General features: G+C 68.5%; 45 protein-coding genes and 1 riboswitch (1 of these 46 running past the window's edge). Of the genes, 24 read left to right on the top strand and 21 right to left on the bottom strand.

The genetic code is table 11. The features are described from left to right. The 12 genes from HLB44_RS31235 to dusB form a co-directional block, all read right to left on the bottom strand. A protein-coding gene (locus HLB44_RS31235; RefSeq protein WP_173132719.1) for an FAD-dependent oxidoreductase crosses the window boundary here: on the bottom strand, positions 1 to 549 show its 5' portion. 516 nt of this gene lie to the left of the window's left edge; 549 of the gene's 1,065 nt are visible here — the first part of the coding sequence; its start codon is at positions 547 to 549; its stop codon lies off the left edge, out of view. Next, positions 549 to 2,426: a phosphomethylpyrimidine synthase ThiC gene (gene thiC / locus HLB44_RS31230; protein ID WP_173132717.1), complete on the bottom strand. Its 1,878-nt coding sequence runs from the start codon at positions 2,424 to 2,426 to the stop codon at positions 549 to 551. The genes HLB44_RS31235 and thiC overlap by 1 nt, the downstream gene beginning before the upstream one ends. Positions 2,427 to 2,527: 101 nt before the next feature. Further along, positions 2,528 to 2,630, bottom strand: a riboswitch (TPP riboswitch). Positions 2,631 to 2,681: 51 nt separating this feature from the next. Further along, positions 2,682 to 4,247 carry a sialidase family protein gene (locus HLB44_RS31225; protein ID WP_173132714.1) on the bottom strand — a complete coding sequence of 522 codons (1,566 nt, stop codon included), beginning with the start codon at positions 4,245 to 4,247 and terminating at the stop codon, positions 2,682 to 2,684. A 24-nt stretch (positions 4,248 to 4,271) separates the two neighbouring features. Further along, on the bottom strand, positions 4,272 to 5,132 hold the full coding sequence (locus tag HLB44_RS31220) for a PEP-CTERM sorting domain-containing protein (RefSeq protein WP_173132711.1): 861 nt from the start codon (positions 5,130 to 5,132) through the stop codon (positions 4,272 to 4,274). Next, positions 5,125 to 6,192: a PEP-CTERM sorting domain-containing protein gene (locus HLB44_RS31215; protein ID WP_173132695.1), complete on the bottom strand. Its 1,068-nt coding sequence runs from the start codon at positions 6,190 to 6,192 to the stop codon at positions 5,125 to 5,127. The genes HLB44_RS31220 and HLB44_RS31215 overlap by 8 nt, the downstream gene beginning before the upstream one ends. Before the next feature lie 87 nt (positions 6,193 to 6,279). Further along, positions 6,280 to 9,102: a protein kinase domain-containing protein gene (locus HLB44_RS31210; protein WP_173132693.1), complete on the bottom strand. Its 2,823-nt coding sequence runs from the start codon at positions 9,100 to 9,102 to the stop codon at positions 6,280 to 6,282. Between the two features lies 1 nt (position 9,103). Continuing rightward, positions 9,104 to 9,661 (bottom strand): ECF-type sigma factor, encoded by a 558-nt coding sequence (locus HLB44_RS31205; protein ID WP_173132691.1) that lies wholly within the window; start codon positions 9,659 to 9,661, stop codon positions 9,104 to 9,106. A gap of 424 nt (positions 9,662 to 10,085) precedes the next feature. After that, positions 10,086 to 10,754, bottom strand: a complete 669-nt coding sequence (locus tag HLB44_RS31200; RefSeq protein WP_343051668.1) for a phytanoyl-CoA dioxygenase family protein — start codon at positions 10,752 to 10,754, stop codon at positions 10,086 to 10,088. Further along, positions 10,748 to 11,311 (bottom strand): nucleotidyltransferase family protein, encoded by a 564-nt coding sequence (locus HLB44_RS31195; RefSeq protein ID WP_217283874.1) that lies wholly within the window; start codon positions 11,309 to 11,311, stop codon positions 10,748 to 10,750. Before HLB44_RS31195 ends, HLB44_RS31200 begins: the two co-directional genes overlap by 7 nt. Before the next feature lie 7 nt (positions 11,312 to 11,318). Then, a complete protein-coding gene (gene purH, locus HLB44_RS31190; protein ID WP_173132689.1) occupies positions 11,319 to 12,896 on the bottom strand; it encodes a bifunctional phosphoribosylaminoimidazolecarboxamide formyltransferase/IMP cyclohydrolase in 1,578 nt (525 codons plus the stop codon). Positions 12,897 to 12,936: 40 nt separating this feature from the next. Continuing rightward, entirely contained in the window at positions 12,937 to 13,173 is a 237-nt protein-coding gene (locus HLB44_RS31185) for a Fis family transcriptional regulator (protein WP_173132687.1), read from the bottom strand. Continuing rightward, positions 13,170 to 14,207 carry a tRNA dihydrouridine synthase DusB gene (gene dusB / locus HLB44_RS31180; protein WP_173132685.1) on the bottom strand — a complete coding sequence of 346 codons (1,038 nt, stop codon included), beginning with the start codon at positions 14,205 to 14,207 and terminating at the stop codon, positions 13,170 to 13,172. The genes HLB44_RS31185 and dusB overlap by 4 nt, the downstream gene beginning before the upstream one ends. A gap of 130 nt (positions 14,208 to 14,337) precedes the next feature. Between dusB and HLB44_RS31175 the strand changes: the two genes are divergently transcribed. From HLB44_RS31175 to HLB44_RS31160, 4 genes are all read left to right on the top strand, one after another. Beyond that, positions 14,338 to 14,820 (top strand): YqaA family protein, encoded by a 483-nt coding sequence (locus HLB44_RS31175; protein WP_173132683.1) that lies wholly within the window; start codon positions 14,338 to 14,340, stop codon positions 14,818 to 14,820. A gap of 144 nt (positions 14,821 to 14,964) precedes the next feature. Beyond that, positions 14,965 to 16,464 (top strand): carboxypeptidase M32, encoded by a 1,500-nt coding sequence (locus HLB44_RS31170; protein ID WP_173132680.1) that lies wholly within the window; start codon positions 14,965 to 14,967, stop codon positions 16,462 to 16,464. Positions 16,465 to 16,468: 4 nt separating this feature from the next. Continuing rightward, complete coding sequence (locus tag HLB44_RS31165) at positions 16,469 to 17,428, top strand: acyl-CoA desaturase (RefSeq protein WP_173132677.1); 960 nt, start codon at positions 16,469 to 16,471, stop codon at positions 17,426 to 17,428. After that, positions 17,425 to 18,423, top strand: coding sequence for an SRPBCC family protein (locus tag HLB44_RS31160; protein ID WP_173132674.1), 999 nt, complete (start codon positions 17,425 to 17,427; stop codon positions 18,421 to 18,423). The genes HLB44_RS31165 and HLB44_RS31160 overlap by 4 nt, the downstream gene beginning before the upstream one ends. Before the next feature lie 4 nt (positions 18,424 to 18,427). Here the strand turns inward: HLB44_RS31160 and HLB44_RS31155 are convergent, their stop codons facing one another. From HLB44_RS31155 to HLB44_RS31135, 5 genes are all read right to left on the bottom strand, one after another. Further along, a complete protein-coding gene (locus tag HLB44_RS31155) occupies positions 18,428 to 19,978 on the bottom strand; it encodes a methyl-accepting chemotaxis protein (protein ID WP_173132671.1) in 1,551 nt (516 codons plus the stop codon). 126 nt (positions 19,979 to 20,104) lie between these two features. Further along, positions 20,105 to 22,858 (bottom strand): ATP-binding protein, encoded by a 2,754-nt coding sequence (locus tag HLB44_RS31150; RefSeq protein WP_173132668.1) that lies wholly within the window; start codon positions 22,856 to 22,858, stop codon positions 20,105 to 20,107. A 93-nt stretch (positions 22,859 to 22,951) separates the two neighbouring features. Beyond that, entirely contained in the window at positions 22,952 to 24,208 is a 1,257-nt protein-coding gene (locus HLB44_RS31145; RefSeq protein ID WP_173132666.1) for a patatin-like phospholipase family protein, read from the bottom strand. 25 nt (positions 24,209 to 24,233) lie between these two features. Next, on the bottom strand, positions 24,234 to 24,824 hold the full coding sequence (locus HLB44_RS31140) for a phasin family protein (RefSeq protein ID WP_173132663.1): 591 nt from the start codon (positions 24,822 to 24,824) through the stop codon (positions 24,234 to 24,236). 99 nt (positions 24,825 to 24,923) lie between these two features. Continuing rightward, complete coding sequence (locus HLB44_RS31135) at positions 24,924 to 26,522, bottom strand: phospholipase D family protein (RefSeq protein ID WP_173132662.1); 1,599 nt, start codon at positions 26,520 to 26,522, stop codon at positions 24,924 to 24,926. A gap of 99 nt (positions 26,523 to 26,621) precedes the next feature. On the opposite strand from HLB44_RS31135, the gene HLB44_RS31130 reads away from it, so the two are divergent. The 7 genes from HLB44_RS31130 to HLB44_RS31100 all read left to right on the top strand — a co-directional run bounded on the left by HLB44_RS31130 (position 26,622) and on the right by HLB44_RS31100 (position 38,914). Continuing rightward, entirely contained in the window at positions 26,622 to 27,551 is a 930-nt protein-coding gene (locus HLB44_RS31130) for a gluzincin family metallopeptidase (RefSeq protein WP_173132660.1), read from the top strand. A 139-nt stretch (positions 27,552 to 27,690) separates the two neighbouring features. Next, positions 27,691 to 30,810, top strand: a complete 3,120-nt coding sequence (locus HLB44_RS31125) for an ATP-binding protein (protein ID WP_173132658.1) — start codon at positions 27,691 to 27,693, stop codon at positions 30,808 to 30,810. Between the two features lie 135 nt (positions 30,811 to 30,945). Then, positions 30,946 to 32,943, top strand: a complete 1,998-nt coding sequence (locus HLB44_RS31120) for an SDR family oxidoreductase (protein WP_173132656.1) — start codon at positions 30,946 to 30,948, stop codon at positions 32,941 to 32,943. A gap of 699 nt (positions 32,944 to 33,642) precedes the next feature. Then, complete coding sequence (locus HLB44_RS31115) at positions 33,643 to 34,461, top strand: toll/interleukin-1 receptor domain-containing protein (protein WP_173132654.1); 819 nt, start codon at positions 33,643 to 33,645, stop codon at positions 34,459 to 34,461. A 40-nt stretch (positions 34,462 to 34,501) separates the two neighbouring features. After that, positions 34,502 to 36,241 carry an NACHT domain-containing protein gene (locus HLB44_RS31110; protein WP_173132651.1) on the top strand — a complete coding sequence of 580 codons (1,740 nt, stop codon included), beginning with the start codon at positions 34,502 to 34,504 and terminating at the stop codon, positions 36,239 to 36,241. Positions 36,242 to 36,491: 250 nt separating this feature from the next. Then, positions 36,492 to 37,958, top strand: a complete 1,467-nt coding sequence (locus HLB44_RS31105; protein WP_343051666.1) for an AAA family ATPase — start codon at positions 36,492 to 36,494, stop codon at positions 37,956 to 37,958. 80 nt (positions 37,959 to 38,038) lie between these two features. Beyond that, on the top strand, positions 38,039 to 38,914 hold the full coding sequence (locus HLB44_RS31100; RefSeq protein WP_173132646.1) for a DUF4435 domain-containing protein: 876 nt from the start codon (positions 38,039 to 38,041) through the stop codon (positions 38,912 to 38,914). Positions 38,915 to 39,414: 500 nt separating this feature from the next. Here the strand turns inward: HLB44_RS31100 and HLB44_RS31095 are convergent, their stop codons facing one another. After that, positions 39,415 to 39,918: a cupin domain-containing protein gene (locus HLB44_RS31095; protein ID WP_173132643.1), complete on the bottom strand. Its 504-nt coding sequence runs from the start codon at positions 39,916 to 39,918 to the stop codon at positions 39,415 to 39,417. A gap of 104 nt (positions 39,919 to 40,022) precedes the next feature. Here HLB44_RS31095 and HLB44_RS31090 point away from each other — a divergent pair, with 104 nt between their 5' ends. After that, positions 40,023 to 40,475 (top strand): GNAT family N-acetyltransferase, encoded by a 453-nt coding sequence (locus HLB44_RS31090; protein ID WP_173132639.1) that lies wholly within the window; start codon positions 40,023 to 40,025, stop codon positions 40,473 to 40,475. A gap of 95 nt (positions 40,476 to 40,570) precedes the next feature. Here HLB44_RS31090 and HLB44_RS31085 read toward each other — a convergent pair whose 3' ends face one another. Beyond that, complete coding sequence (locus HLB44_RS31085; RefSeq protein ID WP_173132636.1) at positions 40,571 to 41,047, bottom strand: bacteriohemerythrin; 477 nt, start codon at positions 41,045 to 41,047, stop codon at positions 40,571 to 40,573. A 269-nt stretch (positions 41,048 to 41,316) separates the two neighbouring features. On the opposite strand from HLB44_RS31085, the gene HLB44_RS31080 reads away from it, so the two are divergent. Continuing rightward, positions 41,317 to 42,306 (top strand): peptidoglycan-binding protein, encoded by a 990-nt coding sequence (locus HLB44_RS31080; RefSeq protein ID WP_173132633.1) that lies wholly within the window; start codon positions 41,317 to 41,319, stop codon positions 42,304 to 42,306. 198 nt (positions 42,307 to 42,504) lie between these two features. Then, on the top strand, positions 42,505 to 42,729 hold the full coding sequence (locus tag HLB44_RS31075) for a dodecin family protein (protein ID WP_173132630.1): 225 nt from the start codon (positions 42,505 to 42,507) through the stop codon (positions 42,727 to 42,729). 7 nt (positions 42,730 to 42,736) lie between these two features. On the opposite strand, the gene HLB44_RS31070 is transcribed toward HLB44_RS31075, so the two are convergent. Both HLB44_RS31070 and HLB44_RS31065 read right to left on the bottom strand, forming a co-directional pair. Further along, positions 42,737 to 43,528, bottom strand: a complete 792-nt coding sequence (locus HLB44_RS31070) for a hydroxyacylglutathione hydrolase (RefSeq protein WP_173132629.1) — start codon at positions 43,526 to 43,528, stop codon at positions 42,737 to 42,739. Between the two features lie 15 nt (positions 43,529 to 43,543). After that, entirely contained in the window at positions 43,544 to 44,134 is a 591-nt protein-coding gene (locus HLB44_RS31065; RefSeq protein WP_173132626.1) for a hypothetical protein, read from the bottom strand. A gap of 221 nt (positions 44,135 to 44,355) precedes the next feature. On the opposite strand from HLB44_RS31065, the gene HLB44_RS31060 reads away from it, so the two are divergent. The 10 genes from HLB44_RS31060 to HLB44_RS31015 all read left to right on the top strand — a co-directional run bounded on the left by HLB44_RS31060 (position 44,356) and on the right by HLB44_RS31015 (position 57,608). Then, positions 44,356 to 45,312, top strand: a complete 957-nt coding sequence (locus tag HLB44_RS31060; RefSeq protein ID WP_173132623.1) for a hypothetical protein — start codon at positions 44,356 to 44,358, stop codon at positions 45,310 to 45,312. 14 nt (positions 45,313 to 45,326) lie between these two features. Next, complete coding sequence (locus HLB44_RS31055; RefSeq protein ID WP_173132620.1) at positions 45,327 to 47,060, top strand: right-handed parallel beta-helix repeat-containing protein; 1,734 nt, start codon at positions 45,327 to 45,329, stop codon at positions 47,058 to 47,060. Between the two features lie 42 nt (positions 47,061 to 47,102). After that, positions 47,103 to 47,414 (top strand): type II toxin-antitoxin system RelE/ParE family toxin, encoded by a 312-nt coding sequence (locus HLB44_RS31050; protein ID WP_173132618.1) that lies wholly within the window; start codon positions 47,103 to 47,105, stop codon positions 47,412 to 47,414. Next, entirely contained in the window at positions 47,398 to 47,712 is a 315-nt protein-coding gene (locus HLB44_RS31045) for a helix-turn-helix domain-containing protein (protein ID WP_173132614.1), read from the top strand. Before HLB44_RS31050 ends, HLB44_RS31045 begins: the two co-directional genes overlap by 17 nt. Positions 47,713 to 47,930: 218 nt before the next feature. Then, entirely contained in the window at positions 47,931 to 49,178 is a 1,248-nt protein-coding gene (locus HLB44_RS31040; RefSeq protein ID WP_173132611.1) for a 3-methyl-2-oxobutanoate dehydrogenase (2-methylpropanoyl-transferring) subunit alpha, read from the top strand. Between the two features lie 2 nt (positions 49,179 to 49,180). Next, positions 49,181 to 50,245: an alpha-ketoacid dehydrogenase subunit beta gene (locus HLB44_RS31035; RefSeq protein WP_217283873.1), complete on the top strand. Its 1,065-nt coding sequence runs from the start codon at positions 49,181 to 49,183 to the stop codon at positions 50,243 to 50,245. A 4-nt stretch (positions 50,246 to 50,249) separates the two neighbouring features. Further along, the gene (locus tag HLB44_RS31030; RefSeq protein WP_173132608.1) at positions 50,250 to 51,560 is read left to right on the top strand and encodes a dihydrolipoamide acetyltransferase family protein; all 1,311 of its coding nucleotides are present in this window, start codon (positions 50,250 to 50,252) and stop codon (positions 51,558 to 51,560) included. Between the two features lie 46 nt (positions 51,561 to 51,606). Continuing rightward, positions 51,607 to 51,837 carry an addiction module protein gene (locus tag HLB44_RS31025; protein WP_173132605.1) on the top strand — a complete coding sequence of 77 codons (231 nt, stop codon included), beginning with the start codon at positions 51,607 to 51,609 and terminating at the stop codon, positions 51,835 to 51,837. A gap of 302 nt (positions 51,838 to 52,139) precedes the next feature. Then, positions 52,140 to 53,537: a dihydrolipoyl dehydrogenase gene (gene lpdA / locus HLB44_RS31020; protein ID WP_173132602.1), complete on the top strand. Its 1,398-nt coding sequence runs from the start codon at positions 52,140 to 52,142 to the stop codon at positions 53,535 to 53,537. A gap of 363 nt (positions 53,538 to 53,900) precedes the next feature. After that, positions 53,901 to 57,608 carry a carboxypeptidase regulatory-like domain-containing protein gene (locus HLB44_RS31015; RefSeq protein ID WP_173132599.1) on the top strand — a complete coding sequence of 1,236 codons (3,708 nt, stop codon included), beginning with the start codon at positions 53,901 to 53,903 and terminating at the stop codon, positions 57,606 to 57,608. Positions 57,609 to 57,671: the final 63 nt, after the last annotated feature.

The raw sequence follows: 57,671 nt of genomic DNA, 5'->3' as shown, positions 1-57,671 counted from the left end.
CTCGACCGCCGCGACCGACCGGCCCCAGCGCCAGTGCACGCCCGGCGCATCGGCATGCAGGGCGGCCAGCAGCGGCTCCGGCAGCACCTGGCCCTCGCCCGGCAGCTGCCATGCCAGCAGCCCGCGCGCCAGTGCCGGCTCGAGCGCCGCCTGCGTGGCGGCGTCGAGGGCCTGCGGTCGCTCGTGGACGCACACCATGCGCGATAGCAGGCGCTGCGCTGCGCCTCCGTCGCCGCGGTGCGCCAGCAGCAGGCTGCCGTGCTGGCGCAACGTCGCCGCGGCGCCACCCGGCAGCGCCGAGGCGATGTCGCGCCACAAGGCCATCGAGCGCCAGCCGAGCTGCGCGATGTGCTCGCCGCCGACCTCGCTCTCGGCCAGCGGGCTCAGCATGCCGGCTGCGCTGAAGGCGGCCGCGCCGCGGCCGTCGTGGCGCACCTCGGCGTCCGGCGCCGGGTCGAACACCGCCACCCGATGCCCAGCGTGCGCCAGCCGCCACGCCAGCAGCCGGCCCAGCAGCCCGGCGCCGGCGATGCCGATGTCCAGGCGCATCACTGCGCCTTGATCGGGATGTACAGCTCGCTGCCCGCGGCGCGGAACTCGGCCGACTTCTCGGCCATGCCGCGCTGGCGCTGCTCTTCGTCGCTCAAGGTAGCCTGCGCTTCGGCGAAGGCCCGCACGTCCTGCGTGATCTTCATCGAGCAGAACTTCGGCCCGCACATCGAGCAGAAGTGCGCGTGCTTCATCGAGTCCTTCGGCAGCGTCTCGTCGTGGAATTCGCGCGCGGTGTCGGGGTCGAGCCCGAGGTTGAACTGGTCCTGCCAGCGGAACTCGAAACGCGCCGCGCTGATCGCGTCGTCGCGCGCGCGGGCACCCGGGTGGCCCTTGGCGATGTCGGCGGCATGCGCGGCGATGCGGTAGGCGATCAGCCCCTGCTTCACGTCGTCGCGGTTCGGCAGTCCGAGGTGCTCCTTCGGCGTCACGTAGCACAGCATCGCGGTGCCCATCCAGCCGATCATCGCGGCGCCGATGGCCGAGGCGATGTGGTCGTAGCCGGGCGCGCAGTCGATCGTCAGCGGGCCCAGCGTGTAGAACGGCGCCTCGTCGCAGTGCTTCAACTGCTCGTCCATGTTGGCCTGGATCAGGTGCATCGGCACATGGCCGGGCCCTTCGATCATCGTCTGCACGTCGTGCTTCCAGGCGATCTGCGTCAGCTCGCCGAGCGTGCGCAGCTCGGCCATCTGCGCTTCGTCATTCGCGTCCGACAGGCTGCCGGGGCGCAGGCCGTCGCCGAGCGAGAAGCTGACGTCGTAGGCCTTCATGATCTCGCAGATCTCTTCGAAGTGCGTGTACAGGAAGTTCTCGCGGTGGTGCGAGATGCACCACTTCGCGAGGATCGAGCCGCCGCGCGAGACGATGCCGGTGCGGCGCTTGACCGTCAGCGGAATGAAGGGCAGCCGCACGCCGGCATGGATCGTGAAGTAGTCGACCCCCTGCTCGGCCTGCTCGATCAGCGTGTCGCGGAACACGGCCCACGTGAGCTCCTCGGCGATGCCGCCGACCTTCTCGAGCGCCTGGTAGATCGGCACCGTGCCGATCGGCACCGGCGAGTTGCGGATGATCCAGTCGCGCGTGGTGTGGATCTGCGTGCCGGTGGACAGGTCCATCACCGTGTCGGCGCCCCAGCGCAGCGACCAGACCAGCTTGTCGACCTCTTCGGCGATGCCCGAGCTGACGGCGGAGTTGCCGATGTTGGCGTTGACCTTGACCTTGAAGTTGCGGCCGATCGCCATCGGCTCGACTTCGGGGTGGTTGATGTTGGCGGGAATGATCGCGCGGCCGCGCGCCACTTCCTGGCGCACGAATTCGGGCGTGATGAGGCGCGGGATCGCCGCGCCGCGCGGCTGGCCGGCGAGGCGCGCCTCGCGCTCGGCGTCGGCGGCGTAGGCCTCGGTCCACTCGCGCTTGCCGTTCTCGCGCAGCGCCACGTATTCCATCTCCGGCGTCACGATGCCGCGGCGTGCGTAGTGCATCTGCGTGACGTTGGCGCCGCTCTTCGCGCGGCGCGGCGTGCGCTTGAACAGGCCTTCGGCCTGCAGCGCGGAGAGGCGCTCGGCCTGCGTCGCGCTGCGCACGCCGTCGTCGATCGGCTGCGGCGCCCGGCCGGTGTAGCTTTCGGTGTCGCCGCGCGCTTCGACCCAGGCAGCGCGCGGCGCATCGAGGCCCTGGCGGATGTCGATTACCGCGGCGGGATCGGAATACGGCCCGCTGCAGTCGTACAGCGTGACGGTCTCGCCGTTGCTCAATGCGACCTCGCGCATCGGCACGCGCACGCCCGGCAGCGCGCCGTCGACATGCACCTTGCGCGAGGCGGGAAAGGGCTCGCGCGAGGCGGCGAGCAGCGTGTCGAAGGATTCGGGGGCGTTCATCGGATCTCCTGAGGCAAAGCACGTGATGTGTCGTGCTCCGGAGACCGCCCCTTTCGGACCTGCTCGGCCGCGGTGCCCGACATGGGCAGCTTGCGGCGATCAGTCTTCAGGCTTGCTCTTCTTCCGCCGGCATGAACCGGATCAAGTTCTCGGGTTCGGTCTTGCAGACCATCTCAGCGCAGTGACGCACCCCGGAGCGGGGCGGAGTGTGGCGTGATACGCCGATCGATGTCAAGCCGCTGTCGCGATGGGGGATCAGTCCACCAGGCGGCCGCTGCGCCAGCGGATGACCCGCGCGCCGCCGGGTGCGGCATCGACCCAGAACACATCGATGCGGTCGTGCGCGACCGCCGCCGCGGCCTGCACCGCATACGTCACGGCCTCGGAGCCGGGCATCGCGTGCGGGCCTTCGACGCGGGCCAGCGCGTCGAGGCTGAGCGTGCTGCCCACCGTCTTGCCGCTGTCGTTCTGCGCACCGCCGCTGCTGAAATGTTCCCACGTGAAGGCCACGCTGCCGCGCTGGTTGGCGGCGACGTGCGCGAACAGCCCGGGGCCGAGCGAGACCGCCGGTGCGAAGCTGGTGCCACCATCGGCCGACAGCGTGAACCAGACCTTGTTCTGGTGCTGGTAGGCCAGCAGCAAGCGGCCATCGGGCAGCAGCTGCAGGCTGGGGTCGCCGCCGGCCGGGCTGCCGGCGGTGAGCGGCAGGCGCCGGTCGACCTGCCAGCTCAGGCCGCTGTCGGTCGAGCGGGCGAGGTAGATCTCGCTGTCGCCGGCGCCGCTGCGCTTGTCCTCCCACGTCGCCCAGACCGTCTGGCCGAAGCTCGCCAGGCCGATGTCGTGCGGCACCCCGGCGGCGGCGGCCGGCGAGAGCGCCGGGCTCCAGTCGCCCAGGCTCCAGCCGCTGCCGCTCCATTGGCGAGATAGCACGCGGCCGGCGCCTTCGTCGATCCAGGCCACCACGGCGCCGGCGACGCCGCTGCCGCCCTGCAGCGACTCCAGCGCAACGGCACTGCCGAGGTTGCCGCTGGCCAGCGTCAGCGGCAGGTCCCAGCGGCTGCGGCCGTCGCGCGAGCGCGCCACGAGCAGCTGGCGCGTGCTGCCCGCCTGTTCGCTCCACGCCAGCAACAGTTCGCCGTCGGCGAGCAGCGCGAGCGTGGGCTTGTCGATGCTGCCGCCGCCGGCCTTCGGCAGTGCCGCCACGCTCCAGGCCTGGCCATCGTGGCGGCCGTGCCAGCCCTGGCCGCCGTCGGCCCAGACCAGGTGCAGCACGCCGGTGGCGTCACGCAGCGCGAGCGCCGTGTTGTTGAAGGCCAGCACGACGTTGGTGCTGCCCGGCACGGTCTGCGCATCCGACCAGTCCACCGAGCGGGCAGGTCCGAGCGCTGCGACGCGGCGATGACGCCCGGCCGCCAGCATCTCGTCGGCCGACGTGCCGTAACCCGCATGGAGCTGCGCGCCGCGCAGCGCCAGCGTGTCGTGCGTGCCGAGCGCCAGCCGGGCCTGCGCCGGCAGGGCCCCCTGGCTGTGCGCGGGCAGCGGCGTGCTGCAGGGCGCCCAGCCGAGCGGCTGGCCGCCATAGCAGTACCACGCGCCCTGGAGCTCGGCGGCCAGGAACTGCAGTGCCGGCTGGCCCTGGTCGGCGGCCGGTACGTCGGTGATGAGCGTCAGCTCGGCGCGTTCGGCCGGGCCGCTGAGCTCGAGCCGCCAGCCGATCTGCTGCGCCGGCTGCAGCGCTGAAGCGACCATCGGCGACGCCAGCAAGCCAGCCGCGACCAGGCGGGCCAGCACGCTGTGCACGAGGGCGACCATGCGGCGCATCGTCGGACCACTCAGGTGCCGGCGTCAAGCTGCCCGACGAGCGCACTCCAGCCGAGCGCGCTGCCCCTGCCGCGCCCGCCGCGACGCGCTCGCCGCGGCCATCGCCGCCAGCGCCAGCAGCAGCACCGGCGCGGGCTCCGGCACGGTCGCGGGCGGCAGCGTCGGGAAGACGAAGCCGCCGCCCGCGACGTAGCCGCCGCCGGGCGTCAGCACGTCGACGAAGAACGTCGACGTGTCGAGCGCGTTCGTTTCGACCGCCGATTCGATGTGGGCATGCGACAGGACCGTCAAGCGGCTCGCGACGCGGATCACGCTGCCGACGTCGAACTCGTACGCCACCAGCGCGAGCTCGTCGATCAGCAACGCCGGTGTGCCGAAGCCGCTGGCGAAGCTCCAGTCGGCCAGCACGTTGCCGGCAACGAAGGTCCTCGACGTCACCCCGCCGCCGAACGCGGAACCGGGTCCGAAGCCGCTGCCGGCCACGAAGCCGTCGAGCGTCGTCGCGAACTGCAGCGTGACCTTCTCGCCCGGCGTGCCGGTGATCAGCAGGTCGGCGTACCAGCTCAGGTCGTCGGCCGCCTGCGCGCTGTGGAACGCGCCGCTCGTGTAGGTGAGCCCGCGGCCGCCGAGCGCGCCCACGCTCGCGTAGGCACTCGTCGACGCGGTCTGTGCGCCGCCGCCCTTGGTGTCGGCGATGCCCTGCGTCACGAGGCCGGTGCCGGCCGTCGGCCCCGCGTCGGCGAGGTTGACGAACCAATGCGCGTTGCCGGCATCCAGCGCGAGGTACGCGGCGACGCCGAGGTCGAGCACCGGCGCGGCGCGGGCGGGCAGCAGGGCCGTCGCGGCGAGCACGGCGAGCATGAAGAGCGTACGGTGCTCACGCATGATCGGCTCCCGGCAGCGCGCGCATGCCCAGCGCCACGCCCACGCCCTGCGGTGCGCCGGTCCGGCGACGCCGCAGCGCCGCGGCGACACCGAGGCCGAGCGTGGCCAGCACGAAGCTGCCCGGTTCCGGCACCGGCGTCGCGACGAAGCCGTGGATCACGCCGGCCGCGTCGGCATAGGTGCCGGCGATGACGCCGGCGTTGTTGATGTCGCTGGCCTGCGCGTAGAGCGTGGCGGGCGGCTCGATCGGCACGAAGCTGCCGTCGGCCCACAGGTAGCCGCTGAGCTCGTCGCCCTCGCCGTACCAGCCGACGATCGCGCCCAGGTCGTTGAGGCCGAACGCGCCCGAGCGGGTGGCGCCGAACGGCGTGATCGTCGTCAACGTCCCGGCGGACCACAGGAAGCCTGACGACGGCGCGCAGCCCGTGCACGACGCCTCGACCGCACCGACGATCTGGCCGAGGTCGTTGATGCCGACCGGCAGCGTGCTGTCGGCACCGGGCACGTCGAGCGTCGTGAATGCCCCGCCCGACCAGACGAAGCCGTGGTAGCCGGTACCGGGCGGACCGGTCCGGTACGAGCCGACCACCGTCAGCGCGCCGTTGACGCCGAACGCGCCGGTCTGCACCGCACCGGGCGGCACGAGGGCCGTGTACGCACCGCTGGCCAGCAGGTAGCCCCAGGCTGGATCGCCGCTGCCGATCTGCGGCACGCTGCTCGCGGTGCCGGCCACCGCGCCGCTGCTGCCGATGCCGAACGCATCGGTGTACGCGGCGCCCGGGTAGTTGATCGTCGACACCACGCCGCCTACCACGCCGCTTTGGGCGCGGAAGCCGTGCCACGCGCCGCCGGCGTCGAGCCAGGCGCCGACCACGGCGCCGCTGTCGTCGACGCCCTGGACATGGGTCTGCACGGCACCGGGCACGTCGATCGTCGTGTACTTGTAGACCGGCGCGGCGGTGGCCGTCGGGCTGAGGGTGAATGCGGCGCCGGCCAGCAGCAGCGCGGCGGCGAGCGTGTGGAGGGTCTTGCGGGTCTCGGGGGTCTTGCGGCGGGTCATGATGGCTCCTGAATGGGGACTTCCCACCCAGCAAGACGCAACAGCGCCCGGCCAGTCCGCCGTGTCAACCTAGGGGGGAGTGCCCGATCAGCGGGTCGCGCTCGACGCCGCGTGCATCAATTCACGCGCCGCGCGGCTGGCCGCTGCCGCTTCGCCGTCCAGGCGCTGGCTGGCCTGCAGCGCTTGCGCCGCGAGCGCCTGCGCCTGCACCCGATCGCCGAGCGCGAGCGCCAGCGCCGCACGGGCCCGCCACACCTCCGGTTGCACGCGCAGGTCGAATGCGCCTTGCAGGTGCTGCGCGGCCTGCAGCGCCTGGTCGCCGTGGCGCCGCGCAGCCAAGGGGTCGCCGCGCGCCAGCGCGATCTTCGCCAGGCCCATCTGCGCGAGGGGCACGGCGGCGATCGGGCGCTCGGCGGCGGCCCGCAGCACCGCCTCGAACTCGGTCGCCGCGGCGGGCAGCTGGCCGGTGTCGGCGAGCCATTGCGCGTAGCGCACGCGCGCGTCGCAGGCGGCCACGGCGCCTGCCGGCTCATGGCGTGCGTAGTCGTCGAGCGCTTCCCGGAACAGGCGCTGCGCCTCCTCGCCGCGGCCGAGCGCGGCCCGGGCGCGCGCGAGCAGCACGGCCGCATGGCGGCGGTCGGCCTCGCGGTCGGGGCGGGCGACGATCACGCGGTAGGCCGCCTCCAGCGGCGGCAGCGCCTGCGCCGCGCGGCCTTCGGCGAGCAGCGCCTCGCCCCACGATCGCAGCAGCATCGCGTCGTGGCCGGTGGCACCGCTGCCGGGCGGCGTCGGCAGCAGCGGCAGCGTCTCGTCGTACAGGCGATGCGCGGCCGCGCGCTCGCCGCGCCGGTGCAGGAAGCGCGCGTACTCGTCGATGACCATCCAGTGCGTCGGCAGGCGCACGCCGGCGCTGCGCGACAGGCGCTCGGCGTCGCGGAAGGCGGCCGCCGCGCCGGCATGGTCGTCGAGCTGGTGCAGCGCTTGCCCCAAGTTGCGCTGCGTCATCGCGAGGTCCCCGGCCTCGGGCTGGCGCTGGCGCCGGCCGGCGGCCAGGGCCTGCAGGTAGCGATCGCGCGCGGCCGCCGGCTCGCCGCGCTTGAGGTGCTCGTTGCCGGCGTTGGCCAGCGCGGCCAGGTAGCTCGGATGGTCCGCGTCGATGCGGCCGAAGAGCTCGATCGCGCGCAGCAGCGCGCGCATGCGCTCTTCGCCGGCGCCGGGAACGGCCTGCAGCGCCTGGGCCATCGCGAGCCACCACTCGGCCGCCTGCAGCGACCGGGCGCCGGCGCGCACGCCGATCAGCGCGTCGATCGCATCGAGCCGGCGCCGCGCCTCGTCGCGCTGCTGCGAGAAGATGTCCGACCAGACCTCGGTCAGCAGCGCATCGATGACCAGCGGATGCCGCTCGCCGTGGTGGGCCCGCGCCAGCGCCAGGCGTCGCGCCGACAGCGCGTCGTAGCGCTGCTGCTCGAGCAGCCAGCCGTAGATTTCGCTCGTGATGCCGAGCAGCTCGATCGCGGTGGCGGGATCGTGCGCGAACTCGGTCTCGATGCGCCCGGCGTTGAGATCGAGCAGCTCGCGCGCGGTGACCTCGCCCGGCGGCCGCTCGCGCAGCAGGCGCGGATCGTCGGCGCGGAAGACGCTGACGAGGAAGTCCTTGATCGCGCCGGCACGCGCGGCCTCGCGCTCGGCCCGCTGCATCTGCCAGAGGGTGGCGACCATGCCGGCGCAGATCGCCCCCAGCAGCACGGACGCCGCCGCGTAGCGCCAGGCGTGCCGGCGCAACTGCTTGCCGATGCGGTATCCCAGCCCCGCCGGACGCGCCGCGACCGGGCGCGAATCGAGGTGGCGGCGGATGTCCTCGGCGAAGGCTTCGGCCGAGCGGTAGCGATCGGCGGGCCGCAAGGCCAGCGCCTTGATCACGATCGCGTCGACGTCGCCGCGCAGCGCGCGCCGGTGCGCCGGCGGCGCGCCGACGCTGGGCAGCGTGATGCCGCCGTCGAGGATCGCCTCCTCGATCGCCCCCGGCGTCGCGCGGGCGAGCCGGTACGGCAGGCGGTGAGCGAGCAGCTCGTACAGCAGCACGCCGAGCGAATAGACGTCGGTGGCCGTGCTTAGAGCGCCGCCTGCGATCTGCTCCGGCGACGCGTACTGCGGCGTCATCGCGCGGCCGCCGAATTGCGTCAGCGCCGTCGGCGGGGCGTCGGCGCCGTCGCCGCCGAGCAGCTTGGCGACGCCGAAGTCCAGCAGCTTCACGCGGCCGCTGCGATCGACGAGCACGTTGGCCGGCTTGATGTCGCGGTGGATCACGAGCTGCCGGTGCGCATGGCCCACCGCTTCGAGCACCTGCAGGAACAGCCGCAGCCGGTCGGCCACCGGCAGGTCGCGCGCGGCCGCCTCGTCGGTGATCGGCCGGCCGTCGACGTATTCGAGCGCGAGCCAGGGCTGGCCCTGCGACACGCCGGCGTCGCGCACCGCGGCGATGCCCGGATGATCGAGGCTGCGCAGGATGTCGCGCTCGCGCGCGAAACGCTCGGCGAGCATCGCGGCGCGCAGCGGGTCGGCGAACGGCAGCTTCAGTGCCACCGGTGGCGCGGCGGGCGTGTCGGCGCGCGTGGCCAGGTGCACGACGCCCATGCCGCCGCGCCCGAGCTCGCGCACGAGCTGCCACGGGCCGATGGTGCCCACGTTGCAGGCAGCGGGCTCGTCGCGCACCAGCCGCGGCAGCGACGACAGGAACCCCTCGCGCTCCAGCGTCGCGCGCTGCGCGAGCAGCTCGCCGAGCGATGCGCGCAGCCGGGCATCGTCGCCCTGCAGCGCGGCGAGCGCGGCGGCCTGCCCGGCCGGCGCCTGGTCGAGCAGCCCGTCCAGCAGCTCGAGCAGGCGAGGCCAGTCGCCGCGCGCGATCTCCACGTCAGTTCCGCAGGCTCTGGTAGAGGAACAGTCGTGCCCGCTCCCAGTCGCGCTCGGCGGTGCGCTTGCCCACGCCCAGCGCAAGTGCCACTTCCTCCATCTCGAGGCCGGCGAAGTAGCGCAGCTCGACCACCCGCACCAGGCGTTCGTCGTGCGCGCCGAGCTCGGCGAGCGCCTCGTGCACGCGCAGCACCTCGCCGGCGTCGGCAGCGCCGGCGGGCTCGGCGTCGAAGCCGGTGTCCAGCGGCAGCGCCGCCGCGCCGCCGCCGCGACGAGCGGCGCGCGTCGCGCGGACGAGGTCGACGACGATCGAGCGCATCACCCGCGCGACGTAGGCGAGGAAACGCGGCCGGTCGGCCACCTCCAGCCGCTCGAGCCGGACCAGCCGAAGGAAGGACTCATGCACCAGCGCGGTCGTGTTCAGCAGTTCCTGCGCAGACCCGCGCAGCCGCGCATGCGCGATGCGGCGCAGGTCGGGGTACAGCAGCTCGAACAGCCGGCCCAGCGCGACCTCGTCGCCACGCTGCGCGGCGTGCAGCCATTCGGTGACGTCGGCCATTGCGGAGAGCGTAGCAACGGATCGCAGCGGCGACCAGGGGAGTTCTAGGGTCTGCCCCGACAGGGCCGAACGAATGACGCCCGAGCGCGCGTCCGCCGACGCGCCGGTCGTGTTCGACGCGCAGGCCGCGGCCGCGTGCGGCACCCGACCCCGTCACGCTGGCGAGCGTCGATCAACACGGCGCCACCCGCACCTGCGGCCAGCGCTCGGCAAGGTGCTTGGCCGCGCAACGTTGGCGATAGGCTCCAGCCACAGACCCGCCAGGGCGCACATGACCACGGTGCGTGGTCTCACGCTCACCTCCCGCGGCCGACGGCGCCATCCGTTGCCGTGCTTCAGGGCATCGAGCGCCGTGCGCAGCCGCGGGAACGCCCATGCGCGTTCCCACGCGCCGTCGATGGCGAACTGGCCCGAGCTCGGGCGTTCAAGCCGCATGGGCCCAGCGCAGCCCGTGCGGCAGCGCGCGCGGTCCGAACAGGAAGTGCAGCACGCGGCGGCGATGGTGGCCGGTGGACTTCGACGACGCGTGCAGCAGCAGCGGACGCATGACGAGCGCATCGCCGGCGTCGAGCGTGCACGCGACATCGCGGCCGCGGGCTGCGGCGGCCTGCTCATCCGAGGCGATGCCGTGCCGGTGCGAACCCGGCACCACGCGCAGCGGGCCGTCCTCGACGCCGCAGCCGTCCACATGCAGGCGCAGCGCGACCAGCTGCGCCAGCACCTCGGCGGGCGGTAGCACGAACAGCTGCCCCTCCTTGGTCGACCAGCCGCGCAGCGCAGGACCGTCGACACGCTCGGCCACGGGAATCGCCAGGTCCTGGTGCAGCGGCACCAGCCAGTTGCGCGCCGCGTGTTTCTCGAAGTAGGTGCACTGCACGGCGACGTGACCGCTGGGGATCAGCGCCGACAGCGGCGCCTGCCCGGGCAGCGCCGCCGCGAGCGTGGCGCACCAGGCTTCGCGCAGCAGCTGCCGCGTGCCGCCCGAGCGCGAGTTGGCGGACTCGATGTGCGACGCCAGCTCGGCGCAGGCCGAGCCATCGAGCACGCGCGGCACGATCACGAAGCCGTCGCGCTCGAAGCCTGGGCTCAGCACGCGAGCACCCGCACGCGCGGCCAGCGCTCGGCATAGCGCTTGGCCGCGCAACGTTGGCGATAGGTGTCGACGCTGACGCGGATCGGGTTGCGCCGCACCGTCATCGCGAACAGGTCGTCGAGGCCGTGCGGTGCGATGACGTGCAGCGCGTCGTGGGCGTCGAGCCACAGGCCGACCGATGTCGCGTACTCCGGCCAGGAGCCGACGGCTTCGTCGAGCGAGCGCAGCGGCGCGACGGCGTGGCCGAAGTGGGCTTCGAACCCGCGGTGCACAGCGGCCTGGTTGGTCACTTCCCACGGCAGCGACGGATGGGCGGCGCGCAGCCGGGCTTCGATCGCGCGTTCGCTCTTCGGGCACAGGTCGTCGCCATCGAAGTAGGCGACGTCGACGTCGGCGAGCGCCGAGGGCACCGTGTGCCCGTGCAGGTGGTCCCAGACCACATTGCGCACCGCACCGGCGCCGATGCACCACGACGCCAGGCCTTCATCACGCACCGCCTGCAGCGCCGTCACCAACCACGGCGTCGCGCGCACGAGCGCGACCAGCCTGTCGCGCAAGGCGGCCTCAGTGCCGGAAATGCCGCGTCCCGGTGAACACCATCGCGATGCCGCGCTCGTTCGCCGCGTCGATCACTTCCTGGTCGCGCATCGAGCCGCCGGGCTGGATCACGCAGCTGGCGCCGGCGTCGATCACGACATCGAGGCCGTCGCGGAACGGGAAGAAGGCGTCGCTGGCCACCGCGCTGCGCTGCAGCGACAGCCCGGCGTTCTCGGCCTTGATGCTGGCGATGCGCGACGAATCGACGCGGCTCATCTGGCCGGCGCCGACACCCAGCGTCATGCCGCCGGCGCAGTAGACGATCGCGTTGCTCTTGACGAACTTGGCCACCTTCCAGGCGAACAGCAGGTCCTGCATCTGCTCGTGCGTCGGCTGCAGCGTGGTGACGATGCGCAGCTCGCTGGCCGCGACGTTCTTCGCATCGGCCGATTGCAGCAGCATACCGCCGCCGATCCGCTTGAACTCCAGCGCATTGCCCTGGCGCGACAGCGGCACCTCGAGCAGGCGCAGGTTCTGCTTCTTCGCCAGCAGCTCACGCGCATCCGGCGTGACCGATGGCGCGATCAGCACCTCGACGAACTGCTTGGCGGCGACCATCGCTTCGACGGTCGCCACGTCCAGCGGCTGGTTGAAGGCGACGATGCCGCCGAAGGCCGAGGTGGTATCGGTCTTCAGCGCCTTGGTGTAGGCCTCGGTCGCGGTGCCGCCGACGGCCACGCCGCAGGGGTTCGCATGCTTGACGATCACGCAGGCCGGCGCGTCGAAGGTCTTGACGCATTCCCAGGCCGCATCGGCATCGGCGATGTTGTTGAACGACAGCTCCTTGCCCTGCAGCTGCGTCCAGCCCGCCAGCGTGCCGGGCGCCGGCTGCCGCTCACGATAGAAGGCAGCACTCTGGTGCGGGTTCTCGCCGTAGCGCAGGTCCTGCGTCTTCTCGAGCTGCAGCGTGTAGATGCCGGGGTACTCGGCGCGCGCCGGCACGGCCGAGGGCTTGTCCTCGGCGCCGGCGTCGAGCGCGCTGAGGTAGTTGGTGATCATGCCGTCGTAGGCGGCAGTGTGGGCGTAGACCTTGCGGGCCAGGCCGAACTTGGTCTTGCGCGTCAGGCCACCGGCATCGAGCTCGCCGAGCACCTGCGCATAGTCCGTCGGGTCGATCACCACGCCGACGTCGGGCCAGTTCTTCGCTGCCGCGCGCAGCATCGCCGGGCCGCCGATGTCGATGTTCTCGATCGCGTCTTCCAGCGTGCAGTCGGGGCGCGCGGTGGCCTGCGCGAACGGGTAGAGGTTGATCACCAGCAGGTCGATCGTCGCGATGCCGTGGGCCTTCAGCGCGGCCATGTGCTCGGGCATGTCGCGCCGCGCCAGCAACCCGCCGTGGATGCGCGGATGCAGCGTCTTGACGCGGCCGTCGAGCATCTCCGGGAAGCCGGTGACTTCGGCCACCTCGGTGACGGGCAGGCCGTTGTCGGCCAGCAGCCGCGCGGTGCCGCCGGTCGACAGCAGCTTGATGCCGCGCTGGTGCAGCGCGCGGGCGAAGTCGACGATGCCGGTCTTGTCGGAAACCGAGAGCAGGGCGGTGGTCATGGGGACTGCGTGGGCGAGGTGAAGAAGAAGGGGCGGCCGGCTACTTGATCAGCTTGTGATCCATCAGCTTGCGGCGCAGCGTGTTGCGGTTGATGCCGAGCCAGTCGGCAGCCTTGCTCTGGTTGTTTTCGGCGTGGCGCATCACGACTTCGAGCATCGGCTTCTCGACGGCGCCGACGATCATGTCGTGCACCGAATGCGGCTCGGTGCCGCGCAGGTCCTTGAAGTACTGCTCCAGGCTGTCGCGGATGCACTCTTCGATCTTCTTCTTGCTCATGCTTCCAAGGCCAGCAAATCGTCGTTCGCCGCGGCGCACTGCGGCAACAGGGAATGGTGCTCGGCCAGCTCGTCGAAGAAGGTGCCGACCGCGGCGACCTGCGCTTCGCTGCTGTCCAGCGTGTTCATCACCGCGCGGAAGATTTCGCCGCCGGGCAGGGCACGCACCGCCCAACCGATGTGTTTGCGGGCCGTGCGCACGCCGGTGAATTCACCGTACAGCGCGTAGTGCTCGAGCAGGTGCTCGAGCAGCCAGCCGCGTACTTCACGTGTTGGCGGCGGCGGCAGCTCTTCGCCGGTGGCGAGGAAGTGAGCGATCTCGCGGAAGATCCACGGCCGGCCCTGCGCGGCGCGGCCGATCATCAGCGCGTCGGCCCGCGTGAAGGCCAGCACCTCGCGCGCCTTCTGCGGCGTGGTGATGTCGCCGTTGGCGACGACGGGGATGCTCAGCGCCGCCTTCACCGCGGCGATGGTCTCGTACTCGGCCGCGCCCTTGTAGCCCTGCTCGCGCGTGCGGCCGTGCACGGTCAGCAGCGCGATGCCGGCGCTCTGCGCGGCGCGGGCGATCGACAAGGCATTGCGTTCGCTGTCGCACCAGCCGGTGCGCATCTTCAGGCTCACCGGCACGCGGCGCGGCGCGCACACGGCGACCACCGCCTCGACGATGCCGATCGCCAGTGCCTCGTCGCGCATCAGCGCCGAGCCGGCCCACTTGTTGCACACCTTCTTGGCCGGGCAGCCCATGTTGATGTCGATGATCTGCGCGCCGCGGTCGATGTTGTAGGCCGCGGCCTCGGCCATCATCTCGGCATCGGTGCCGGCGATCTGCACCGCGACGGGTCCCGGTTCGCCGGCATGGTCGGCGCGGCGCGAGGTCTTCAGCGAGTTCCACAGCTCCTTGCGCGAGGTCACCATCTCGCTCACCGCGTGGCCCGCGCCGAGGCGGCGGCAGAGCTGGCGGAAAGGCCGATCGGTGACGCCGGCCATCGGCGCGACGAACAGACGATTCGGCAGCTCGTAGGGGCCGAGGCGCATGGCGAGGAGGGGCGGGGGACTGCTGAAAAAGGAGGCAGGAGTATAGCGGCGCGGTCGACCCGGCCCGCCGCTTGCCCGGCGCCTGTGCGCCCTGCGTGCGCTCGTTCACGCGGTCCCTATGATCAGCGCCATGGAAGCCTGGATCGAGTCGCTCCTCGCCACGCTCGCACTGCCGAAGTTCGGGCTGTCGACGGTCTTCATCGTCGCGATGATCTCGGCGACGCTGCTGCCGGTCGGCTCCGAGCCGGCGGTGTTCGGGCTCGTCAAGCTGAACCCCGAGATGTTCTGGCCGGCAATCTTCGTCGCCACCGCCGGCAACACCGTCGGCGGCGCGATCAGCTGGTGGATGGGCTACGGCGCCGAGAAGATCTACGAGCGCGTCAAGCACCATCCGTTCGAGGCGCATGCGCTGAAGTGGCTCGAGCGGCTGGGCGCCAAGGCCTGCCTGCTGTCGTGGCTGCCGCTGGTCGGCGATCCGCTGTGCGCGGTCGCCGGCTGGCTGCGGCTGCCGTTCTGGCCGTGCATCGTCTACATGGCGATCGGCAAGTTCGCCCGCTATTTCACGATGACGGCCGGGCTGCTGTGGTTCTTCCCGGGGCAGTACACCCCCTGAAGAGATGTCGGCCCCCAGCTCACTTCCTTCGCGGCCCCCGAGGGGCGCTCAGTCGGCTTGGGAACGGCCCGGCGCCGACTGAAGTCGCGCCCGCGGAATGCAGCGTCAGAATCGGCGCTTCCCGACTCGATTCGGCGGATCCCGATGCTCACGACCACGACCCCGGCCTACGACGGCCTGACGTCCACCTTCCAGCGCCTGCACCACCTGCAGCACCTGCAATCGATCGCCTGGTGGGACCAGGCCGCGAACATGCCGCCGCGCGGCAGCGATGCGCGCGCCGCGGCGCTGGCCGAGATGGCCGCGCTGATGCACCGCATGCGCACCGACCCGCAACTGCGCGACGGCCTCGATCGCGCCGAGCAGGAGCCGCTGTCCGACCTGCAGCGCGCCAACCTGCGCGAGATGCGGCGCGAGTGGTGGCAATCGAACGCGCTGCCCGAATCGCTGGTGCAGCGCGCGCAGCTCGCCACCTCGCGCTGCGAGCATGCCTGGCGCAAGCAGCGCCCGGCCAACGACTGGCCCGGTTTCCTCGCCAACTTCCGCGAGGTGCTCGCCACCGGCCGCGAGGAGGCCACGCTGCTGGCCGAGCAATCCGGCCTGAGCCGCTACGACGCGCTGATCGATCGTTATGAGCCGGGCATGAGCTGCGCCCAGCTCGACCGCATCTTCGGCGACGTGCGCCAGTGGCTGCCGGGCCTGATCCAGCGCGTCGTCGACAAGCAGTCGCGCGAGCCGGTGATCGCCCCGGTCGGGCCGTTCCCGATCGCCGCGCAGCGCGCGCTGTGCGAACGCGCGATGCGCCTGCTCGGCTTCGACTTCGAGGCCGGGCGGCTCGACGTCAGCACGCACCCGTTCGCCGGTGGCGTGCCCGAGGACGTGCGGCTGACGACGCGCTTCCGCGAGGACGAGTTCCTGATCAGCCTGATGGGCACGATCCACGAAACGGGCCACGGCCGCTACGAGCAGAACCGCCCGCGTGAGCTGCTCGGCCAGCCGGTGTCGCGCGCGCGCTCGATGGCCATCCACGAGAGCCAGTCGCTGTCCTTCGAGATGCAGCTCGGCAGCCACCCGGGCTTTGCCGGGCTGCTGGCGCCGCTGGTGCGCGAGTCCTTCGGCGACCAGCCGGCCTTCGAAGCCGGCAACCTGCACCGGCTGATGACGCGCGTGAAGCCGGGCTTGATCCGCGTCGATGCCGACGAGGTGACCTACCCGGCGCACATCATCCTGCGCTACGAGATCGAGCGCCCACTGATCGAAGGCGAGATCGAGCCCGAGGACGTGCCGGCGCTGTGGGACGCCAAGATGGGTGAGCTGCTGGGCATCGACACCCGCGGCAACTTCAAGGACGGCCCGCTGCAGGACGTGCACTGGCCCGAGGCGCTGTTCGGCTACTTTGCGTGTTATTCGCTCGGCGCGATGTACGCGGCGCAGTGGTTCGCGGCGATGCGCCGGCAGACACCGGACCTCGACGCGTCGATCGCCGCCGGCAACCTGGCGCCGGTGTTCGACTGGCTGCGCGACAACATCTGGAGTGCCGCGAGCCGCTACACCACCGACGAGCTGGCGCAGCGCGCCACCGGCGAGGTGCTGAACCCGGCACATTTCAGGGCGCATCTGGAAGCCCGCTACCTGGCCGGCTGATCCGATGAGCGGCGCCGGCCCCGATCCCTACCGCGTCAATTCGCTGGTGCTGGCGCCGCAGACCAGCCCGGTGGCCGGCCGCGTGCACTGGGCGCCGGCGCGCTCGCTGTGGAACGGCACGATGCTGATCGGCGCGCTGGTGCTGGCGCCGCTGTACTTCACGTGGGGCGCGCTGGCGGTGTTCCTGGGCTTGAGTGCCGTGACGCTGTGCACCGGCCACTCGGTGGGCTTCCACCGCCGCCTGGTGCATCGCAGCTTCAAGTGCCCGAAGTGGCTCGAGCGGCTGCTCGTCTGGTCGGGCACCGCGGTCGGCATGGGCGGGCCGCTGTGGACCATCCGCACCCACGACACGCGCGACTGGGCGCAGCGCCAGCCGCAGTGCCACGACTACCTGGCGCACCGCCACGGCCTGCTGAAGGACGGCTGGTGGAACCTGCACTGCCGGCTCGAGCTGGATCACCCGCCGGGCTTCGACCCCGGCCCCGGCATCGGCGACGATCCGTTCTACCGCTTCCTCGAGCGCACCTGGATGCTGCACCAGCTGCCGATCGGCATCGTGCTCTACGCGCTCGGCGGCCTGCCGTGGATCGCGTGGGGCGTGTTCGCACGCGTCGCTGCCTGCACGACGATGCACTGGTTCATCTCGTACTTCGCGCACACCCGCGGGCCGCAGAGCTGGACCGTCGATGGTGCCGGCGTGCAGGCCCACGACGTGCCGATCGCCGCGATCCCGACGATGGGCGAGAGCTGGCACAACAACCACCACGCGTTCCCGGCGTCGGCCCGCCACGGGCTCTACCCGGGCCAGCCGGACCCCGGCTACCGCTTCATCCAGCTGCTGCAATGGCTCGGCCTGGCCTGGGACGTGCAGACCCCGGCCACGCTGCCGCCGCGGCCGGGCATCACGCCGGTGCGGCCGGGCGCCGCGGCGGTGCTGCGTCCTTCGGCCGATAGGCGGGCATGACGGTTCCCTCGCCCGCCGGCGACCCACCGCCCGCGCGCGGTCCCAAGTTCCTGCCGTTCTCGCGCGGGTGGCCGCTGCTGGCCGGCGTGCTGGCGGGCATCGCGTTGCGGCTGGTCTTCTCCGGCAAGCCGGGGGACCCGTACGCGACGATGCTCGGGTCCTTCATCTACCTGGTGCCGATGCTCGTCGGCGCGGTGACCGTGTATGCGGCCGAGCGGCTGGGACGCCGCAGCTTCGGCTACTACCTTTGGGCGCCTTTCGTCGCCAACGTGTTCTTCGTGTTCGGCACGCTGCTGATCCTGATCGAAGGCCTGATCTGCGCGATCGTCATCGTGCCGCTGTTCGCGCTGCTGGGCTCGATCGGCGGCCTGGCGATGGGCGTGGTGTGCCGCATCACGAACTGGCCGAAGCAGACGCTGTACGGGCTGTGGGCGCTGCCGCTGCTGCTGGGTGCGGTCGAGTCGCAGCTGCCGCTGCCCACGCGCGAGCGGGCGGTCGAGGCCAGCCGCCTGATCCAGGCCTCCCCCGAGACCGTGTGGCGGCACATCCACGATGCCCGCGCGATCCAGCCGCACGAGGTCGACGCGGCCTTCTTCTTCCGCATCGGCGTGCCGCTGCCCGAAGCCGGCATCTCGAAGCTGACGCCCGAAGGGCGCGTGCGCGAGATCCGCATGGGCAAGGCGGTGCACTTCGAGCAGGTGGTGACCGAGTGGGAAGAGCAGCGCCATGTGCGCTGGGTCCACCGCTACACGGCCGATTCGTTCCCGCGCCATGCGCTGGACGATCACGTCGTGCTCGGCGGCCACTACTTCGACATCCACACGATCGCCTATCGCCTGGTGCCGCGCGGCCCAGCCACCGAGCTGCAGCTGCGCATGGAGTACCGCGTCAGCACGCCGTTCAACTGGTACGCCGACCCGCTGGCGCGCTGGATGCTGGAGAACTTCGAGGACGTGCTGCTGCGCTTCTACCAACGCCGCAGCGAGGCGCGCTGAGGGGTCAGCCCGTGGCCGCGAGCTTGAACACCGCCACCGCGCCGACCAGCTGCGCGGCTTGCACCTTCAGGCTCTCGGCCGCAGCCGCCGATTCCTCGACCAGCGCGGCGTTCTGCTGCGTCGCCTGGTCCATCTGGGTGACGGCGTTGCCGACCTGCGTGACGCCGGCGCTCTGTTCGCTGCTGGCGGCGCTGATCTCGCCGACGATCTCGGTGACGCGGCGGATCGACGCGACGACCTCGTTCATCGTCGACCCCGCCTGATCGACCAGCGCCGAACCCTGCTCGACGCGCTCGACGCTGTCGGAGATCAGCGTCTTGATCTGCCGCGCCGCGTCGGCGCTGCGCTGCGCCAGGTTGCGCACCTCGGAAGCGACGACGGCGAAGCCGCGCCCCTGCTCGCCGGCGCGCGCCGCTTCGACCGCCGCATTCAGCGCCAGGATGTTGGTCTGGAAGGCGATGCCATCGATGACGCCGATGATCTCGGCGATCTTGCGCGAGCTCTCGTTGATGCCCTTCATCGTGTCGACGACGCGGCCGACGACCGCGCCGCCGCTGGCGGCGACGTTCGACGCATCCTGCGCCAGCCGATCGGCCTGGCGCGCGTTGTCGGCGTTCTGCCGCACGGTGCTCGCCAGCTGTTCCATCGACGCCGCGGTCTGCTCCAGCGCGCTCGCCTGTTCCTCGGTGCGCGCGCTCAGGTCGTTGTTGCCCTGCGCGATCTGCGCCGAGGCCGTGGCCACGCTTTCGGAGTTGCGGCGCACGCCGTGCACCACGTCGGCCAGCCGCTCCTTCATCACCGCCAGCGCGCGCAGCAGCGCGGCCACTTCGTCGCGGCCGCCGGTCGGGATCGCCACGCTCAGGTCGCCGTCGGCCACGGCGTTCGATGCCGCCACCGCCTGCGCCAGCGAGCGCGAGATGCCACGCACCAGCAGCCAGCCGAAGCCCAGCGCGAACAACACGCCGGCGGCGATTGCGCCGATCGACAGCACGCGGATCGTGGCGTAGCGCGACGAGGCCTCTTCGTGTGCGCGGCGCGCTTCGTCGAGCTGCAGCTTCATCAGCGCCTGGATGCCTTCGCCGACCGGCCGGTACAGCGGGCGCACCGCTTCGACGACCAGCCGTTTGGCTTGCTCGAGATCGTTGGCCCGCAGCGCCGCGACGGTGGGCTTCAATCCATCGACGACGAAGGCGCGGCGGTGGGCGGCGAAAGTCTTCGCCAGCGCGGCTTCCTGCGCCGACAGCGGGCTGGCCATGTAGGCCTCCCACAGCTCGGTGATCGCCGCGATGTTGGTCTCGACCTCGGCCGTGTTGCGCTTGATGTCTTCCGGCGTCGGCGTGACCAGCGAGACGGCCAGCGCGAGGCGGTTGCGCAGCAGGCGTTCCTGGATCTGCGCGATCTGCCCCATCGGCACGGTGCGGTGCTCGTAGACCGTCTGCAGCGCGGCGTTGGACTGGTGGATGCCGCGCAGCCCGATGCCGCCGATGCCCAGCAGCAGGATCGACAACACGCCGATCAGAACGAACATGCGTGTCGAGATCTTCATCGTGCTCATCGGGCGCTCCTGGAACTGCAAGTGGCCGGGCGAGCCGGCGCGTTGCCGGCTTGCGCGAACCTTATGCCGATCAGGTGCCGCCGATCGCTGGAACTGCGCCGCAAAGTGCGCGCAGTTCCCGCGTTTCTAGGTCGCCTGCCCTGGAGGCGCGCGACCTGGGCTGAAGCCGCGGCGAACGAGCGCTTCGATGCCGGCAGGGTCGAGTGCCGCGCCTTCGGCGCGCCAGCGTGCGATGCGGTCCTCCCCGTGGGCCGCGCGCAGCATCGCCATGACGCTGGGCTCCAGGTCGGGGCCACGCCCGCGGTAGGGGACGGCACTGTCGCTCGCCGCGTCGGCTTCCATCGCGCCCAGCAGGCGCGCCGCGTCGTCCAGCCGGCCCTGGTGCGCTGCGAGCAGCGCGACACCGTCGCCTAGCGTTGTCAGGCGGGCCCCTCGCCGCCGGTGCTGCAGCATGTCCGTTGCGACATGCTGCGCGCGCACGAGGTCCCCTGTCAGCGTCAACGCCGCCACGAGGCCATCCATCACGGACGTCAGCAGCAAGCGGCTCATGTGCCGCAGCGAGCCCTCGAGCGCTTCCGTGCCGAGCGCGATGGCCTGCTCGTGGCGGTCGTTCGCCAGGCACTGAACCATCCAGTTGTTCACCGTCACCATCACACCGCGCGAGTCGCCGACCTGCCGGTACCGGCGCAAGCCTTCGGCCATCGACTGCTCGACCGCCGCAGCATCGAGCGACTGCACGAAGGATGCGCGGCGGGTCGCGATGGTGCCGAGCAGCCACGGCGGCCAGTCGTCGCAGCGCAGCGCATGCGCCTCGGACATGACGCGCTCGGCCGTCGCGTCGTCACCGATCCAATGCGCATGGAAGCCATGGATGCACAGCGTCCACGCCAGGCCCTGTGGGTCCCCCAGCGTGCGGAACAGCGCCTCGGCGCGCTGCAGATGCTGCGCCTGCAGGTCCGCGGTCAGCCCCGACTGTTGCGGCGGAATGACGGCCGTGCTTGCCAGGTAGCGCGCCAGCAACGGCGGCGGCACCGGATCGTCCAGGAAGGCCTGCGCGGCCGTCAGCCAGCGCCGCAGCTCGTCGAGCAGGTCCAGACGCTGCATCAGCTCGACGCTGTACGCTGGGATCGTCAGCGCGAGCGTGTGCTGTCCAGGGGTGCGCAGCGCCCACTCGAATGCGGCGCGGATGTTGTCGATTTCCGGTGCCAGCAGATCGATGAAGCTGTCCATCGTCTGCCGGCCCGCCTCGACCCGCGCGATGGTGTCGACCAGCACGGCCGCGACGCCTTCTGCATGGCGCTGCAGATAGTGCGCGTGCTCGCCGGTCTCGATCAGCTGCTCGATCGCGAAAGCTCGGCCGCTTTCGAGCAGCCGATAGCGTGGCGGATGGCCGCTTTCGGCGACGAGCAGCGAGCGGTCGACCAGCGCGCCGATGCCGTCGAGCACCGACCACGCGTCGGCATCGTCGCCGGCGACGGTGCGTTGCGCCAGCTCCAGTGTGAAGCCGCCCGCGAACACGCCGATGCGCCGATGAATCGCACGCTCGGCCGGCTCCAGCAGGTTGTGGCTCCAGGCCAGTGTCGCGCGCAGCGTGCGGTGGCGCTCGAGCGCGGTGCGGCTGCCGCTGTGCAGCATGCGCAGCCGTTCGCCCAGCCGGCTCAGCACCCCGCTGACGCCGAGCAGCGGCACGCGTGCTGCCGCCAGCTCGATCGCCAGCGGCAGTCCGTCGAGCTTCCGGCACAGGGCCACGGCGTCGTCGCACAGTCCGTCGTCGAGCGTGAACTCGGGCAACAGTGCGCGCACGCGTTCGACGAACAGGCGTACCGCAGCGGCGGACAGCGCCGCGGCAAGCCCCGGCGCCTGCGGCAGGCCGAGCGGACCGAGGCGGAACAGCTGCTCGCCACCGATGTGCAGCGGTTCCTGGCTGGTGCAAAGCACGCGCACGCCGGGCGCCTGATGCAGCAGCTGCTCGACAAGCACGCTCACCGGCGCCACCACATGCTCGCAGTTGTCCAGCACCAGCAGCATCGACTGCGACGCGAGGGTCGCCGCGAGCTCGCGCGGTCCGCCGCTGCTGGCGGTCGATTCAATGCCGATCGTCTTGGCGACCACGCCGTTGACCAGGTTGCCGTCGCTCAATGCCGCCAGCTCGACCATCCAGGCACCGTCGCGCCACAGCGCGGCCTGCGAGTGCGCGAAGGCTTGCGCCAACGTCGTCTTGCCGACGCCGCCAGGTCCGGCCACGGTCACGAGGCGATGCGTGTGCATCAGGCCGCCCAGCGTGGCCAGCGCGTCGTCGCGCCCGAACAGCGGCGGCAAGTCGACCGGCAGATTGCCGTGCGCCCGCGACGCCGGTGGTGTCACCTCCGTGGTGACGAACGTGCCGTCGTCCGGCGGCATGCGCAGATGGAACGCACGCACCGGCCTGGCGATGTTCTTGACGAGCTGCTCGCCGGCGTCGTCGAAGGCCCACGGGACGTGCGAGGCGACCTGCTCCTGCACGTTGCCGGAGACGCAGACGCCGCCTGGCTGGGCCAGCGCCTGCAGCCGCGCGGCGATGTTGACGCCGTCGCCGTAGAGCCCGCCGGCGTGCTCGAGGATGTCGCCGAGGTTGAGCCCGATGCGCAGCATCATGCGCCGCGACGGCGCCAGCGCAGCCTGCCGCGGCGCGAGTGCGTGCTGGATGTCGACCGCGCAGCGCAGCGCCTCGACCGCGCTGGCGAATTCGGCCAGCACCGAATCGCCGGCGGTGTCGACGATGCGCCCGCGCCGCGCGACGACGAGCGCGGTCACCGTGCGGCGCAGGCCGAGCAGCGCATCGACGGTGGCCTCGTCGTCCTCGCCCATCAACCGCGAGTAGCCGACGACGTCGGCACTCATGATCGCGGCGAGTTTGCGGCTGCGGGGCAACGGCGCCTCCCGGTGGTTGCGCGCGCGGCAGCGACACCGCGGGCGTTCGGGATTATTCCGGTCTCAGGCCGCCGCCGCCAGCGCCTGTTCCAGGTCGTCCAGCACCTCGTCCAGCCGCTGCAGCGGCCGCGCCAGCGCGGTGAAGCGCGGCCCGCGCGGCTCGACCAGGTGGCGCCGCGGATCGTCGAGCGCCGCATCGTCCAGCGCCAGGCCGTGGCGCGCCAGCATTGCGCCGATCGAGCTGCGGCGCGAGCGCAGGTCTTCGCGCGTCTTCTGGTAGGCGTGCTCGGCCAGCTCGCGGCGCTGCGAGTAGCTGAGGATGTTGGCGAGGAACATGTCCGGGTCGCGCTGGTCGGGCTCGAACAGCACGATGTCGGTGTCCGGGTGCGAAGCCTCGTAGCCCTTCAGCCCGAGCTCGAGCCGCGAATGGATCAGCGTGCGGAAGGTCTGCGACAGCACCAGCGGCAGCCCGCCCTGCACGATCTGCGGAATGCGGCCGTTGGCGCCGAGCACGCGGTGGCGCGGCGCATGCGTCGCATCGAAGGGCACCAGCGGGTTCAGGCACAGCAGCAGGTCCAGCCCCTGGTCGAGCAGCACGCGCGCATGCAGCGTCTTCTTCAGCGCGCCGTCGACATACCAGCGCCCGCCGATGGCCACCGGCGGGAAGAGCCCCGGCAGCGCCGCGCTGGCGGCCACCGCGCGCGAGATCGGCACGTGGTCCCAGCCCGGCTGGCCGAAGGGCGCGGCCTCGCCGCTGTCCAGGTCGGTGGCGACCAGCACGACGCGCTGCTTCAGCTGCCGGAAGTCGTTGCTGCGGCCCGCGGCGGAGAACACCTCGCGCAGCCGCGCTTCGAGCGGCGCGTGGCTGAAGAGCCCGGTCGGCAGCGCGCGGCCGAGCCGCTCGATCGTCGCGATGAACGAGCGCCGGCCGAGCGCGAGCTGCCAGCCGGCCTGCGTCGCCAGCAGCGGCAGCGAGACCAGCCGCGCCAGCAGCTCGCCGACGGCGGGCCGCACGAAGAGCGTCGGGCTGACGATGTCGGCGGCGACGGCGGGGTCGTTCTCGATGAAGGAGGCGCACAGCATGCGCGGGCGCATGCCGTTGGCCAGCGCGGCGGCGATGAAGCTGCCGGAGGAGACGCCGACATAACCGTCGAGGTCGGTGAAGTCGAGGCCGGGGATGGCTTCTTCCAGCGCGCACAGCGCGCCGACTTCCCAGGTGGCGCCGAGCGGTCCGCCGCCGGCCATGGCCAGGCCGACGCGGGAACGCCCGCGGGCGGGGCGATGAAAAAAGGGCGCCGCAGCGCCCTTCGTCTTGCGCATCGAGTGCTACCGCAAGGAAAGCGGGTTACTCGGCGGCGGCCGTCGTGGCGGCGGCCTTGCGCGCCACGCGGCGCTTGGCGGCCGGCTTGGTCACGCCGTTGGCTTCCGGCGCAGCGGCCTTGCGCGCTGCGCGCGGGGCCTTGGCGGCGGCCTTCGGCGCGCGGGCCGCCTTCGGCGCCTCGACCTTGCCGCCCAGCTTGGCGACCGCGGCGGCCAGTGCATCGACACGCTCGGTCAGCGCGGCCACGTCCTTGGCGGTCGGCACGCCCAGCTTGTTCATCGCGCGGGCGGTGCGCTCTTCGAAGATGGTCTCGAGCTTGTCCCACTGGGCGTTGGCCTTGCCGCCGACTTCACCGGCCATCGCGCTCATCTTGCCGGCGACGTCGCCGAGCTTCTCGCTGGCCACGGCCTGGGTCTTGCGATGCAGGCTCTGGCCTTCCTTCATCAGCGTCTCGAACACCTTGGTGCCTTCGCCCTGGGCCTTCGCGAAGGCGCCGAGGCCCGCGAGCCAGATCTGCTGGGCCGAAGCCTTGATGGTGTTGGCGAGCTGGCTGTCGAGCAGGCCGGCCGGCGACGCAGCCTTCTTGTCCGCCATCTTCTGGAGCTTCTTGACCATGGTGTTTCCTTCGAGTGGGTTGTGCGCGGCAGTGTAGGCAGCGACTATCGAGGTGACAGCCTAATTCGCTAGGGCGCCAGCCCTAGAGGCGTGCCGGGCCTACAGCAGCTCTTCGGGCACCAGCGGGCTCAGCAGCCACAGCTTGAAGCGCAGCCACAGGGAGCTGTCGGGCTCCTCGTTCAGCACCATGTCGCCTTCTTCGTCGGTGCCCAGCCATTCGAGGCCCGAGCCGTCGGCCTTGAAGCGCACGCGGTAGGCGCTTTGCAGCCGGTCGAGGTCGATCACGCGCTGCAGCTCGCGGGCCAGCGCGGGGCTGTCGATCACCGCGCCGAGCTCGGTGTTGATGGTCGCCGAGCGCGGATCGAAATTCATCGAGCCGATGAAGGACACGCGCTTGTCGACCACCGCCAGCTTGGCGTGCAGCCGCCCCAGGCTCTCGCCGAAGTGGAACAGCCGCTTGTTGCGCTTGACGCGCTGGCTCGACAGCTCGTACAGCTCGACGCCCAGGCGCAGCATCTCGGGCCGGTAGCGGCTGTAGCCCAGGTGCACCAGCGGCTCGTCGGTGGCGCCGAGCGAATTGGTCATCACGCTGAGCTTGACGCCGCGCTTGCGCAGCTCGCGGATGAATTCCATGCCCGCCGCGCCGGGGATGAAATACGGCGACGAGATCACCACCTCGCTCTTGGCCTGCTTCATCGCCTCGATCACGTTGTAGGTCACGCTGGTCTCGAGCAACTCGCCGCCGACCGAGCCGTCGAAGGGCTTGTCCGGATGGTCGGCGAAGACGTAGCCCTCGCCCCAGATCAGCCCGAGCCGGCCGTCCTCGAGGTCGTCGCCGATCGGCCCGTAGCCGAGGATGTCGTTCGGCGGCAGCGGCGCCAGCGGGCGCATCTTCTGCAGGCCGGTGATGTCGTCGAAGTACGCGCGCAGCGCAGGTGCATCCATCGACGCGCGGGCGACCGCCTCGTAGGGGTACACCGCGTCGCTGTTCCAGTAGCGATCGAACAGCGCCGCCAGCGGCTCGATCATCTTGCCGACGACGAAGGCATCGAGGTCGACGAAGTTGTCGCTCTCGCCGCGCAGGTAGTACTCGTTGGCGATGTTGCGCCCGCCGATCACCGCGGCGATGCCGTCGGCGACGAAGAGCTTGTTGTGCATGCGGTGGTTGACGCGGCCCCAGTCGCCGAACGAGGCGAGGAAGCGGGTCGTGCTGCCCGAGCCGCGCGCGCAGCAGAAGGGGTTGAACAGGCGCAGCTGCACGTTCGGGTGCGCGGCGAGGGCGAGGAACAGATCGTCGTGGCCGCCGGTGTAGAAGTCATCCAGCAGCAGCCGCACGCGCACGCCGCGCAGCGCCGCATCGCGCAGCGCGCGCAGCAGCGCGCGGCCGGTCTCGTCACCTTCGAAGTGGTAGTACTGCACGTCCAGCGACACCTCGGCGCGGCGCGCCAGCTGCAGGCGCGTGTCGAACGAGAACGAACCCAGCGGCAGCAGCCGGAAGCCCGAATGCGCGTCCGGCCCCGGCGTGGAGTTGGCGACGATCTTCGACAGCGTGGTCGTCGGCGACGCGGGAATGGCCTCGCTGGCGATCTTGTCGCGCTCGATGATCGGCAGCGGCGTGGCGCAGCCGGCGAGCAGGGCGATCAGCAGCGGCAGCAGCAGGCGCAGCAGCGGGGCGGGCAGGGCGGCGAATGAGCGCATGGTGAGCCTGGTGCGGGGTCCGGGTGGATTCTCGCCACGATCCATGACCTCGTGCAGTCGCATTCACCCCGTGGTTCGCGCGGCCGCACAATGCCTTGCATGCCCAGTACGCGCGCTGACCGCCGGCGGATGCTGATGCGCCTGGGCGCAGCGCTGGCCGTGCCGGCTGTCGGCGGTGCGGTGCGCGCCGCGCCGGTGATCGTCGAGCTGCAGGGCGGCGGTGCCCGGCTCGAGCTGCAGTTCGCCGAAGGCTTCGACGCCGCGCTGCGGCAGCGCGCGCGGGTCTGGGTCGAGCGGTCGGTGGCGGCGATCGTCGGCTACTTCGGCCGTTTTCCGGTGCCCGATGTCGAGCTGCTGATGCAGCCGGTGGCCGGCGGCGGCGTGCGCGGCGGCACTGCCTTCAGCCACCCGGCGCCGTACGTGCGGCTGCGCCTGGGCGTCGACACCAGCAGCGCGCAGTTCGACGACGACTGGGTGCTGGTGCACGAGATGGTGCACCTGGGCGTGCCGCGCGTGCCGCGGCGCCAGAGCTGGCTGCACGAGGGGCTGGCGACCTACGTCGAGGGCATCGCGCGCACGCGCGCCGGGCAGATGTCAGCGGCGACGCTGTGGCACGCGATGCAACGCGACATGCCGCAAGGCCAGCCGCAGGGCGGCGACGAAGGCCTCGACCACACGCCGACCTGGGGCCGCACCTACTGGGGCGGCGCGCTGTTCTGCCTGCTGGCCGACGTGCAGATCCGCCGCCGCAGCGGCGCGAGGCTGGGCCTGGAACATGCGCTGCGCGGCGTGCTGGCCGCCGGCGGGAGCTATGCGGTGGCCTGGCCGCTGCCGCGCATCCTGGAAGTCGGCGATGCGGCGATCGGGCAGACCACGCTGGCCGAGCTGTACGCGCTGACCAAGGATTGCCCGGCGCCGATCGACCTGGCCGCGCTGTGGGCCGACCTGGGGGTCGTCGAGCGCGGCGGCACGGTCGAGCTGCGCGGCGATGCGCCGCTGGCCGCGGTGCGGCGGGCGATCGCCGGCTGAAGTCCTGCTCAAGGCCTGGGACGCGCTGGCGCAGGCCGTGCGGCGCTAGACACCGACCGACCGGAGCACCCACCGGCCGAGGGGCCCCCGGCCGCTTCCCGCGGCCGTCGGCGCGGCGCATGATGCGCTTCGCGCCGCCATGCCGTCCGACACGCTCGCCGTTCACGCCGCCCAGCCGCTGGCGGGCACGGACATCGTTGCCTTCACGCTGGGCATGATCGCGCTGATGCAGGCGGTGCTGTGGTGGCGCGAGCGCGAGCCCGGCATGCTGTGGCTGGCAGCGGCCTTCACGTTGAACGTGGTGCTGTCGCATTTCGACAGCGCGCTGCTGCCGACCGGGTCGGGCCCGAACAAGACCTACCTGCTGATCAACTACGCGGTGCACGGCTGCTACGCGTTCGGGCTGGTCAGCTTCCTCGGCGTTGCGGCGGCGTGGCGACCGCGCGTGCTGGCGCTGTGCCTCGCGCCGCTGGCGGGTGCCGGCGCCGCGGTGCTCGCCGGCATCGCGCTGCCGCGGCTGCTGTCGATCCTGCCGATGATCTGGGCCGGCGTGTGCTTCTTCGGCCTGTGCCTGTGGGCGATGCGGCGCGAGCCGCGCGCCGGCCACGGCTTTCTCGTCATCGGCGCGGCGGTCGGGCCGGTCTACGTGGTGTGGATGGGCGCGGTCGGTGCCGACCCGTTCCTGATCCGCTACTACGGCTGGCCGGCGGTGATCAGCTTCGGCATCGTGCTGCTGGTCGTCGGGCTGACGCGGCGCCAGCGCGCGCTGCGCGATTCGGAACGCCGCGCCGTGCGGGCGCGCGATTTCTACGAGGCCTTGTCGCGCACCATGCACGCCAGCGCGCGCGCCGGCGATGCCGAGGCGCTGTACCGCGAGGTGTGCACGATCTGCGTCGACACCGCGCGTGCCTCGCTGGCCTGGATCGGCGAGGCGCGCGGCGGCCGGCTCTGGCCGGTCGCCTGGGCCGGCCCGGGCGACGCCTACCTGAAGGACTTCTCGCTCAGCCTCGACCCGGCATCGCCGGATGCCGTCGGCCCGATCCCGATCGCGATGCTCAGCGGCGAGCCCTTCATCGCCAACGACCTCCTGGTGGCGCTGGCACCCACGCCCTGGCAGCAGCGCGCGCGCCGCTTCCAGATGCGCGCGGCCGCCTTCTTCCCGCTGCGCCGCGGCGGTGCGGCGGTCGGCGTGCTGTGCGTCTACGTGCCCGAGGCGGGCTTCTTCGACGACTCGCTGGTGCGCCTGCTCGGCGAGATGGCCACCGAGATCTCGTCGGCGCTGGACGGCCTGGAGCGCGAGACCGCGCGCGTCGCCGCGGTGCGCGCGGCCGAAGTGGGCCATGAGCACTTCCGCCGCGTCTTCAATGCCGCGCCGGTGTCGGTGTCGATCGCCACGGTGGCCGGCTCCTACCTGCGGGCGGTCAACGACACCTGCTGCGCGCGTTACGGCTACACGCGCGACGAGTTGCTCGGCCGGCAGATGAACCAGCTGGGCATCGGCATGTCGGCCGAGGATCGCGAGCGCGGCCTGGCGCTGCTGGCCGAGCGGGGCGTGATCCACAACCAGCTGGTCGTGGTGCGGGTGCGCTCGGGCGCGTTGCGGCACGTGCTGATGAACGCCGAGCCGATCGAGTTCGAAGGCGAAGCCTGCGTGTTGAACGTCAACGTCGACATCACCGAGCGCCTGCATGCCGAGCAGGCGCTGCGCGAACGCGAGCAGCAGCTGGCCGGCATCGTCGATGGCGCGATGGACGCGATCATCAGCGTCGACGAGCAGCAGCAGGTGCTGCTGTTCAACCGCGCGGCGGCGCTGCTGTTCGGGCTGCCGGCTGAAGCAGCGATCGGCGCGCCGCTGTCGCGTTTCCTGGTCGAGCCGCTGCCGCCGGCGCCCGACAGCGGCGCCGCGCGTTTCACCTTGCAGGCGCGTGATGCCGCGGGCGCGACCTTCCCCGTCGAAGCCTCGGTGGCGCATCGGGTGCAGGACGATCGGCGCCTGGCCACGGTGATGCTGCGCGATCTGCGCCAGCAGCGCGAGGCCGAGGCCGCGCGTCGTGCGCAGCAGGAGGCCGAGACCGCCAACCGCGCGAAGACCGACTTCCTGTCGCGCATGAGCCACGAGCTGCGCACGCCGCTGAACGCGGTGCTCGGCTTCTCGCAGCTGCTGCAGGCCAGCGCCGCCGACCGTCTGGACGATGTGGAGCGCCACCAGCTCGACCTGGTGTTCCTGGCCGCCGCGCAGCTGCGCGCGCTGATCGACGACGTGCTCGACCTCTCGCGCGTCGAGGCCGGACGGCTGGCGATCGTGTTGAAGGACGCAAAGGTCGATGACCTGCTCGAAGGCGTGCTGCGCATGAGCTCGCTCGCCGCGCAGCAGCGCCAGGTGCGCCTGGTCGCCGACACCACCGACGCGCCGCCGCGGCTGCGCACCGATCCGATCCGCCTGCGCCAGGTGCTGCTGAACCTGGTCTCCAACGGCATCAAGTACAACCGCAGCGGTGGCACGGTGCGCATCGGCGTGCGGCGCGGCGAGCACCGGGTGCACATCGAGGTCGCCGACGACGGCCTGGGCATGAGCCCGCGGCAGCTGGCCGGCCTGTTCGAGCCCTTCAACCGGCTCGGCCGCGAGCACGGGCAGATCGAAGGCAGCGGCATCGGCCTGGCGCTGACGCGGCAACTGATCCAGCTGATGGGCGGCGAGATCGACGTGACGAGCCGCGAGGGCGAGGGCACGACCGTGCGCGTGAGCCTGCCGTGGGAGCCGCCCGCGCCCGCCCGCGCCGAGCACGAGCGCGCGTGGCACCCGACCGAGGCCGGGGCCCTGCCTGGCGACGCCGCCGCACGCCAGGCAACCGGCAACGACGCCGAGCCCGCCGGCGTGGTGCTGTACATCGAGGACAACGCGGTCAATGCGCTGCTGGTGGAGCAGTTGCTGAAGCGCTGGCCGCGTGTCAGCGTTGCGCACGCGGCCGATGGTGCCAGCGGCCTGGAACGCGCGCGCGCGCTGCAGCCCGACCTGGTGCTGCTGGACATGCACCTGCCCGACCTGGATGGCGCCGAGGTACTGGGGCGGCTGCGCGCCGACGACAGCACGCGCGCGCTGACGGTGATCGCGCTGTCGGCCAGTGCGATGCCCGAGGAGCAGGCCGCCGCGCGCGCCGCCGGCGCCGTGGCGTACTGGACCAAGCCGCTGGACTTCGCGCAGTTCCTGAGCTGCATCGGGCAACTGCTGCAGCCCCAGCACGCGCCGCTCGACGCCTGAGCATTCACCGGCTGCCGCGGCAACCTGGGGTTACCGCGCAACGGTCCGCGCCGGGCTTTGCCTAAGATCGGCCGAGAATCGCACGCCCCGGCCGCGCCTGAAAAAGCGGCCCCATCCCACGCCTTGGAGGAGTCCATGCACTATTTCGTCACCGGCGCCACTGGTTTCATCGGCAAGCGCCTCGTCAAGGCGTTGTTGGCCCGGCGCGGCTCGACGGTGTCTTTCCTGGTCCGCGCAGGCAGCGAGGGCAAGCTCGCCGACCTGTACAAGTTCTGGGGTGCCAACAAGACGCGGGCCATCCCCGTCACCGGTGACCTGACCGCCAAGAAGCTCGGCGTCGCCGCCGACGACATCAAGGCGCTGAAGGGTCAGGTCGACGGTGTTTACCACCTGGCCGCGGTGTACGACCTGTCGGCCGACGAAGAAAGCCAGATCCAGGTCAACATCGAGGGCACGCGCAACATGTGCGAGTTCGCGAAGGCCATCGACGCGAAGCACGTGCACCACGTCTCGTCGATCGCCGCCGCCGGCCTCTACGAAGGCGTGTTCCGCGAGGACATGTTCGAGGAAGCCGAAGGCCTCGACCACCCGTACTTCATGACCAAGCACGAGAGCGAGAAGGTCGTGCGCAAGGAGTGCAAGGTGCCGTGGACGGTGTACCGCCCGGCGATGGTGGTCGGCGACTCGACCACCGGCGAGATGGACAAGATCGACGGCCCGTACTACTTCTTCAAGGTGATCCAGCGCATGCGCCAGCTGCTGCCGCCGTGGATGCCGGCGGTGGGCCTGGAAGGCGGGCGCGTCAACATCGTGCCGGTCGATTTCGTCGTCGCCGCGCTCGACCACATCTCGCACACCGTCAAGGACCTGAAGGGCAAGTGCTATCACCTGGTCGACCCGGTGGGCTACCGCGTCGGCGACGTGCTGGACATCTTCAGCAAGGCCGCGCATGCGCCGAAGATGAACCTCTTCGTCAATGCCGCGCTGCTCGGCTTCATTCCGAAGAGCGTCAAGAAGGGATTGATGGCGCTGGCGCCGGTGCGGCGCGTGTACCACGCGGTGATGAAGGACATCGGCGTGCCCGAGGACATGATGAACTTCGTCAATTACCCGACGAGGTTCGACTGCCGCGAAACGCTGAAGGCGCTGGACGGCTCCGGCATTGCCTGCCCCAACCTCAACGACTACGCCTGGCGCCTGTGGGACTACTGGGAACGCCACCTCGACCCGGACCTGTTCATCGACCGCAGCCTGAAGGGCGCCGTCGGCGGCAAGGTGGTGCTGGTGACCGGCGGCTCATCGGGCATCGGCCTGGCGGCGGCGAAGAAGTTTGCCGAGGCCGGCGCCATCACCATCATCTGCGCGCGCGGCGAAGACAAGCTGGCCGATGCGGTGAAGGAGATCAAGGACTTCGCCGGCAAGGACGCCAAGGTCTTCAGCTACTCCGTCGACATCGCCGACGAAGTGGGCTGCCGCGAATTCTGCAAGACGCTCGAAGAAGAGCACGGCGGCGTCGACGTGCTGATCAACAACGCCGGCCGCTCGATCCGCCGCGCGATCGAGAACAGCTACGAGCGCTTCCACGACTTCCAGCGCACGATGGACCTGAACTACTTCGGCTGCCTGCGCATCACGATGGGCCTGCTGCCGGGCATGGTGAAGAAGCACAAGGGGCACGTGGTCAACATCAGCTCGATCGGCGTGCTGACGAATGCGCCGCGGTTCTCGGCGTATGTGGCCTCGAAGGCGGCGCTCGACGCCTGGACGCGCTGCGCATCGAGTGAGTTCTCGGACCAGGGCATTACGTTCACGACGATCAACATGCCGCTGGTGCGCACGCCGATGATCGCGCCGACGAAGATCTACAACAACGTGCCGACCTTGGCGCCGGAAGAGGCGGCGGACATGATTGCCGAGGCGTGTGTCTACAAGCCGGTGCGGATTGCGACGCGGCTGGGGATCACCGGTCAATTGCTGCATGCGCTGGCGCCGCGGGTGGCGCAGATCGTGATGAACACGACGTTCAGGATGTTCCCGGATTCGGAGGCGGCGAAGGGGGAGAAGGGGGACAAGCCGAAGTTGTCGGCTGAAGCCATGGCGCTGCAGCAGATGATGAAAGGCATCCATTTCTGACAGGAGCCGGACGCGCGTTCGCGCGTCGGCCCTGTGGTGCGCGTTCGACGCGACAGCGCTGGCGCGCTGCGCGTCAACTTGCACAGGCCCGCGCGTACGCGCGGGCTGCGGCGCTGGCGCGCCTGAGGGCCAAGTGGCACGCGTAGGAATCGTCGAATGCTCACCGGCCGACGCGATGAGTTCCGGAGCCTACAACCTGTGTCCGGTGAAGCGTTGCAGAGCGCCGGTCGACTGGTGCTGCATATCTGCCCTTGAGTGGGTGAGTTGGACCCAGGAGGATCCTTCGCCGGTCAAGGCTGGGTGACCGCTCAGCAACGTTGCGGCCAGTGGCCATCGGAAGGCGTACTCACGCTGGCTGGCATCAAGCGGTCACTGGGATCGGCGACCGCGAGCGTCTTGAATGTCAGCTGTACGAGGTACATCCGCCGTAGGGCTCACCCGGTGCAGTCCGCGCCAGTCCGATGACTGCTTCCCTTCAGCTCGAACTCGCAGTACCGACCCATAGCGGCTGCACAGACACTCGGACAGCGGCCCTTCACCTGGTGAGCCAAGCCGGCTAAGATTCCGGTACGCGGACATAGTCATTGGCGACTCTTGGCGGCGGAAGCCAATGTGTGGCTAGGCTTGCGCATCTGCGCTGATGCCAAGAGTACGTTATGCGTCACATACACTCACCGCACTCGTCCTAGGCCGCCCATCATGAAGGTCTTCGTAAGCTGGTCCGGCGAGCTCGCGCAAGACATCGCGGGTGCCCTCAGCGTTTGGCTGAAGCGCGTCAACCAGCGTGTCGACTGCTTCTTCTCGCCTGAACACATCCATAGCGGCAGGCGGTGGTCCACTACAGTGGCGTCTGAGCTAGAGAGTTGCTCGTTCGGCATACTTTGCTTGACGCGCCAAAACATGCGCTCGCCATGGATTCACTTTGAGGCAGGAGCTTTGTCGAAGTCGGTGGAGGAGGGGCGCGTATGCCCGATCGTGTTTGACGGCGATACGAGTGACATTGAGGGCCCACTATCACAGTTTCAGGCAATCACATTTGGCGCAAGTGGAGTGAAGAAGCTCGTCAAAGACATCAACGGCGCGATGGAAAAGGAGTCCTTGCCAGAGACTTTCCTCTGGTCGGAATTTGAGGATCGATGGCCAAGTCTTGAGAGAGACATTCAGAGAATTCTTGCAACACATAGATCATCGGTTGGTGGCGCTCACGAGCCGACGGCGCGGGAACTTCTCGTTGAAATTCACTCTGCAGTTGTGGGCGTCTCGAACGGAATGGCCTCTCGAAGTCGAACAGGCCTCCATTTAGGCGAAGCAATTGCGCTTAGCAGCTGCCTTGAGGCGCTCGGCGAAATCGAAAATGCGCTCCGATCCCGCAATGATGCCGACCTTCTGCTAGTCCTTCGCCGCCTGTACGCTCCTCTTCGCTCCTTGTTCGACGGCGTGGAGATCACTGGACAATCCGCCGCAGGCATTGAAGCCACCTTCAATCGTTTGGACCAACTACTGGCCGGTGCGCCGTGAACAGCCAAGAGAGCGTGCTCCGGCGCCGAGACCCATCCAAATGAGTGACGTTCTCCGTCAAGCCATTGACGATCGGGTGCGCGATGCGCTTGGTCGCATGGACTCACTTGGACATGGGCTGAACTTCCAACAGACCGATGCTGCAACGGTCCTGTCGGATGGTCTCGCCCAGCACCTTTCGTCCGTTCGACGTTGGTCTAGGCAAGGAGGATCCCCAATTGACCTTCGGCCTAGTGGGTTTCGCAGGAACTGGATCGCTCCTGCATTCTTTCGGGTAGACCATTACGACTCGGTGTCGCTAGGAGCTCATCGGGCAACCATCTCCTTTGAGCAGCTTCTCCTCCTGTCTCATGAAGAGCACATTGTTGTGCTTGGCCCACCGGGCTCCGGGAAGACAACTCTGCTCAAAGCGATCGCTGGAATACTTCTTGACCGAGTTGAAAATAGATCGAAGCAAGTACCACTGCCGCTCTATGTTCCATTGCGCACAGTGTCGACGCTTGCCCCGCCTCGGGGATTGCTTGTTGCCGCAGTCGAACAAGCGCTCTTGCTCAATGAGCGGCTTGGCAAGCAAGCCACCGCGTTTCCCTTGTTGAGGTTCCTGGATCTACTTGGCGTAAGCCTTCTGTTCGACGGAATTGATGAAATTCCCTTTGCGACTGGTATTGATGCGGCGTGGGGTGAAGCAGTGCAGTTGTTGGGCACTCTCAAGCACTCACGAGCATTGATAACTCATCGCACGGCTTTGATGCCTCGGATGAGAATTCCGGCGGCCACCTTCGAGATCGCGCCGTTCGGTATGGACGCCGTTCGTCAGCTCGCCTTGGCGGAGCTTGGCGATGAGCGAACCGCAGGCAGATTTGTTGTCGGTCTGACGAATTCGCCGTATGCAGACGTCGCCACGAGTCCATTGATGCTCACTCTGCTCCTGGGCGTCTTTACGCGGTTTGGAGAGCTTCCAAACAGGGGGCTTGATGTCTATCGACGCATGGTGTCCCTTTCGCTCAACGAGTGGGACGAGATGCGAGGCATTCGGCGCGAACACTCGGCTCGACTTTCAAGCGACCAACTGCATGGCCTTCTCTCTCATGTGGCGTTCGAGTCCACATCTCGTGGCTACTCCAACTTCTCAGAAGAACGGCTAGCTAGCTGGATCAAGCTTCACCCCAATCAAATAGTTAGCTCCGACTCTGGCGTTTCGATGGCCATTGACATCTTGCTCGGAGGGGGACTGCTCTTTAGGACAGGAACTGATTCAATCAGCTTTGCCCACAAGTCGATTCAGGAGTTCCTTTGTGCTGAATACATCGTGCGGCTTCCGTTGGCTCGTAGCGCCAAGTGGGCAACGAGGCTGCCGTCCGAGATGGCACTCGTCATTGGACTAAGCAGCGATCCAACCTCCTACTTCTGCGAGCTTGTGTTGAACAAGTATGTCGCAGACGACTGTCCGCCGGAGGCGGCTGCGAGGCTTGTTCATCGCCTCCGACTTGAGGGTGTTGCGATTCTGAGCAATAGTGATTCGATATTGGCTGCGGCGCTCCTGCTGATCCGTACGGAGTCAAGGGCGCCCCTTGAACTGCTCGCGCCGCCACCTAGCGCTCAGGTGTCGGCCGAGGCGGTTCTTTCCTACTACTCTCCTTCTCGGTCAACACAGAACGAAGTACAACTCCACCGAAGCAAGACACATCAGCGCCATCCGCTTCCAGAATCCATTTCCGTCTCAATGGCAGCATGGAGCGCTCTCACGGAAGCTGTCCCCCTCGCGCGCGGTGACGCCTAACCCCTTTCTCGCCGCGGGCGGCCCAGCTCGAATGCTAGGACGCACGGCCGGCCCAACATTGAAGTACCACTATCACGGGCACTGAGGGTCGGCTTTGGGGTCACTTTTCGAATGTCCCCTTTTTGGCCGCCAGTGTGAGTACGAGGCCGCGCCAGGAAGCTGACTTACGCAGCGTGTGGCCGGCCGGCCAAGGTCAGCTTGCGGCGACCCTAGGGAAAACCCGGTACCGGCCAGGAGCAGCCGTTCCGAAATGTCTGCTCTCCCTACGCCGATGCGTGAGGCAGATTGGGTCGCTCACCTAGAGATTTGCGAGATTGCTATTATTGGGCAACTACGAGGAAACCACATGACGGAAGCGTCTGCGACGGGGTCAAGAACGTCTCCCATCTCGCTCTTTAAGCTCACTGGCCTGTTCGGCTATAAGACTGTCGAACTCCGATTTGCGTCACCGGTGAAGATCGTCTCCGCAGAGAACGGAACCGGCAAAACGACGCTTTTGAACGCCTTGTACTGGACGCTGACGGGTCAGTTCTTTCGCCTCAATAGCATCAACTTCGCTGAGCTGCACCTGAACTTCTCAAACGGAAAAGTCGTCCAGCTCGCGAAGCCCGAGCTTTCCGATCTGAACTTCAAAGAGGTCGATGCAAGTTCGCTGACATTCTTCCGACGGTTTGGCTTAACACGAGCCGATCTAACTACTATGGCGCAACTCTTTCTATCAGAAGGAGATTCGCCGCAACTGCGCGACTTCCCGCCGTACAAGAAGATGTATGAGGATTCACCGTACGACCACGACGACATCCAAGAGAGACTCCAAAGCCTGATCGAGAGGCACGTCAATCAGGAAAAGTTCAGCGAGTTGAAGCGCGCCATAGATGACGGCCTGGACGGAACCAAGGTTCTGTACTTGCCGACCTATCGAAGGATTGAGGCCAACCTCCTGATGCAAAACCAGGTCAAAGAGGGCGCTACGGACCAACTGATCTACTTTGGTCTATCAGACGTTGAAAGGACGTTGAAGACGCTTACTGAGTCAATTCGCAAGACGACACTTGAAAGCTACCTCCGAATCAGCGGGAGGTTTCTTGATAACCTAGTCGAGAACAGTACGGGCCAGACAAGAATTGACCAAGGTCCGTCCGAGTTGGATCAAGAAGCGATGAAGACTGTTCTTGCTCGCATTGGCAAGAACAGCGAAGACCTCACTGTTAAGCGAATAGACGAGTTGATTGAGAGTGGCGAGATTGGCAGATCAAATCACTATCACCTGCACTACTTCCTTGCTCAGCTAACAAACATAAGCCGACTTCAAGCGAGCGAAGAGGGAGACATCGAGAGTTTCATTCGTGTGGTGAATCAGTACTGGAAGGCTGCTCAAAGCGACAAGAAGTTCGTGTACGACAAATATACCGTTGATGTGTATGTTAACAACACGATTACCGAGACGAAGATTCCTCTTCACGTACTCTCGTCAGGCGAAAAGCAGATTATTTCTGTATTCGCTCGGCTCTACTTCAGCAAAGCAACGGAGTATTTTGTAATTATTGACGAGCCAGAGCTTTCTCTTTCAATCGAATGGCAGCGCCTCTTTTTGCCCGACATTGTCGCGACACCAAAATGCCGCGGCCTATTGGCAATCACGCACTCACCATTTGTCTTTGAAAACAACCTGGACAGATGCGCGGCGTCACTCGTCACATCAACGTGGAGAGGGTAATGGATAGAGTGGCGAGCATGCGGAGGGCCAGGGAAGGCGCTCACACTTATCTGCTTCTGTATCTCAATCTTCGGTCCCGCGTGGGACCAAGCCGACTGATCTTTGCCCTCGAGGGGCGCGAAGACATTCCGATTTACGACATATGGCTTGCGCGTGAATTGGGTGAAGAAATAGCCGAGCCGCTTGATGTAAAGGGTAAGGGGAATGTACTTGAGCTGTCACGACTGATCTCGCTATCGGAGTCGGCAGAAAAAGACAAGGTCATGCTCTGCGTTGATCACGACTTTGACGGTACGCGAGGTTCCAGCATACCGGCAAACACTTACGTAACGAGCGCGTACTCCATCGAAAATTTGCTGGTTTCCGAGGCGTGTATTGACCGCCTGTTAATCCGGGCTTTCAATGCCGCCGGCGCCGAGCAAGAAGTGCGTAGATCAATCGTCGAGAGATTTGCCCGATTGCTAGGGGAGTTTAATGGCGCGATGCTTCACCCGAACGCTCACGCTCGATTTGCTAGGCTGTCGAAGATCGAATGTCCGGGATTTCCGGACCGGATAGAGCCAATCATTGACGTGACGCTTGATGCTGTCAGGGCCAAGGTTGATACAACCAACACTCAAGAGTGTGTGCAGTACCTTAGGCTCTCGGCTTCTCCGCTCCCGTCGGTGCTGCATGAGCACGTGGAGTTTCTTAGACAATCGAATCTGACAAGCACAGGGCGCGGGAAGTTCCTGCTGGATTTTGTACGGAAGTTCTTGGCTCAAGTCTTTGAAGATAGGCGTGCTGTCAATCCGCGGCTATTCAAAGAATCGAATAAGTCATTGCCCGACCCCTGTCACAACCTTCTGGTCAATCTCGCGAATGCCTCCCCTACTGCGTCCTGCTTCCGAAAGTTCGTTCAAGAGCAGGTGACCCGCTGGCGCGCAGATGGACTTGCTGCTCCAGGAACACTGTAGCGATTGCACGCGTCTGCCAAGCGTCTCCCGGGAACCGATGCTCAACGCTTCAATTGGTGGTAGGAAACTGATCGGCGGGCCTGGCGCTGCGCTGCTGCCGTCCTTGACCGTTTCTAGCTCCAGCGTTCCTCGGCGGCTTTGGGGGCTACCAGAACCGGAGCGCCGAATGGCCGCAACGGGTCGGGACTTGGCGGCCGCTGCCTGTGGGAGCCGACGCCGGCGGGGCAACCACCATGCGCCAGAGGTTCGCCCCGTGCGTCGTCGGCGATGTACGACAGCTTCCGGTGTACAGCGGCCGGAGACCTGGGCGGACAACGAATGGCAGGTTCCGGCGGCCGCTGCCGCCCAATCGCTAAACCCGACCGGCAGCACCCAGTCTGAAGCGGCCGCGGCTGCTGAGCGCCGCAGGAAGGGTCCTCATCAAGACTTGCAGCCAGCAGGGCACAAGGGTGCTGTCGGCGCGTGCGCCGCGTCCCGGACGCACACCACTCCGCAGGCCATCACGCCCCCGCATTCGGCCCCGGCCCACCCGCCTCCCCATCCCAATACTCCAGCGCCGCACTCGGCCGCGTGATGTGGTCCAGCCCCTCCGAAAACGCCGCGATCTTGTTCGAATCCGGGTACTCGCAAATCTCCACCGGCCGCTGCGTGCTGATCGACAGATACGCCAGTTCCTCGTCCGAGTCATTGATGATCTGATGCGCCGTCTCCGGCCCGCCGGTCGGGCAGCAGATCACGTCCCCGGCGCGAATCGCACGCGTCTCCCCACCGTAGCGCAGCAACCCGCGCCCGCGCACGATGAAGAACATCTCCTCCTCGGCGCGGTGGCTGTGGAACGGGCACGACGCCTTCCCGGGCGGCACGACGTCGTACGAGCACCCGAGGTCGACGGCGCCGAGCAGCGGGCCGATGCGTACCGCATGGCTCTCGTAGCGTTCGCCGCGCGTCTTGTGCGCGAGCGTCAGCTCGGCCAGGTTGCGCACTCTCGAATCGATCACTCCCATGGTCTGTCCTTTCAGGGCTGTGGATCGGCGTGAGCGTATCCGCATTGGCACGCAGTCGTGCGCATGCTTGAATTCGCGCACGACGCCCATCTTCCACCTGCCACATGAATGCCGTCTCCGTCCGCCAAGCGGTCCTCTCCGACCTCGAAGACCTGGTGCCGCTCTTCGACCAGTACCGCCGGTTCCAAGGCCAGCCGAGCGATCCCGCCGCCGCGCGGGCTTTCCTCAGTGAGCGCTTCGATCATGGCGAGTCGGTCGTCTTCATTGCCCATGACGGAACGATCCCGGTCGGATTCGCGCAGCTCTACCCGAGCTTCTCCTCCGTCTCGCTGTCCCGGGTCTTCGTGCTGAACGATCTCTTCGTCCACGAGTCCGGCCGGCGCAAGGGTGTCGCGTCCCGGCTGCTCGGGGCCATCGAGGCTTACGCGCTCGCCGTCGGCGCAACGCGCCTGTCGCTGAACGTCGCCCGAAACAATGGCTCCGCGCAGGAGCTGTACGTGTCGCAAGGGTGGAAGCCGGACGAGCAGTTCTATGCGTATCACCGCTTCCCACGTTAGAGGTCTCCGGCCGCCTGGCCGCCGCCTTGCCTCATCCTGGACACCCGACAATCGGCGCGCGGTCGCAAACGAGCGACGCGTCCGCCGGCGGCGCGTCAGCGGCAGCCGGCGCTGCCGCAGTGCGTCAGCACGGTGTCCGGCAGCGCGCCGGACACCGTGCCGGACACGGGGTCGAATCCTGTCTCGGCCATGTGCGAGGCCAGCCCCGCGTCCATCGTCTGCGCGTGCATGAAGAACCACCGCCCCAGCTCGGGCACGACCGTCCCGAGCGGAACGGGGTGTCCCTCTCGCGCGAGGCGAAGCACGTCCCGCATGGTCTGCAGCACCATCGCGTGCTGCCGGCTGTGGCAGTTGTCGGGCGAGAAGCCCGTCGCCTGCATCCAGCGGTCTTCGTGTCCGAAGTGCTCCACCGTGTGCTCCAGCAGCCGCTCGAAGGCGGCGTGCCCTGCATCGCCATCGGCCTCCTGCAAGGCCCGGCTCACGTCCGCGAGCAGCTCCACGAACTCCTGGTGCGTGCGGTCCATCTGCGGCTGGTTCACGCGCAAGGCTTCGGTCCAGACCAGTGCGCTCATCGAGGCTCCATGGATGACGGAAGCCGGGCAGGCTAGCGGAGCTGCCGCGTGCCGTCTTTGCGGTGGCTCAAGGGCCTTGTGGTTCCGCACAGGAGCTCTGCAGGTCGCGAGGCTCGATGCCGGACGAGCAGTTCGCGCGTATCACCGCTTTCCACATTAGGGGTGTCCGACCGCCGGCGTTGCACACTTCACACCCCGCGGCTGGCATTGTCCGCAAGCGCTGCCTAGCATGAAGCATCGCCCCCCGGCAGTTTCGAAGGCGGCACACCATGCTGGCACGCGTTCATACCCGCCAAGGTTGCGTGACCTGCCCGATCGGCGGTGATCCACCGGCAGCCCTGACGATCGTGGCCACGGTGGGCCACAAGTCGATGAACCGGGCCGAGGACGTGCGCGCAGTGCAGTCCGGCCTGAACCACGTGCCTGCGCCGATGGGCGGCCCGGCCAAGGCGTTGGCGGTGGACGGCGATTGCGGTGCGAAGACGGTCGCCGCGATCGAGGCCTTCCAGCTGAAGCACTTCGGCTGGAAGGACGGCGTGGTGACGCCCAGTGGCCCGACGCTGATCAAGCTGTCGGCGCTGCTCAGCGCCTTCGGGCCCCAGGCGGTGAGCGAGCCCGACCCGTCCCGCGCGCAAACGCTGCGCAAGCGCGTGCAGCGCGCGCACCAGCAGATGCCGGTGCTGCGCCAGGTGGCGATGGATGCCATCGCCACCGCCACCGCGGCCGTCACCTTCGTCGACAACGGCTTCCTGGCGCACATCGACGAGCTCGGCCCGCGCAATGCCTTTCGGGTGGCCGACCGCTACTTCGCGTTCGGGTCGCAGGCCGCCGTGGTCACGCGTGCGGAGTTGCAGTTCGTGCTGAAGATGTGCCGTCGCGTCGCCAGCGCCATCGCCGTGCGGCTCGGCGAGATCCACGGCACGCCGATGGGGCTGCCGCTGTTCGCGGCCGACACCACCGATGCCAAGTTCTACGCCTACACGCCGCGGCGCAGCGCACCGACCACCACCGCGATGGGGGCCAGCAGCATCTACCTGTGCGACCTGATCGACGACGAGGCGCCCGAGCGCTACCTGCGCATCCTGTGCCACGAGATGTTCCACTTCGTCGACGACGAGACCACCGAGCATGAGATCGTCGACCATGGCCCCGTCGGCGGCGCGCTGGACCTCACGCACGCGCAGCGCATGCACAACGCCGACAACTACGCGCTGTTCGCGATGCATGCGCACACCGGGCGCGCGCCGCCGACGTTCTAGCGGCGCCGCGCCCTCACCCGCAAAGTGGAACCACTCGTCGAGCGGCACGCACTGTTTGCTGCCGCACAGACTGGCCGCAGCGAGGGTTGCAGGCTCGTCGCCTCATCCGCAAGGCTCAGCATCGCCCGCCGGCAGCAAGGGCCGAGGAATTCATCGAGGTGCGGCACCCGCGCCTCCCAACCCGAAGGAGTGAGCGCCATGGCCAAGAACAAGTCCGAATCCGGTGTCTACCGTGTCACGGAGATCATCGGCACCAGCCCCACTTCGTGGGAGGACGCGGCCAAGAATGCCGTGGAGACCGCGGCCAAGTCCTTGCGTGACCTGCGTGTCGCCGAGATCTGCAAGCTGGACATGAAGGTCGACGACGGCAAGGTCGTGGCCTACCGGGCGCGGGTGTCCTTGTCGTTCAAGTACCAAGCCTGACCCGGCGTCACCACTTGTTGCGCAGCTCGCGCAGCTTGACGAAGACGGTCTTCGGATCGGGATGCTCGGGCAGGTCGGGAAAGACCTCGCGCAGGTGGGCGATGACGCTCGGGCTGGTCAGGCGCAGGAAGGTGTTGAACTGCTTCTCCTGGCCCAGCGTGGTCACCGGCGCCGCGGCCGCGTTCTGCACGCTCACTTCTGGCAATAGCGAGCGCGCGGCGGCGTTGTCGGGCTCGCGCGCGAGCGTGAACTTCAGGTTGTTCTCGATGTAGTCGTGGCCCGGGTACACCTGCGTGTCCTCGGGCAGCCGGGCCAGCTGTTCGGCGAAGGTGGTGTACAGCTCCTCGACGTTGCCGCCGTTGTGGCAGTTGCCGGCGCCGGCGTTGAACAAGGTGTCGCCCGAGAACAGCGCCGGTTTGTCGCCATGCGCGCGCAGGCAGATGTGGCACATCGTGTGGCCCGGCGTGTCCAGGCACTCCAGCTCGACGGTGCGGCCGACCTTGATCACGTCGCCCGCCTTGACGCCGCGGTCGACGCCGGCGATGCGTGTGCCCGCCAGATGGTGCGCGATCACCTTGGCACCAGTGGCCGCCACCACCGCGGCATTGCCGCCGGTGTGGTCGAGGTGCTCGTGGGTGTTGAGGATCTGCGTGATCTGCCAGCCGCGCACGCGCGCGGCGTTCAGGCACTTCTCGTGGTCCAGCGGGTCGATCGCCAGCGCTTCGCCGCTCTCGGGGCAGGCGATCAGGTAGTTGTAGTTGCGGTAGGCGTTGTCGGTCCAGATGCGTTCGACGAGCATGGCGGGCGGCTCTCTTCAGGGGGTGTAGACCTGCCGGAGCGTATCCGGATCCGCATGCACGTTGGTGACGTGGCCTTGGCCATCGAAGTGCACGCTGAAGGCGCCGCTGGAGGCGCGGTACTTCCACGGTGTGGACTGCAGTATCGGGGTCTCGTTGGCGACCGGGTAGCCGATGGCGTACAGCACCTGCGTGCGCGTCATCCCGCGCGTGACGTGGGCCGACTCGATGGCCTTGCGCACCTTGGCCGACGCGCCGGTGTAGGCCGCCTGTTTGCGCGGGTCCTTCTGCACCAGGTAGCGGCGGCCGAACTCTTCCATCGACAGCGTGCGGCTGTAGTCGTTGCCGATCTCCAGGCGCTTGCCCTCGATGTCCACCTGCAGGCGGTAGCGGCCCCAGCCGGCGTGCCGCATCGGCGTGCCGAAGGGAATCATCGTCTTGTTCGGATCCTGGTAGTTCGCGTCGGAGATCCAGGCGCCGTCGCTGCGCATGTTGCAGCACAGAAAGCCTTCGCCGAGATCGACGTTCTCCTGGGCCTGCACGGCCGGCGCGAAGGCGAGGGCGGCAGCGACGATGGTGGCGGCGAACAGCGGGGCGGCGGTCTTCATGGCGGCGACTCGGGCAAAGCGGCAACGCGTCGCATTGTGCAGAAGTGCAGGCCGCGGCGGACGAGAAATCGGGCGCGTTTCGGTTGGGGAATTGAGGTCGCGGGCTTTGGTCATGACCAAAGCCATGCCGTCACGGCTTAGGGGGTGCCGCCGCGCCGGTGCGGCCACGTAGGTGGGGGCGCGTGCGGCATCCGCCCCACGCCATCAAACAGGAACCCACCATGCCCATCGACGCCATCATCACCCTCGACACGCTGACCTGCTCGAAAGAGAGCGACGGCACCGGCCATTCCGAGCCCTACCTGTGGCCCGTGCTGCTGCGCGTGGACGACGAGACGCTCGCCACGCCCCAGCTGCTGAGCTCGCTGCACGGACCCGACCTGCTGGCGCGTGCCGTCGTCAAGCAGGACATGAAGCGCGGCGACTCCGCACCCGTGCCGCAGGGCCAGCGCAGTTTCACCTTCCGCTTCTCCGACAACCTCAGCATGCACAACGTGATCCTGGTCGTCGCGCTGCTCGAGCACGACGAGACGCCCGAGCGCGCGGTCAAGCAGGGCTACATCGCCTTCCGCAACGAGGTGCCGAAGGCCGTCGGCACGCTGGACCGGCTGCTGCGGCTGCAGAGCAACGATGCCACCGTCGTGAACGGCGCCATCGCCGAAGTGAAAACGCAGGTCGGCGATGCGGTGCGCGCGGCGATCAAGAACAACCTGACCGCCAGCGAAAAGCTGCGCGTGCTGCTCGGCACGCTGAACCTCGACGACGAGATCGCGGTGTCCCATGTGCGCTTCGCCCAGCTGACGACCGATGCCGGCGCCGTGCTCGACCAGGCCTTCTCGACGCTGCTGGTGCGCAAGACCGGCAGCAGCAATTCCACCGTCACCGACCTCTACAACCTGCGCGGCCGCTTCCAGACGCGCCGCGTCGTGCGCGACCGTTGCCAGGCCCGGGTCGACGCGGTGAAGGCCGCGCAGGAACAGGTCGACGCGTTTGAGCGCGAGATCGACGAGCTGCGCGAGCAGTTCCAGGGCGCCGAGCTGAACGCGCTGATCGCGAAGATCCGCGAAGAAGACCTGGACCCGGCGCTGGCCGCGCTGGACGCGGCACGTGCCGCGCTGGCCAGGTGCCGCGCCGGCGGCGTGGTGGTCGGCGGCACCGAAGGCGTGGTGACGGCGTGAAGGCGGGGCGCGCGATGACACCGACGCTTCGTCTGTTCGCCGCGCTCGCCTTGCTGGCGGGCACCGCGGCGCGCGCGCTGCCGCCGGTGCCGCCGGACGGGCCAACGGGTCCGCCGGTGTGCACCGACGCCGCGACGATCAAGCTCAGCAGCTCGGCGAGCGAGGTGACGTTCCCGAATGCGCGCACGCTGACGTGGTCGCTGTCGGCGCCCGTCGGCTGCAAGGGCCTGAGCCTGGAACTGGACAGCGCCGCGGTGCCGGCCATCGGCTCGCGCACCGATCGGCCGCCGCGCACCGAGCAACACGCACTGCGGCTGATGTGGACCGGCCTCGGCCAGCGCGCGCTGCTGCGCACGGTGCGCGTGACCGTCGTGGTGCGCTATCCGACACGCATGAGCATCGACGCCGGCACCGCGCGGCCGGTGCAGGCGCTGGTCGGCGCGCTGGATCCGAGCAACCTGAACCCGATGCAGGTGATCGAGCTGTGCAACGTCGACCTCGACCTGACCGGCCATGCCAACCTGATGCTCACCGACAACCGCAGCCTGGTCGCCGCGCCGGGCTGCGAGCGCGGTGCGCGATCACTCGGGCCGCGCATCTTCGTCACCGACAAGCGCGGGCCGGGCAGGTCGCTGTTCCTGATCCGCTCGGACAAGGTGAAGATCGCCGGCTTCCGACTCGAAGGGCCGACCGCGGGCATCGGCGACGACGACGACAACAACGTCGAGAGCGCGATCCGCATCTGGCCCTTCGGCACCGTCATGCCGACGCCGATCACCAGCATCGTGGTCTCCAACATGGAGATCTCGAAGTGGAGCGGGATCGGCGTCGAGGTGGGTGACGCCGGCGACGGGGCATTGCCCGGGCGCTTCAGCAACCAGACCGTCGGCGCGGTGCGCATCAGCGGCAACTACTTCCACCACAACCGGCACCGCGGCAAGGAGGGTTACGGGGTGCTGGTGACGGGCGGTGGTTACGCGCTGATCGAGCGCAACGTGTTCGAGGAGAACCGCCATGCGATCGCCGGCGGCAGCTGGGACGGCCGCGGCGACTTCTCGGGCTACACCGCGCGCGAGAACCTGGTGCTGCCCGGCGGCGGCCTGCACTGCGGGTTCGCCGGCATCTGCTGGCAGACGCACCAGATCGACATGCATGGCGACCGCGGCCACTTCGACAGCGACTGGTGCTGCGGCCGCGCCGGCGAGACGCTGATGATCGAGCGCAACACGCTGCTCTACACCGGCGGCTACCGCACGGTCGTCGTCAACGGCCAGCCGACGCAGGTGTGGAGCGACGGCCTGGCAATCAAGGTACGCGGCAATCCGATCGACAAGGCGGTGGTCGCCGGCAACGTGTTCCGGCACGGCAGCCGCGACGACGCGATCGCGCAGAACGGCGCACTGGGCATCATCGGCGACAACATCTCGAACCCGATCGATGTGCGGCCCGACAACGTCTTCGGCGCCGACCCGATGGCCACCCTCGGCCAATGCGATTTCGCCGGCGACGGCCGCCAGGACAGCTTCATGGCCAGCGGCGTCACCTGGTGGGCCCGCTCGCCGGTGACGCAGCAATGGCGCTTCCTGAATGCGCAGCCGCAGAAGCTGGCGCAGCTGATGTTCGCCGACGTCAATGGGGATGGGCGCTGCGATGTGGTGCTCAAACCCCAGGCGCCGGCGACGCAGCCGGGGTTCTATTCGAGCGGGGGGATGGGGGCGTGGACGATGATCGGTGCCAACGCGCCGTGAATCGCCTTTGAGAGCCATGCGCCCAAGGCGTATAGTTGCATCATGCTCACCGTCGTAGAGACGCTCCTGTTCCAGCGCCAGTGGCCGCTGTACTGGACGGAGGAAGAAAGAGGTTCCTTCGCGGCGTACATAGCCGAGCATCCATCCGCCGGTGATGTCGTGCCGGAGTCCGGCGGCATCCGCAAAGTGCGTTGGGGTCGAGCCGGATTAGGCAAGTCCGGCGGTGTGCGTGTCATCTACTTCACGCGCACCGCCGAAGGTGAAGTTGTTCTGCTGACGCTCTACGCCAAGGCCAAGACGGACAACCTCACCGGGCCCAAGTTGAAGGAGATTCGCCGTGCCCTCGAAGAGTAAGCCCCTCAGCAAGGCAGAGCTCGCTGCCTACGAAGCCCAGCGGGATCTTGCTTCCGAGCTCTTGCAGGCCGTGCGCGAAATGAAGGCAGGTCAGGTGCAGGTCGTCACGTCGCCCGTCATCGAAGCGCGCAAGAAGACCGGACTGTCGCAGTCCCAGTTTGCAGCCTTGCTCGGCGTATCCGTACGCACGCTACAGGGCTGGGAACAGGGGCGCAAGCAGCCGAGTGGCGCGGCGCGCACGTTGCTGGCCATCGCGAACACCAATCCCAAGGCGCTCTTGGCGGTGGCGGGCAAGTGATGCCTGCTTAACGCGAGAAGGCTGGCGCCACGGCCCCGCCGCGTGTGCCCCGATCCCAGGGTGCTCCCACCGCCGGTCTCCCCAATATCCGTTACGCTAGCCCCGTCCGCCCGCACCACCTTGCGTCCGGACAGGCTCGGCGCACCCGCCTCACCCGGCGGGTGCCGCCGACATCCACGGCGATTCAGCCCCGACACGATCGGGCTTGGGAGCGATGCATGGACCAGCAGCAGCCGCCAGCGACGCCTTTGCAGCTGCACGTCCCGGAGCCCACCGGGCGCCCGGGCGTTGCCACCGATTTCTCGTTCCTCCACGTGTCGCCCGCCGGCGAGGTGCGCCGGCCGCCGGTGGACACGCCGCACTCCGAGACGCAGGACCTGGCCTACGCGCTGATCCGCGTGCTCGACGAGCAGGGCCGCGCGGTCGGACCCTGGGTGCCCGATCTGGATGCGGTGCAGCTGCGCCGCGGCCTGCGCGCGATGATGAAGACGCGCATCTTCGATGCCCGCATGCTGATCGCGCAGCGCCAGAAGAAGCTGTCGTTCTACATGCAGTGCCTGGGCGAAGAGGCGATCGCGGTGGCGCATTCGCTGGCGCTGAAAGCCGGCGACATGTGCTTTCCGACCTACCGCCAGCAGGGGCTGCTGCTGGCGCGCGACGACGTGTCGATGGTCGAGATGATGTGCCAGCTGATGAGCAACGAGCGTGACCCGCTGAAGGGCCGCCAGCTGCCGGTGATGTACTCGTACAAGCGAGCAGGCTTCTTCACGATTTCGGGCAACCTGGCGACCCAGTTCATCCAGTCGGTGGGCTGGGCGATGGCCTCGGCGATCAAGGGCGACACTAAGATCGCTTCCGGCTGGATCGGCGACGGCTCCACGGCGGAGAGCGACTTCCACACCGCGCTGACCTTCGCCCACGTCTACCGCGCCCCGGTGATCCTGAACGTCGTCAACAACCAATGGGCGATCTCGACCTTCCAGGCCATCGCCGGCGGTGAATCGACCACCTTCGCCGCGAAAGGCGTCGGCTGCGGCATCGCCAGCCTGCGCGTCGACGGCAACGATTTCCTCGCGGTGTATGCGGCTTCCGTGTGGGCGGCCGAGCGCGCGCGCCGCAACCTCGGGCCGACCTTGATCGAATGGGTCACCTACCGCGCCGGCCCGCACTCCACGTCCGACGACCCGTCGAAATACCGCCCCGCCGACGACTGGCAGCGCTTCCCGCTCGGTGATCCGATCGAGCGGCTGAAGGTGCACCTGATCGGCCTGGGCGAATGGTCGCCCGCGCAGCACGAGCAGGCGCGCAAGGAGCTCGAAGCCGAGGTCGCCGCGGCGCAGAAGGAGGCCGAGTCCCACGGCTCGCTGCTCGACGGCCACATTCCGAGCGCCGCGTCGATGTTCGAGGATGTCTATCGCGACATGCCGTGGCATCTGCGCGAGCAGCGTCAGCAACTGGGGGTGTGACGATGTTGACCCGCACCGAACAAGCCAAGCTGGCCCTTGCCGAGGCCGGTCCGACGCAGCCGATGACGATGATCCAGGCGCTGCGCTCGGCGCTGGACGTGACGATGGCGCGCGATGACAACGTCGTCGTCTTCGGCGAGGACGTCGGCTACTTCGGCGGCGTCTTCCGCGTCACCGAAGGGCTGCAGCAGAAGTACGGCAAGTCGCGTTGCTTCGACGCGCCGATCAACGAAGGCGGCATCGTCGGCGCGGCGATCGGCATGGGCGCCTACGGCCTGCGGCCGATCGTCGAGATCCAGTTCGCCGACTACTTCTATCCGGCGGCCGACCAGATCATCTCGGAAGCGGCGCGGCTGCGCTTCCGCTCGGCGGGCGACTTCACCGCGCCGATCACCATCCGCATGCCCTGCGGCGGGGGCATCTACGGCGGCCAGACGCACAGCCAGAGCCCGGAGGCGATCTTCACGCATGTGTGCGGGCTGCGCACCGTGATGCCGAGCAATCCGATCGATGCCAAGGGGCTGCTGATCTCGGCGATCGAGTGCGACGACCCTGTCATCTTTCTCGAGCCGAAGCGGCTGTACAACGGGCCCTTCGACGGTCACCACGACCGGCCGGTGGTGCCGTGGTCCAAACACGAGCTGTGCAACGTGCCCGAGGGCCACTACACGACGCCGCTCGAATCGGCGGCGGTCTTTCGCAGCGGCGCCGCGCTGACGGTGCTGACCTACGGCACGATGGTCTGGGTCTCGGCCTGCGCCGCGGCCGAGACCGGCATCGATGCCGAGATCATCGATCTACGCTCACTTTGGCCGTTGGACATTCAGACCATCGAGGCCTCGGTGAAGAAGACCGGCCGCTGCGTCGTCGTGCACGAGGCCACGCGCACATGCGGCTTCGGCGCCGAGCTCGCTTCGATGGTGCAGGAGCGCTGCTTCTACCACCTGGAGGCGCCGATCGAGCGCGTGACGGGCTGGGACACGCCGTATCCGCATGCGCAGGAGTGGGCGTATTTTCCGGGGCCTGAGCGCGTGGGTGCCGCGTTCAAGCGTGCGGTGGAGGCTTGAGACCATGGGCATTCATGTCGTGAAGATGCCGGACATCGGCGAGGGCATTGCCGAGGTCGAGCTGGTGGCGTGGAACGTCAAGCCGGGTGACGAGGTCCAGGAAGACCAGGTGCTCGCCGACGTGATGACCGACAAGGCCACGGTCGAGATTCCGTCGCCGGTGGCGGGCCAGGTGGTCTCGCTGGGCGGCGAAGTGGGGCAGTCGCTGGCGGTGGGGTCGGAGCTGATCCGCATCGAGGTGGTTGGTGCGGGCAATCTCAAAGCGGGCGCTTCGCCACGCCCCGCCGCAGCCGCGCCAACGCCCGCACCTGCACCGGCGCCGCGCGAAGCGGACCGCGAGCCGGAGCCGGTCGCCGCGCCGGTCGCCGCGCCGGTCGCCACCGCGAGCCGCTTCTCCTCGCCGACAGCACCGACAGCGCCGACCCGCGCCCCCGGCGAAAAGCCGATCGCATCACCCGCGGTGCGCAACCGCGCCTGGGAGCTCGGCATCGAGCTGCAGTTCGTTCACGGCAGCGGCCCGGCCGGCCGCATCACGCACCAGGACTTGGACGTCTACCTCGCATCGCGCGGCCAGCCGATGGCCGCGCGCGGCACGGGCAGCGGATATGCCGAGCGCCACGACGAGGAAGCGGTGCCGATGATCGGCCTGCGCAAGCGCATCGCGCAGAAGATGCAGGAGGCCAAGCGCCGCATCCCGCATTTCAGCTACGTCGAGGAGATCGACGTCACCGAGCTCGAAGCGCTGCGCGCGCAGCTGAACCAGCGCTACGCCGCCGAGCGCGGCAAGCTCACGCTGCTGCCGCTGCTGGCGCGTGCAGTGGTCATCGCGCTGCGCGACTTCCCGCGGCTCAACGCGCGCTTCGACGACGAGGCCGGCGTGGTCACGCAATACGGCGCGGTCCACCTGGGCGTCGCCGCGCAGACCGATGCCGGTTTGATGGTGCCGGTGCTGCGCCACGCCGAAGCGCGCGACCCCTGGGGCATCGGCGCCGAGATCACGCGGCTGGCCGACGCCGCGCGCAAGGGCTCGGCCACGCGCGAGGAGCTGAGCGGTTCGACGATCACGATCTCCAGCCTCGGCCCGCTCGGCGGCATCGTCAGCACGCCGGTGATCAACCACCCCGAGGTCGCGATCATCGGCGTCAACCGCATCGTCGAGCGGCCGGTGCTGCGCGGCGGCGCGATCGTCGCGCGGCAGACAATGAACCTGTCGTCGTCGTTCGACCACCGCGTCATCGACGGCATGGACGCCGCGCGTTTCATCCAGGCGGTGCGCGCGCTGCTCGAATCGCCTGCCTTGCTGTTTGTCGAGTGAGGCTGGGTGCGCTGCGTATCATCGATGGAACGTGTGGAGAGCCGACATGCCGGATGTTGTTGCCGAACTTGCCGAGCGGGGGCGCAGTCTCGATCCCGAGGATCGCGCTCGCCTGGTGGAACTGCTGCTGGAGTCGCTTCACGAGCCGCCGCTGGCAGAAATCGAGGCGGCTTGGGAAGTCGAGATCAGACGGCGGGTGGAAGCTCACGATCGCGGTGAGCTGGAGACCCACGCGGCCGAGGATGTTTTCGCCGAGGCGCGCAAGATCGCGCCGTGAAGAAGGCTCGATTCACGTCGCTCGCGCGCGCCGAACTTCTGGCCGACACGGCGTACTACGAGGCACTTCGAAAGGGGCTCGGTGCTCGGTTCCGCGAGCAGGTCGAAATGGCCGCCTCGCGAGCGGCCGCCTTTCCGAAGTCGGGACGGATCGTGACGGGCGAGGTTCGGCGGCGACCGTCAACGATTTCCCCTACTCGATCGTGTACGTGGAGGCCGAGTACGGCATCCTCATTCATGCCGTCGCACACGAGCGCCGGATGCCGGAGTACTGGCTCACGCGTTTGAAGAAGTGACCATCTCATGCGCACGCAACACACCACGCTGCTGGTGATCGGTGGCGGCCCCGGCGGTTACGTCGCCGCGATCCGCGCCGGGCAGCTCGGCATTCCGACGGTGCTGGTCGAGGGCGAAAAGCTCGGCGGCACGTGCCTGAACATCGGCTGCATTCCGTCGAAGGCATTGATCCATGCGGCTGACGAGTTCGAGAAAGCGCGGCATTGGGCCAACAGCTCGCCGCTCGGGATTCACGTGCAGCAGCCGGGCATCGACGTCGCGCAGACGGTGCGCTGGAAGGATGGCATCGTCTCGCGGCTCACGGGCGGCGTCGACGTGCTGCTGAAGAAGGCCGGCGTGCAGGTCGTGCGTGGCTGGGCCACGCTGCGCGACGGCAAGACGGCCGACGTGCAGCCCGCCGGCGCTGAAGCCGTGCGCCTGCAATGCGAGCACCTGCTGCTGGCCACCGGCTCCGAACCGGTCGAGCTGCCGGCGATGCCGTTCGGCGGCGCGGTGATCTCGTCGACTGAGGCCCTGTCACCGGCTGCATTGCCCAAGCGGCTGGTCGTCGTCGGCGCCGGCTACATCGGGCTGGAGCTCGGTATCGCCTACCGCAAGCTCGGCGTCGATGTCGCGGTGGTCGAGGCCACCGAGCGCGTGCTGCCGAGCTACGACGAGGAGCTGACGCGCCCGGTGCTGGCCACCTTGAAGCGCCTGGGCGTCGTGCTGCACCTGGGCTGCAGCGTCGAGGGGCTGACTGCCGACGGCAACGCGGTGCGCGTGCGCAGCACCCGCGCCGATGACTTCGTGCTGCCGGCCGAGCGCGTGCTGGTGGCGGTCGGGCGCCGGCCGCGCGCACAAGGCTTCGGCCTCGAATCGCTGCAGCTCGAAGTGAGCGGCCGCGCGATCAAGGTCGACGAGCAGTGCCGCACCTCCATGCGCAACGTCTGGGCGATCGGCGACCTGACCGGCGAGCCGATGCTGGCGCACCGCGCGATGGCGCAGGGCGGGCTGGTCGCCGAGGTGATCGCCGGCCACAAGCGCCGTTTCGCGCCGGCGGCGATTCCGGCGGTGTGCTTCACGGATCCGGAGGTGGTCGTCGTCGGCCTCGATCCGGCCGAGGCCGAGCGGCGTGGTGTCGATTGCATCAGCGCGCAATTCCCGTTCGCCGCCAATGGCCGCGCGATGAGCCTCGAATCGACAGGAGGCTTCGTGCGCGTCGTCGCCCGCCGCGACAACCACCTGATCGTCGGCTGGCAGGCGGTCGGCCGCGCGGTGTCGGAGCTCGCCGCGGCGTTCTCGCAGTCGATCGAGATGGGCGCGCGGCTGGAGGACGTCGGCGGCACGATCCACGCGCATCCGACGTTAGGAGAGGCGGTGCAGGAAGCGGCATTGCGGGCGTTGGGGCGGGCGCTGCACGTCTGATCGCTCCTTGGTCAATCCCCCTCGACCTAGGGGGATGAAACACTTTCGTTACTTCAATACCATCCGCGCGGCCATGAGGGACCCGGGACGATGGCGACAAGCCACGCCGGGTAAACGGGAGGATGTATGCACGCAGCTGGTGTGCCCGCGGGAATCGTGCCGCGCGGCTTGGCCCTGATCCGGGTTCTTGGTTCTTGGCTTGCGCGAGGACTGGCAAGACTGCTCGGACAGGCGGGGCCACTGGCGTGCTGTTGGGCGATCCTGCTCGCAAGCTTCGCTCCGCACTCCCTCGCTGCCAACCACAGCGCATGGGTCCTGACCCACAGCCAGCTGTATCAGATCGATGCCGTCACAAGATCGCTGGTGCGCACGATCCCGGTAACGGGCACGGCCATCGCGGCCGACATCCACGGCGGCGTGTGGCTCACGACTTCCACCGCCGTCAAGCGCATCGATGGTAGTGGTGCCATGCAGATCGACCTGCCGATGGCGCTGCCGCACATGATGCACCACGTTTCGCTGGCGACCGATCCCAGTGACGGCAGCGTCTGGCTCAGCTACATCGCGACGTCGCCCGAAGGTGGCCCGTACAACAACAGGCTCGTGCACGTCGGCACCTCCGGTGCGGTGTTGAGCTCGACAACGTTCTCGATTCCATCCAGCAGCCGCGCCTATCTGGCAGTCGGCTTCGACGGTGCCGTCTTCGCGCTGTCGGACAGGACGCTGGTTCGCTTCACCGCACAGGGTGTGGAATCGGCCCGAACAACACTCAGCCTGCGAAATGGCGTCGCTATCGACGCCTCCGAAGCGCCGGTGTTGGATGCGCTCGGATCAGCCTTGTGGTATCGACCCAGCCCGGGCAGCGCTTCGAGCGGTTGTGGCACCGTCGCGACGCTTGCGCGTATCAACCTGAACGACCTAGCACAAGCTCCCACCGAACTCGGCCATTGCAACGCGATGCCCATGGTCGACACGCCCACGGGCGAGGTCTGGACTGTCAGGCCGGGGAAGAATCTGTCTCGGTTGAGCGCTTCGGGGGCAGTGCTCAGCAGCGTGACCTTCGCAGCCCAGTATGAGTCCCGCGTTGTCGCCCGGGATGCCCGAAGCGGCGAAATCTGGATGCTCACGCGCTCTGGTGGCGTGTACGTCCTGGCCACGAACGGTGTCGTCCTGGCCCAGATTGCGGGACCGAACGTGGGGGCCATTTCGTTGCCGCCATTTCAATTCGTGCCGACCCTGGATCTGTTGGCGCCACCGGCGCAGACGACGACGAACACCACGCCGACCTTCACCCTCGGCTACGGCACGCACTGCTTCGGCGTTCCGTGCGCGCTGCCCGCCGATCGCCTGGGCAACTTTCAGCTCACCGCCGTGCTGGACGGCGTCTCCATCGCCAACGGCTTCACCTACGACGCCGCCACTCGCCAGGCCAACCACGTGCCTTCGGCGGCGATGGCCGAGGGTGTGCATCAGTTCAACGCCAAGATCACGGATCGCTTCGGTCGGGAATCGAACGGCGTGGCCAGCAGCATCACGATCGACAGGCTACCGCCGTCGGTCCAGGGCTTGTCGCCGCCGAACAATGCGCGATTCAATCAGCCGAGCATCACGGTTAGCGGACAAATCGGCGAGCCCGGTGCGGTGACCTTGGGTGCGGTAACGCAGCAGGGCCCGACGTTCAACTTCGGTGTCGGCTTGACGCCCGGCGCGAACCAGTTGTCGCTCACAGCCACCGACGCAGCAGGCAACAGCGGGCAGACGCCGCTGACCTATCACTACCTGACGGTCGCCATCAGTTCCCCCACCGACGGCGCCACGGTGTCGACGCCCAGCGTTTCGGTGACCGGCATATTCGCAGGCCCCGCCGACACCGCCATCACGGTGAACGATGCTGCAGCCAACATCAGCGGCAGTAACTTCAGCGCCAATGTGCCCCTGGCGGTCGGGCCCAACACGGTGACCGTCAAGGTCACGTCGGCAGGCGTCACGGCCAGTCGCGCCATCATCGTCACGCGCTCCAGCTCCGGTGGCGGTGGCTCCCTCAATCCGACACCGAACGATCCGACGACGACGACGATCATGGGTCGATCGACGGAGTTCCTCTACAAGGGCGCGAACCCGATCCAGATCGGCGTGCTCCCGCAGACGATCGAGCCAAAGCGTGCTGCCGTCGTGCGTGGGAAGGTGACGGACGCGACGGGCAACCCGCTCGAAGGGGTGAAGGTCCAGATCCACAAGAACGCCACGTATGGCCACACGTTCACGCGCGCTGATGGCGTGTTCGACATGGCTGTCAATGGTGGCGGCCCTTTGCGCGTGAGCTACGTGAAGCCTGGCTTCATCGGCGTGCATCGCAATGTGCACGTGCGCTGGCAGGACTATGCGGTCGTTGATGACGTGGTGCTTACGGCGCTCGATCCTCTCGTCACGACGGTCAGTCTGGACGGTGCCCAGCCGATGCAGGCCGCTCGCGGCAGCGTCTCGACGGATGAAGACGGAACCAGAAGGGCGACGGTGCTCTTTCCGCAAGGCACGACCGCCGCGATGGTCCTGGCCAACGGCACGCAGCAGCCGTTGACGACGCTCGGCGTGCGAGCCACGGAATTCACCGTGGGATCGAAGGGTCCCGCTGCGATGCCGGCGCCATTGGATCCCACCACAGCCTATACGTACGCTGCAGAGTTCTCGGTCGACGAGGCCATCGCTGCCGGCGCCACCGAAGTGAGGTTCAGCAAGGCGGTCCCGATCTACGTCGAGAACTTCATCGGATTCCCCGTCGGGGGTGTCGTGCCCCTTGGCTACTACAACCGCGAGCTCGGCGTCTGGGTTCCGATGCCCAATGGCCGGATCGTCAAGGTCATGTCCGTAGGTGGGGGATCCGCTGCACTCGACATCGACGGCGACGGTGCTGCCGACAGCGGCGAGTCGCTTTCACAACTCGGGATCACGGCAGAGGAGCTTTCGCACCTGTCCAGCCTGTACGCACCGGGACAGAGCCTGTGGCGGGTAACGACAACCCATTTCACACCGCTCGACATGAACTGGGCGCCCCCGCCCCCGGGGCCACCTCCTTCACCCCCGCCGGCAAGCCGCCCGCCGGGGTGCTCGGGCACGGCGCCCGGCTCGATCATCGAATGCCACAATCAGGTGCTGCGCGAGGAGGTTCCGATCGCCGGGACATCGCTGGCATTGGCTTACAGCAGCAGGGACACCAGGACGTCGATCGGCGCACTCAGGACGGTCACGGTGCCGGTGGTCGGCTCTCCAAATCCCTTGGTGGTCGAGGTGCTGCTCGAAGCGCACATCGCCGGACGAAGGTTCTCGTGGAAGTTCCCGGCCTCGATCAACTCGACCCAGGACATTCAGTGGGATGGCCTGGATGCGTATGGCCGGGTCGTGTCCGGCGCCGCCGAGATGACGATCCGGATCGGATACGTCTACAAGTCCGGCTACACGATACCTGCTGATGTCCCGATGAGCTTTGGCAGACCCGGTGGCGGGCAGATGGACGTCGACGTGACCCGGACCAAGGTCACGAACTGGACGGTGCGCAGGTTCCCGCTGGAACTGGGGCGTCCGGACCAGCGAATGGGCGGCTGGACCCTTTCCGATCATCACCACTACGACCCGATCTCGCGCACGCTGCTGCTGGGGAACGGCGAGCAACGATCCGGAGATCCGGCACACCGGGTTGGCGGCGGGGGCGCTGTATTGACACGCGTTCTGCCACTGCCTGGTGAGGGGCCGATTCAGGAGAGGGCCACCGGAACGATCGCGGTGACTCCGAACGGTGCCATATACGCCGCACATCCGTATGGACACTGGCCGGTTGGGCCGGGCGTGCCTGACTTCCTAAGGTCCGGACTCATCACTGAGTACGGATTTGCAGTGAGGTCACTGTCGCCTAACAGCCGTAACCCTGATGGCTATGCGACTTCCATGACAGTGGATGCGTCGGGGTTCGTGCTGTTCAACGGATTTGGCCCTATCGGTGGTTCTGGCGAAGCCATTAGGCTCTTCGTCGTTTCGTGTGGAACGGGCAACCGGCGTTCAGTGAGCGTACGCGCCTGAAGTACGCGGCATAGCCGCGGCGAACGGGGAGACCGGCAGATGCGTCAGCTTGCCCAGCCGCAG

Source organism: Pseudaquabacterium terrae, from assembly GCF_013266755.1.
Classification (GTDB): domain Bacteria; phylum Pseudomonadota; class Gammaproteobacteria; order Burkholderiales; family Burkholderiaceae_C; genus Pseudaquabacterium; species Pseudaquabacterium terrae.
This window is presented reverse-complemented; position numbering and strand designations above follow the sequence as displayed.

Coding starts and splice junctions, on each gene's coding strand:
- HLB44_RS31130 (WP_173132660.1), top strand. CDS start 26,622: ATGCCCAGTACGCGCGCTGACCGCCGGCGGATGCTGATGCGCCTGGGC.
- thiC (WP_173132717.1), bottom strand. CDS start 2,426: ATGAACGCCCCCGAATCCTTCGACACGCTGCTCGCCGCCTCGCGCGAG.
- purH (WP_173132689.1), bottom strand. CDS start 12,896: ATGACCACCGCCCTGCTCTCGGTTTCCGACAAGACCGGCATCGTCGAC.
- HLB44_RS31145 (WP_173132666.1), bottom strand. CDS start 24,208: ATGCGCAAGACGAAGGGCGCTGCGGCGCCCTTTTTTCATCGCCCCGCC.
- HLB44_RS31165 (WP_173132677.1), top strand. CDS start 16,469: ATGAGCGGCGCCGGCCCCGATCCCTACCGCGTCAATTCGCTGGTGCTG.
- HLB44_RS31205 (WP_173132691.1), bottom strand. CDS start 9,661: ATGGCCGACGTCACCGAATGGCTGCACGCCGCGCAGCGTGGCGACGAG.
- HLB44_RS31220 (WP_173132711.1), bottom strand. CDS start 5,132: ATGCGTGAGCACCGTACGCTCTTCATGCTCGCCGTGCTCGCCGCGACG.
- HLB44_RS31115 (WP_173132654.1), top strand. CDS start 33,643: ATGAAGGTCTTCGTAAGCTGGTCCGGCGAGCTCGCGCAAGACATCGCG.
- HLB44_RS31215 (WP_173132695.1), bottom strand. CDS start 6,192: ATGACCCGCCGCAAGACCCCCGAGACCCGCAAGACCCTCCACACGCTC.
- HLB44_RS31225 (WP_173132714.1), bottom strand. CDS start 4,247: ATGCGCCGCATGGTCGCCCTCGTGCACAGCGTGCTGGCCCGCCTGGTC.
- HLB44_RS31025 (WP_173132605.1), top strand. CDS start 51,607: ATGCCGGATGTTGTTGCCGAACTTGCCGAGCGGGGGCGCAGTCTCGAT.
- HLB44_RS31085 (WP_173132636.1), bottom strand. CDS start 41,047: ATGAGCGCACTGGTCTGGACCGAAGCCTTGCGCGTGAACCAGCCGCAG.
- HLB44_RS31185 (WP_173132687.1), bottom strand. CDS start 13,173: ATGAGCAAGAAGAAGATCGAAGAGTGCATCCGCGACAGCCTGGAGCAG.
- HLB44_RS31110 (WP_173132651.1), top strand. CDS start 34,502: ATGAGTGACGTTCTCCGTCAAGCCATTGACGATCGGGTGCGCGATGCG.
- HLB44_RS31150 (WP_173132668.1), bottom strand. CDS start 22,858: ATGAGTGCCGACGTCGTCGGCTACTCGCGGTTGATGGGCGAGGACGAC.
- HLB44_RS31170 (WP_173132680.1), top strand. CDS start 14,965: ATGCTCACGACCACGACCCCGGCCTACGACGGCCTGACGTCCACCTTC.
- HLB44_RS31050 (WP_173132618.1), top strand. CDS start 47,103: ATGCTCACCGTCGTAGAGACGCTCCTGTTCCAGCGCCAGTGGCCGCTG.
- HLB44_RS31080 (WP_173132633.1), top strand. CDS start 41,317: ATGCTGGCACGCGTTCATACCCGCCAAGGTTGCGTGACCTGCCCGATC.
- HLB44_RS31155 (WP_173132671.1), bottom strand. CDS start 19,978: ATGAGCACGATGAAGATCTCGACACGCATGTTCGTTCTGATCGGCGTG.
- HLB44_RS31055 (WP_173132620.1), top strand. CDS start 45,327: ATGACACCGACGCTTCGTCTGTTCGCCGCGCTCGCCTTGCTGGCGGGC.
- dusB (WP_173132685.1), bottom strand. CDS start 14,207: ATGCGCCTCGGCCCCTACGAGCTGCCGAATCGTCTGTTCGTCGCGCCG.
- HLB44_RS31095 (WP_173132643.1), bottom strand. CDS start 39,918: ATGGGAGTGATCGATTCGAGAGTGCGCAACCTGGCCGAGCTGACGCTC.
- HLB44_RS31105 (WP_343051666.1), top strand. CDS start 36,492: ATGTCTGCTCTCCCTACGCCGATGCGTGAGGCAGATTGGGTCGCTCAC.
- HLB44_RS31065 (WP_173132626.1), bottom strand. CDS start 44,134: ATGAAGACCGCCGCCCCGCTGTTCGCCGCCACCATCGTCGCTGCCGCC.
- HLB44_RS31075 (WP_173132630.1), top strand. CDS start 42,505: ATGGCCAAGAACAAGTCCGAATCCGGTGTCTACCGTGTCACGGAGATC.
- HLB44_RS31030 (WP_173132608.1), top strand. CDS start 50,250: ATGGGCATTCATGTCGTGAAGATGCCGGACATCGGCGAGGGCATTGCC.
- HLB44_RS31135 (WP_173132662.1), bottom strand. CDS start 26,522: ATGCGCTCATTCGCCGCCCTGCCCGCCCCGCTGCTGCGCCTGCTGCTG.
- HLB44_RS31120 (WP_173132656.1), top strand. CDS start 30,946: ATGCACTATTTCGTCACCGGCGCCACTGGTTTCATCGGCAAGCGCCTC.
- HLB44_RS31160 (WP_173132674.1), top strand. CDS start 17,425: ATGACGGTTCCCTCGCCCGCCGGCGACCCACCGCCCGCGCGCGGTCCC.
- HLB44_RS31070 (WP_173132629.1), bottom strand. CDS start 43,528: ATGCTCGTCGAACGCATCTGGACCGACAACGCCTACCGCAACTACAAC.
- HLB44_RS31035 (WP_217283873.1), top strand. CDS start 49,181: ATGTTGACCCGCACCGAACAAGCCAAGCTGGCCCTTGCCGAGGCCGGT.
- HLB44_RS31060 (WP_173132623.1), top strand. CDS start 44,356: ATGCCCATCGACGCCATCATCACCCTCGACACGCTGACCTGCTCGAAA.
- HLB44_RS31125 (WP_173132658.1), top strand. CDS start 27,691: ATGCCGTCCGACACGCTCGCCGTTCACGCCGCCCAGCCGCTGGCGGGC.
- HLB44_RS31090 (WP_173132639.1), top strand. CDS start 40,023: ATGAATGCCGTCTCCGTCCGCCAAGCGGTCCTCTCCGACCTCGAAGAC.
- HLB44_RS31175 (WP_173132683.1), top strand. CDS start 14,338: ATGGAAGCCTGGATCGAGTCGCTCCTCGCCACGCTCGCACTGCCGAAG.
- HLB44_RS31140 (WP_173132663.1), bottom strand. CDS start 24,824: ATGGTCAAGAAGCTCCAGAAGATGGCGGACAAGAAGGCTGCGTCGCCG.
- HLB44_RS31040 (WP_173132611.1), top strand. CDS start 47,931: ATGGACCAGCAGCAGCCGCCAGCGACGCCTTTGCAGCTGCACGTCCCG.
- lpdA (WP_173132602.1), top strand. CDS start 52,140: ATGCGCACGCAACACACCACGCTGCTGGTGATCGGTGGCGGCCCCGGC.